The organism is Embleya sp. NPDC127516, assembly GCF_044765325.1.
Classification (GTDB): domain Bacteria; phylum Actinomycetota; class Actinomycetes; order Streptomycetales; family Streptomycetaceae; genus Embleya.
The window spans coordinates 285,747-343,417 of sequence record NZ_JBIWJT010000011.1; the positions used below are offsets into that span (position 1 = coordinate 285,747).

At 70.7% G+C, this 57,671-nt stretch carries 48 protein-coding genes, 2 tRNA genes, 1 pseudogene and 1 riboswitch (2 of these 52 cut by a window edge); of the genes and pseudogenes, 36 read left to right on the forward strand and 15 right to left on the reverse strand.

Annotated features, from left to right (window positions below; all coding sequences use genetic code 11):
* Positions 1-12: the 3' end of an Fpg/Nei family DNA glycosylase gene (locus tag ACIRL2_RS23105; RefSeq protein WP_395862976.1), read on the forward strand. The gene continues 816 nt to the left of window position 1, outside the view; only the last 12 of its 828 coding nucleotides appear in the window; the start codon falls outside the window, past its left edge; it ends in the stop codon at positions 10-12.
* Between the two features lie 94 nt (positions 13-106).
* Positions 107-1,177, forward strand: a complete 1,071-nt coding sequence (locus tag ACIRL2_RS23110; RefSeq protein WP_395862974.1) for a PP2C family protein-serine/threonine phosphatase — start codon at positions 107-109, stop codon at positions 1,175-1,177.
* An 18-nt stretch (positions 1,178-1,195) separates the two neighbouring features.
* Here ACIRL2_RS23110 and ACIRL2_RS23115 read toward each other — a convergent pair whose 3' ends face one another.
* The 6 genes from ACIRL2_RS23115 to ACIRL2_RS23140 form a co-directional block, all read right to left on the reverse strand.
* Positions 1,196-2,044, reverse strand: coding sequence for an energy-coupling factor ABC transporter ATP-binding protein (locus ACIRL2_RS23115; RefSeq protein ID WP_402234265.1), 849 nt, complete (start codon positions 2,042-2,044; stop codon positions 1,196-1,198).
* A complete protein-coding gene (gene cbiQ, locus ACIRL2_RS23120; protein WP_402234267.1) occupies positions 2,041-2,784 on the reverse strand; it encodes a cobalt ECF transporter T component CbiQ in 744 nt (247 codons plus the stop codon). Before cbiQ ends, ACIRL2_RS23115 begins: the two co-directional genes overlap by 4 nt.
* A 4-nt stretch (positions 2,785-2,788) precedes the next feature.
* Positions 2,789-3,184, reverse strand: a complete 396-nt coding sequence (locus tag ACIRL2_RS23125) for an energy-coupling factor ABC transporter substrate-binding protein (protein WP_395862968.1) — start codon at positions 3,182-3,184, stop codon at positions 2,789-2,791.
* On the reverse strand, positions 3,181-3,894 hold the full coding sequence (locus ACIRL2_RS23130; protein WP_395862965.1) for an energy-coupling factor ABC transporter permease: 714 nt from the start codon (positions 3,892-3,894) through the stop codon (positions 3,181-3,183). The genes ACIRL2_RS23125 and ACIRL2_RS23130 overlap by 4 nt, the downstream gene beginning before the upstream one ends.
* Before the next feature lie 27 nt (positions 3,895-3,921).
* Positions 3,922-4,131, reverse strand: a riboswitch (cobalamin riboswitch).
* Positions 4,132-4,320: 189 nt separating this feature from the next.
* Entirely contained in the window at positions 4,321-4,866 is a 546-nt protein-coding gene (locus tag ACIRL2_RS23135; protein WP_395862962.1) for an RDD family protein, read from the reverse strand.
* Between the two features lie 146 nt (positions 4,867-5,012).
* Positions 5,013-5,867 (reverse strand): class II aldolase/adducin family protein, encoded by an 855-nt coding sequence (locus tag ACIRL2_RS23140; protein ID WP_395862960.1) that lies wholly within the window; start codon positions 5,865-5,867, stop codon positions 5,013-5,015.
* A 792-nt stretch (positions 5,868-6,659) separates the two neighbouring features.
* Between ACIRL2_RS23140 and ACIRL2_RS23145 the strand changes: the two genes are divergently transcribed.
* The 3 genes from ACIRL2_RS23145 to ACIRL2_RS23155 all read left to right on the forward strand — a co-directional run bounded on the left by ACIRL2_RS23145 (position 6,660) and on the right by ACIRL2_RS23155 (position 8,891).
* Complete coding sequence (locus ACIRL2_RS23145; protein ID WP_395863469.1) at positions 6,660-7,031, forward strand: hypothetical protein; 372 nt, start codon at positions 6,660-6,662, stop codon at positions 7,029-7,031.
* Positions 7,032-7,355: 324 nt separating this feature from the next.
* Positions 7,356-8,270, forward strand: a complete 915-nt coding sequence (locus ACIRL2_RS23150) for an NAD-dependent epimerase/dehydratase family protein (protein WP_395862959.1) — start codon at positions 7,356-7,358, stop codon at positions 8,268-8,270.
* A 129-nt stretch (positions 8,271-8,399) separates the two neighbouring features.
* A complete protein-coding gene (locus ACIRL2_RS23155) occupies positions 8,400-8,891 on the forward strand; it encodes a glutathione peroxidase (RefSeq protein WP_395862957.1) in 492 nt (163 codons plus the stop codon).
* A 111-nt stretch (positions 8,892-9,002) separates the two neighbouring features.
* Here ACIRL2_RS23155 and ACIRL2_RS23160 read toward each other — a convergent pair whose 3' ends face one another.
* Positions 9,003-9,815 (reverse strand): protein phosphatase 2C domain-containing protein, encoded by an 813-nt coding sequence (locus ACIRL2_RS23160; RefSeq protein ID WP_395862955.1) that lies wholly within the window; start codon positions 9,813-9,815, stop codon positions 9,003-9,005.
* Positions 9,816-10,055: 240 nt separating this feature from the next.
* Here ACIRL2_RS23160 and ACIRL2_RS23165 point away from each other — a divergent pair, with 240 nt between their 5' ends.
* Both ACIRL2_RS23165 and ACIRL2_RS23170 read left to right on the forward strand, forming a co-directional pair.
* Positions 10,056-11,840, forward strand: coding sequence for a bifunctional metallophosphatase/5'-nucleotidase (locus tag ACIRL2_RS23165; RefSeq protein ID WP_402234271.1), 1,785 nt, complete (start codon positions 10,056-10,058; stop codon positions 11,838-11,840).
* Positions 11,841-12,119: 279 nt separating this feature from the next.
* Positions 12,120-13,118 (forward strand): LacI family DNA-binding transcriptional regulator, encoded by a 999-nt coding sequence (locus ACIRL2_RS23170; RefSeq protein WP_395862952.1) that lies wholly within the window; start codon positions 12,120-12,122, stop codon positions 13,116-13,118.
* A 137-nt stretch (positions 13,119-13,255) separates the two neighbouring features.
* On the opposite strand, the gene ACIRL2_RS23175 is transcribed toward ACIRL2_RS23170, so the two are convergent.
* The 3 genes from ACIRL2_RS23175 to ACIRL2_RS23185 form a co-directional block, all read right to left on the reverse strand.
* Positions 13,256-14,137 carry a hypothetical protein gene (locus ACIRL2_RS23175; protein ID WP_402234273.1) on the reverse strand — a complete coding sequence of 294 codons (882 nt, stop codon included), beginning with the start codon at positions 14,135-14,137 and terminating at the stop codon, positions 13,256-13,258.
* A gap of 312 nt (positions 14,138-14,449) precedes the next feature.
* Positions 14,450-15,244 (reverse strand): hypothetical protein, encoded by a 795-nt coding sequence (locus ACIRL2_RS23180; RefSeq protein ID WP_402234275.1) that lies wholly within the window; start codon positions 15,242-15,244, stop codon positions 14,450-14,452.
* A gap of 305 nt (positions 15,245-15,549) precedes the next feature.
* Entirely contained in the window at positions 15,550-16,527 is a 978-nt protein-coding gene (locus tag ACIRL2_RS23185; RefSeq protein WP_402234277.1) for an ADP-ribosylglycohydrolase family protein, read from the reverse strand.
* 167 nt (positions 16,528-16,694) lie between these two features.
* On the opposite strand from ACIRL2_RS23185, the gene ACIRL2_RS23190 reads away from it, so the two are divergent.
* From ACIRL2_RS23190 to ACIRL2_RS23200, 3 genes are all read left to right on the forward strand, one after another.
* Positions 16,695-17,537: an EamA family transporter gene (locus tag ACIRL2_RS23190; protein WP_395862944.1), complete on the forward strand. Its 843-nt coding sequence runs from the start codon at positions 16,695-16,697 to the stop codon at positions 17,535-17,537.
* A 743-nt stretch (positions 17,538-18,280) separates the two neighbouring features.
* Complete coding sequence (locus tag ACIRL2_RS23195) at positions 18,281-18,409, forward strand: hypothetical protein (RefSeq protein WP_402234278.1); 129 nt, start codon at positions 18,281-18,283, stop codon at positions 18,407-18,409.
* The gene (locus ACIRL2_RS23200; RefSeq protein ID WP_402234280.1) at positions 18,403-19,080 is read left to right on the forward strand and encodes a TIGR03619 family F420-dependent LLM class oxidoreductase; all 678 of its coding nucleotides are present in this window, start codon (positions 18,403-18,405) and stop codon (positions 19,078-19,080) included. Before ACIRL2_RS23195 ends, ACIRL2_RS23200 begins: the two co-directional genes overlap by 7 nt.
* 571 nt (positions 19,081-19,651) lie before the next feature.
* Here ACIRL2_RS23200 and ACIRL2_RS23205 read toward each other — a convergent pair.
* A tRNA-Gly gene (locus tag ACIRL2_RS23205) sits at positions 19,652-19,722 on the reverse strand.
* Positions 19,723-19,818: 96 nt separating this feature from the next.
* Between ACIRL2_RS23205 and ACIRL2_RS23210 the strand changes: the two genes are divergently transcribed.
* The 5 genes from ACIRL2_RS23210 to clpX all read left to right on the forward strand — a co-directional run bounded on the left by ACIRL2_RS23210 (position 19,819) and on the right by clpX (position 25,605).
* Positions 19,819-19,894: transfer RNA gene (locus ACIRL2_RS23210), tRNA-Pro, on the forward strand.
* Between the two features lie 115 nt (positions 19,895-20,009).
* Positions 20,010-21,434, forward strand: coding sequence for a trigger factor (gene tig, locus ACIRL2_RS23215; RefSeq protein ID WP_395862924.1), 1,425 nt, complete (start codon positions 20,010-20,012; stop codon positions 21,432-21,434).
* A gap of 1,292 nt (positions 21,435-22,726) precedes the next feature.
* The gene (locus tag ACIRL2_RS23220; RefSeq protein WP_371863129.1) at positions 22,727-23,368 is read left to right on the forward strand and encodes an ATP-dependent Clp protease proteolytic subunit; all 642 of its coding nucleotides are present in this window, start codon (positions 22,727-22,729) and stop codon (positions 23,366-23,368) included.
* A gap of 141 nt (positions 23,369-23,509) precedes the next feature.
* Positions 23,510-24,172, forward strand: coding sequence for an ATP-dependent Clp protease proteolytic subunit (locus ACIRL2_RS23225; RefSeq protein ID WP_395862922.1), 663 nt, complete (start codon positions 23,510-23,512; stop codon positions 24,170-24,172).
* Positions 24,173-24,324: 152 nt separating this feature from the next.
* The gene (gene clpX / locus ACIRL2_RS23230) at positions 24,325-25,605 is read left to right on the forward strand and encodes an ATP-dependent Clp protease ATP-binding subunit ClpX (protein ID WP_360304477.1); all 1,281 of its coding nucleotides are present in this window, start codon (positions 24,325-24,327) and stop codon (positions 25,603-25,605) included.
* Between the two features lie 86 nt (positions 25,606-25,691).
* On the opposite strand, the gene ACIRL2_RS23235 is transcribed toward clpX, so the two are convergent.
* Both ACIRL2_RS23235 and ACIRL2_RS23240 read right to left on the reverse strand, forming a co-directional pair.
* Entirely contained in the window at positions 25,692-26,354 is a 663-nt protein-coding gene (locus ACIRL2_RS23235; protein ID WP_395862920.1) for a hypothetical protein, read from the reverse strand.
* Between the two features lie 128 nt (positions 26,355-26,482).
* Entirely contained in the window at positions 26,483-27,208 is a 726-nt protein-coding gene (locus tag ACIRL2_RS23240) for a hypothetical protein (protein WP_402234283.1), read from the reverse strand.
* A 320-nt stretch (positions 27,209-27,528) separates the two neighbouring features.
* Here ACIRL2_RS23240 and ACIRL2_RS23245 point away from each other — a divergent pair, with 320 nt between their 5' ends.
* The 10 genes and pseudogenes from ACIRL2_RS23245 to ACIRL2_RS23290 all read left to right on the forward strand — a co-directional run bounded on the left by ACIRL2_RS23245 (position 27,529) and on the right by ACIRL2_RS23290 (position 41,314).
* Positions 27,529-30,162 carry a valine--tRNA ligase gene (locus ACIRL2_RS23245; RefSeq protein WP_395862916.1) on the forward strand — a complete coding sequence of 878 codons (2,634 nt, stop codon included), beginning with the start codon at positions 27,529-27,531 and terminating at the stop codon, positions 30,160-30,162.
* A 114-nt stretch (positions 30,163-30,276) separates the two neighbouring features.
* Entirely contained in the window at positions 30,277-31,686 is a 1,410-nt protein-coding gene (locus ACIRL2_RS23250) for a bifunctional folylpolyglutamate synthase/dihydrofolate synthase (RefSeq protein ID WP_402234285.1), read from the forward strand.
* Positions 31,687-31,688: 2 nt separating this feature from the next.
* Entirely contained in the window at positions 31,689-32,024 is a 336-nt protein-coding gene (locus tag ACIRL2_RS23255; protein WP_395862912.1) for a DUF4233 domain-containing protein, read from the forward strand.
* A gap of 118 nt (positions 32,025-32,142) precedes the next feature.
* The gene (gene ndk / locus ACIRL2_RS23260; protein WP_020550731.1) at positions 32,143-32,553 is read left to right on the forward strand and encodes a nucleoside-diphosphate kinase; all 411 of its coding nucleotides are present in this window, start codon (positions 32,143-32,145) and stop codon (positions 32,551-32,553) included.
* 452 nt (positions 32,554-33,005) lie between these two features.
* Positions 33,006-34,025: a rod shape-determining protein gene (locus ACIRL2_RS23265; protein ID WP_026218256.1), complete on the forward strand. Its 1,020-nt coding sequence runs from the start codon at positions 33,006-33,008 to the stop codon at positions 34,023-34,025.
* Positions 34,026-34,138: 113 nt separating this feature from the next.
* A complete protein-coding gene (mreC, locus tag ACIRL2_RS23270) occupies positions 34,139-35,188 on the forward strand; it encodes a rod shape-determining protein MreC (RefSeq protein ID WP_402234288.1) in 1,050 nt (349 codons plus the stop codon).
* A gap of 4 nt (positions 35,189-35,192) precedes the next feature.
* A pseudogene (mreD, locus tag ACIRL2_RS23275) lies at positions 35,193-35,699 on the forward strand (rod shape-determining protein MreD); the annotation flags it as partial.
* A 49-nt stretch (positions 35,700-35,748) separates the two neighbouring features.
* The gene (gene mrdA, locus ACIRL2_RS23280; RefSeq protein ID WP_395863462.1) at positions 35,749-37,983 is read left to right on the forward strand and encodes a penicillin-binding protein 2; all 2,235 of its coding nucleotides are present in this window, start codon (positions 35,749-35,751) and stop codon (positions 37,981-37,983) included.
* Positions 37,980-39,230, forward strand: a complete 1,251-nt coding sequence (rodA, locus tag ACIRL2_RS23285) for a rod shape-determining protein RodA (protein WP_395862908.1) — start codon at positions 37,980-37,982, stop codon at positions 39,228-39,230. Before mrdA ends, rodA begins: the two co-directional genes overlap by 4 nt.
* A gap of 143 nt (positions 39,231-39,373) precedes the next feature.
* Complete coding sequence (locus ACIRL2_RS23290) at positions 39,374-41,314, forward strand: TIGR03960 family B12-binding radical SAM protein (protein ID WP_395862906.1); 1,941 nt, start codon at positions 39,374-39,376, stop codon at positions 41,312-41,314.
* 121 nt (positions 41,315-41,435) lie between these two features.
* Here the strand turns inward: ACIRL2_RS23290 and ACIRL2_RS23295 are convergent, their stop codons facing one another.
* A complete protein-coding gene (locus tag ACIRL2_RS23295) occupies positions 41,436-42,008 on the reverse strand; it encodes a hypothetical protein (protein ID WP_402234290.1) in 573 nt (190 codons plus the stop codon).
* Between the two features lie 276 nt (positions 42,009-42,284).
* Between ACIRL2_RS23295 and ACIRL2_RS23300 the strand changes: the two genes are divergently transcribed.
* The 10 genes from ACIRL2_RS23300 (at position 42,285) to ACIRL2_RS23345 (ending at position 55,387) form a co-directional block, all read left to right on the forward strand.
* Positions 42,285-43,103, forward strand: coding sequence for a hypothetical protein (locus ACIRL2_RS23300; protein ID WP_395862902.1), 819 nt, complete (start codon positions 42,285-42,287; stop codon positions 43,101-43,103).
* A gap of 71 nt (positions 43,104-43,174) precedes the next feature.
* Complete coding sequence (locus ACIRL2_RS23305; RefSeq protein WP_395863460.1) at positions 43,175-44,047, forward strand: TIGR03936 family radical SAM-associated protein; 873 nt, start codon at positions 43,175-43,177, stop codon at positions 44,045-44,047.
* 203 nt (positions 44,048-44,250) lie between these two features.
* The gene (locus ACIRL2_RS23310) at positions 44,251-47,775 is read left to right on the forward strand and encodes an Rne/Rng family ribonuclease (RefSeq protein WP_402234292.1); all 3,525 of its coding nucleotides are present in this window, start codon (positions 44,251-44,253) and stop codon (positions 47,773-47,775) included.
* 209 nt (positions 47,776-47,984) lie between these two features.
* Entirely contained in the window at positions 47,985-48,299 is a 315-nt protein-coding gene (rplU, locus tag ACIRL2_RS23315; protein ID WP_380029162.1) for a 50S ribosomal protein L21, read from the forward strand.
* 11 nt (positions 48,300-48,310) lie between these two features.
* The gene (gene rpmA, locus ACIRL2_RS23320; RefSeq protein WP_020550744.1) at positions 48,311-48,565 is read left to right on the forward strand and encodes a 50S ribosomal protein L27; all 255 of its coding nucleotides are present in this window, start codon (positions 48,311-48,313) and stop codon (positions 48,563-48,565) included.
* Between the two features lie 111 nt (positions 48,566-48,676).
* On the forward strand, positions 48,677-50,119 hold the full coding sequence (gene obgE, locus ACIRL2_RS23325) for a GTPase ObgE (protein ID WP_395862898.1): 1,443 nt from the start codon (positions 48,677-48,679) through the stop codon (positions 50,117-50,119).
* Positions 50,120-50,237: 118 nt separating this feature from the next.
* Positions 50,238-51,341: a glutamate 5-kinase gene (gene proB / locus ACIRL2_RS23330; protein ID WP_395863458.1), complete on the forward strand. Its 1,104-nt coding sequence runs from the start codon at positions 50,238-50,240 to the stop codon at positions 51,339-51,341.
* A 117-nt stretch (positions 51,342-51,458) separates the two neighbouring features.
* The gene (locus tag ACIRL2_RS23335; protein WP_395863456.1) at positions 51,459-51,788 is read left to right on the forward strand and encodes a hypothetical protein; all 330 of its coding nucleotides are present in this window, start codon (positions 51,459-51,461) and stop codon (positions 51,786-51,788) included.
* Positions 51,789-51,938: 150 nt separating this feature from the next.
* On the forward strand, positions 51,939-53,651 hold the full coding sequence (locus tag ACIRL2_RS23340; protein ID WP_402234295.1) for an ABC transporter transmembrane domain-containing protein: 1,713 nt from the start codon (positions 51,939-51,941) through the stop codon (positions 53,649-53,651).
* Positions 53,648-55,387 (forward strand): ABC transporter ATP-binding protein, encoded by a 1,740-nt coding sequence (locus tag ACIRL2_RS23345; RefSeq protein ID WP_402234297.1) that lies wholly within the window; start codon positions 53,648-53,650, stop codon positions 55,385-55,387. The genes ACIRL2_RS23340 and ACIRL2_RS23345 overlap by 4 nt, the downstream gene beginning before the upstream one ends.
* A 335-nt stretch (positions 55,388-55,722) precedes the next feature.
* On the opposite strand, the gene ACIRL2_RS23350 is transcribed toward ACIRL2_RS23345, so the two are convergent.
* The gene (locus tag ACIRL2_RS23350) at positions 55,723-57,273 is read right to left on the reverse strand and encodes a fatty acyl-CoA synthetase (RefSeq protein ID WP_402234298.1); all 1,551 of its coding nucleotides are present in this window, start codon (positions 57,271-57,273) and stop codon (positions 55,723-55,725) included.
* Between the two features lie 127 nt (positions 57,274-57,400).
* Between ACIRL2_RS23350 and ACIRL2_RS23355 the strand changes: the two genes are divergently transcribed.
* Positions 57,401-57,671 carry the beginning of a glutamate-5-semialdehyde dehydrogenase gene (locus ACIRL2_RS23355; protein WP_395862890.1) on the forward strand. It continues 992 nt past the right edge of the window, so 271 of the gene's 1,263 nt are visible here — the first part of the coding sequence; the start codon lies at positions 57,401-57,403; its stop codon lies beyond the right edge, outside the window.

Consider the following 57,671-nt stretch of genomic DNA (forward strand, 5'->3'; position numbering starts at 1 on the left):
CCGTCGGCGTAACCTCCGATTGGTGACCGTTCGGTAGTGTCGCGGGGTGGCCGCGCCGACAAGCAGAGGAAACCGGGCAAGCCGGACCGGGAGGCGCGCGACACTCGTGCGCTCGGGCCGGCGCGTCGCGACCTGGCTGCGGCATCGGGTCTTCCCCTCCGACGGGTTCGCCCTGGCCGGACTGCTGGCCGCGGTCACCGCGTGCGGCCTGCTCTCGGATGTGAACGCGTCGTGGTTCCCGGCCACGATGACGGCGCTGCCGATCCTGGTCGGCGGGTTGGTGCTGCGGATGCCCAGCCTGCTCCTGCTGTACGCGGCCACCGCCGGCGTACTGGTCGCGCAGCACCAGGTGCACGACCCGGAAGAGGTCACCGCGGGCACCATCGTGGTGGTCGGGGCGATCGCGGGCATCGTGCTGCTGATGGCCCGGATGCGGACCCGCCTGGGCGTGCAGTGGACGCGTGGCGAGTCGATGTTGTTCGACCTGCGGGACCGGTTGCGGGCCCAGGGCGAGATGCCGGTGCTGCCGCCGCAGTGGCATACCGAGGTGGTGCTGCGACCGGCCGGTGGGCAGTCGTTCTCCGGCGACTTCCTGGTCGCCTCCCGCGGCGCGGGCGGCGGGCGGGTGCTCGAGGTGGTGCTGGTCGACGTCTCCGGCAAGGGGCTGGCCGCGGGCACGCGCGCGTTGATGTTGTCCGGCGCGTTCGGCGGGCTGCTCGGCTCGTTGCCCCCGCACGGTTTCCTGCCGGCGGCGAACGACTACCTGTTGCGCCAGGAGTGGGCGGAGGGCTTCGCGACGGCGGTGCACGTCGTGCTCGACCTGGAGTCGGGCGAGTACGAGTTGATCTCGGCGGGACACCCTCCGGGCGTGCACTGGGACGCGGGCTCCGGGCGCTGGCACGTGATCGAGGCGGTCGGCCCGCTCCTGGGGGTGATCGAGGACGCGACCTTCGAGGGCGTCAAGGGCCGGCTGGGCACCGGCGACGCGCTCCTGTTGTTCACCGACGGCATGGTGGAGATGCCCGGCGAGGACATCGCCACCGGCATCGACCGTTTCCTCGGTGAGGCCGAGCGGCTGGTCCGGGACGACTTCCACGACGCGGCGCGCCGGATCGTGGCGGCGGCCGGGCGCAACGTGGGCGACGACCGCGCGGTGGTGCTGCTGCGCCGGCGCTGAGGTCGGCCCGGGGTTCGCTCAGTGGGCGGGCTCCGCGGTGCTCGGGGCCGGACGCGCCAGGGCCGCCAGTTCGGCGGGCGTGCGCGGCAGGGTGCCCGCCGGGGCCAGCCCGTGTGCGGCCAGTACGGCGGCGGCCGCGTGCGCCCAGGTCGGCCGCAGGCTCGCGGCGGCCAGCAACTCGGTGTCCGCGAGCAATTCGCTCGCCGGCCCGGTGTGCAGGCGCCCGTGTGCGAGGACCGCCGCGTCGTCGGCCCAGCGCAGCGCGAGGTCCACGTCGTGGGTGGCCATCACCACCGTCGTCCCGGTCGCACGCAAGTGGTCGAGCGTGTGCAACAGCGCTTCCTGCCCGGCCGGATCCAGGCCCGCGGTCGGCTCGTCCAGCACCAGCACCTCGGGCCGCATCGCGATCGCGCCGGCGATGGCGACCCGCTTGCGCTGGCCGAAGGACAGCAGGTGCACGGGCCGCTCGGCCAGTTCGGTGATTTCGAGCGCGGCCAGTGCCTCGGCCACCCGCGAGCGCACCTCGGCCGGGTCCAGATCCAGGTTGAGCGGCCCGAACGAGACGTCCTGGGCCACCGACGCCGAGAAGAGCTGGTCGTCGGGATCCTGGACGACCAGTTGCACAGCCCGCCGCAGCGCGGTGAGCCCCTTGCGGTCGTGCCGAATCGGCACCTCGTGCAGTTCGACCCGCCCCGAGTCCGGTGTCAGGCCGCCGGTCAACAGCCGCAGCAGCGTGGTCTTCCCGCTGCCGTTGGGCCCGAGCAGCGCCAGCGCCCGCCCGGTCGGAACGGACAGGGACAGCCCGCTCAACACGGCCGGCCCGTCCTCGTAGGCGTAGCCGATCTCTCGTACCCGCAACGGAATCACGGCACCACCGATACCAGGAGAAGAGTGGCGGCGACGACCGCCGCCACGACGAACAGGGAGCCCGCGACGAACGCCCGCGAGACGCGTACCTCGTCCACCAGCACCCGCAGGCGCCCGTCGTAGCCGCGTCCGGCCAGACCCGCCTCCAGGCGCTGGGCGCGGGCGAACGCGTGCACGAAGACCGCCGAGCCGAGCCCGGCCACCGAGCGCCAACGGGCTCGCCGGGTGCGGTGACCCAGCCGGCCCGCCTGGGCCTGGTTGATCCGCGTGGTCGTGTCGTAGAGCAGGAACAACATTCGATACATCACCGCGGCGACGTCCACCACGGCGGCCGGCACGCCCACCCGGTTCAGCCTCGGCAGTACGTCCGACAGCGGTGTGGTGAACGCGAACAGCAGCATCGCCAGGCCCGCGGCGGTGGAGCGGGCGAGCAACTCGGCGGCGTGGCGCGGCCCGTTGGGGGCCCAGCCGACGCCGTCCGCGCCGATCGTGACGAGCAGGGCGAGCGCGCCGGTGGCGGCGAATCCGAGCGGCGCGCGGGCGGCCCGCCACAACCGCCGGGCGGGCACGCGCGCGAAGCCGAACGCGACGACCAGGACGGTCGCCGCGACCAGGACCGCGCCGGGCCACGGCGGCAGTGCCACCGCGCACCCGAGCAGCCCGAAGGAGAGCACGGCCTTGTCGGCCGGATGGCGGTGACGCCACGAACTCGCGTGCGCCGCCGCGTCGATCGGCAGCACGGAATCAGCGGCCCGGGACCGATGCCGGCGTCTGGTCCGCGGGTGTCGCCCCGGCGGCATTCGCCGAAGCGGCGGTCGGTTCGTCGGGCGTGTCCGAGGCATCCGGCGCGAGCCGGCGGCGGGTGCGCTTGACCCCGAACATGTAGCCGACCACGCCCGCGCCGAGGGCGGCCTGCAACGCGAACAGACCGGACTCGATCTCTCCGGACGGCGGTTCGTACAGCGGGCTGAACCACGGCTCGTAGTCCGGGTCGTTCTCGGTGATCGCGGTCTCCGCCTGGGTGTCGGCGCCCGCGAACGGCTCGTCCTTGTGGTCGCCCATGCCGAACACCACGGGCAGGACCGCGAGCAGTACCACGGCCAACACGATCAGCAGGTTGATCTTCGTGGAGCGCTTCACTTGGACTTCTCCTCCTCGCGCGCGATCCGCGCGTCCGTGACCACACCGAGCCGGACCAGATCGCCGCGGCTGGACTGCCGCAACAAGCGCACGACCAGGACGGTCAGCAGACCCTCGCTGATCGCCAGCGGGATCTGGGTGAGGGAGAAGATGCCGCCGAACTTGGCCAACGCGCCCGCGAATCCGCTGTCCGGGTCGGGGAAGGCCAGGGCCAACTGCACGCTGGTGACGCAGTAGGTGCTCAGGTCCGCGACGAACGCGCCCACGAACACCGCGACATCCAGCGGAGTGGTGCCGCCGCGTCCGTCCAGGAGCGAACGGGCCAGCCGATACGCGCCGTAGCCGGCCCACGGGCCGACGATCGCCATGGAGAACACGTTCGCGCCGAGCGTGGTCAGCCCGCCGTGCGCGAGCAGCAACGCCTGGAAGAGCAGGGTGATCGTGCCCAGTACGGCCATGATCGGCGGCCGGAACAGGATCGCGCCCAGTCCGGTACCGGTGGGATGGGAGCAACTACCGGTGACGGAAGGGATCTTGAGCGCGGACAGCACGAACGAAAACGCGCCGGACGCGCCGAGCAGCAGCGTGTTCTCGGGTTTGTCGCGTACCTCGCGGGTGAGCGCGCGGGCGCCGTGGACGACGAACGGGGCCGACGCGACGCCCCAGGCGGCAGCGTGTTCCCAGGGCAGATAGCCCTCTGCGATATGCATGAGGAAGGGTCCCTCTCCAACACCTCGTGGACGGACGATCGCCGTGGCCGGTCTCCTGGCTGACGGGTCGTACGTTCACATCTCCGCCTTCCCGGGGCCGCGCGAGCGGTCCCAGTGGCTTCCCGCGGCGACGAATCAACGTTTCCGCGGGGGTGGAGGAGAACTTCCCGATCACAGTGGCGAGGGCCGCGCCGGCATCGAACCGGCTTCCCGAGCACCACGGCGAGCCGACACTAGTGGTCGGATGGACATGGCGACAAGATGGCTTTTGCAAACCGTGCGCAAGACCACAATGCGGGCGGAGCGGTCGAGCAATTGCCGCATTCCGGAGCGTGATCGTCGACGGGTGCGGCGGGGCGCGATTGCGGTGCGATGCGGAGTGGCGCGGTGTGGCGCGGCTCGGCGCCGAGGCACGCCGCGCGGTGCTCAGTCCAGGCCGGGTCCTCGGCCCCGGACCACCACGGTGCCCGCAACCCGGTCACCGACCCGCTGGCGCCGCTCGCTGGTGAGCACCGCGGTCAGGCCGACCGCGCCGAGCGCGAACGCGTCGACGCACAGCAGCAGCCAGCGGATCCCGAGCTGACGCCGCCCCGCCCGCCCACCGGACACGTCCACGACCCGGATACCGAACATCTGCATGCCCCACGTGCGCCCGTCGTGCTCGGCGGGCCGCAGTACCCAGTACCAGAACAGGATGGCCAGCGCGACCATCAGCACACCGACGGTGATCGTCGCGGTCAGCGGGCCGCTGCGGATCGAACCGTCGGGATGTGTGGGCAGCAGGACGAACAGGAACATCGCGGCGCCGGGCAACAGCGCGGACGCCAGCACGTCCACCACGAACTGGCCGATCCGGCGCCACAGCACCGAGGGGCCGACCGGGCTCGCGACCTCGGGCAGCCACACCCGGGCGCGCGGGCGGGCGGGCCGCGCCGAGCGGGCGAAGTGCCGCGGAAGGCTCCGTTCGTACATGCTGTTGTACTTTCCGCAACCGGGTGATTTGACTCCCGACGCGGCCGGATATCGGCGAGATTGCGCCCGGTCGGCGGATCCGGTCGGCGGCCGGGACCGGATGGCCCGGATCCGGCGCCGACGGCGGCGATCGGATTCTCGGGTGATCAGATCGTCATCGGGCCGTCCACGCCGAACAGGTCCGGCTCGGAGCGGCTGATCACGTCGTACAGCGGTTTGTAGTTGATCCAGGCGACCGTGTCGTTGCCCAGTTGTTCCCGGGTCAGCCGCGCGTTTTCCGGCGTGATCGGCTTGAGCTCGCCGGCCGCCTGGGCGAGCAGCTGTACCTGGCAGGAGCGCTCCATGGTGATGAACCACCACGCCGCCGCGTCGACCGACTGCCCCACCGTGAGCAGGCCGTGGTTGCGCAGGATCAGCGCCTTCCGCGGGCCGAGCGTCTTGGCGATGCGGCGGCCCTCCTCGGCGTCGAGTACGACGCCCGCGTAGTCGTCGAACAGCTCGTGATCCTCGTAGAACGGGCACACGTCCTGAGTGATCGGTTCGAGTCGGATGCCGAGCGCGGAGATCGCCCGGCCGTGCACGGAGTGGCTGTGTGCCGCCGCGACCACGTCGGGACGGGCCGCGTGGATCTGCGAGTGGATCGCGAACGCGGCCTGGTTGACGTGGAATCGGCCCTCGACGACCTGTCCCTCGTGGTTGACCAGAATCAGGTCGTCCACGGTGATGTGCTTGAACGACATCCCGAACGGGTTGACCCAGAAGTGATCGGTGAGCTCCGGATCACGCGCGGTGATGTGGCCGGCCACCCCCTCCTCGAAGCCGAACCGACCGAACAGCCGCAACGCCGCGGTCAACCGCTCCTTGCGGTGCCGGCGCTCCTGTTCGACGGTCTCGAACGTGGGCGGCAGGGCGAAGCTCAGGTCGGCCGGGGACACCGGCAGCGGCGGGGTCGGCTGCCGGCCCGGCACGTCCTGGGCCTGCGGAGCATCGGTGCCGGACATGTGTGTCTCCTCGAACTCGACTCGGTCTGCTATGCGGGGCGTGGGACGCGGCCGACGCTACCGGCGAGTCACTTCCCAGGACAGCCCCCGACGGCGGGCCGTTCGTGCGAGGCCGGGGATTTTAGCGCCCGGGTCGCGTTGGGACCGGGTTTCCGGAAATTAATCGAATATTGCCCGCAGGGCTCTTCGAGCTGCTTCTACGCTGCCGTTCAGTGAGTCCGGGAGGTCGAGTTCGAAGCAGTCGAACTCGAATTTCCGGACCCGCGACAGACGCACAAGATACGGGCAACGCGCAAAGTACGGGCGCGCGGAAAGAACGGGCGCACACAGGGGGAAGGGGCGCGTGACTTGAGCGGCGGGGGCGTGAATTCGACGGAGGTTGTGAGTATCGGCGCACGGGCGCCCTCGGCGACGCCCGTGTTCGGCCGCGGCGATCCGGTGCCGGTGCGGGCCAAGGCGGACGCGGGCCGGCGGGGTTCACCCGCCCGGGCTTCGACGTCGAGGAGCCCGATCGCGAGGAGTTGGGCGGAGATGGCACAACCCCCGCGACGGTCGAGGCCGTCCCGGCGCAGATCAGGCGACCTGCCGACCGGGTCCGACACCGAGTGGACCCCTGTGACCGAGGCGGATGTCATCGAAGCAATCGAGGCCGATCCCAACGCAGCAGTCGACGCCGACCCGATCGCGGTGATCCCGGTCGGGCCGCCGACCCCGGGTGTCGCAGCAGTGCCCGAGGACGAGCCTGTCGGAGTCCACCGGAAAGCCGCACCGCCGATCGCCCCGGAGGCAATCATGGCCAGTATGGAAACGGCCCTCAAGGAAGCAATGACGATCGAGGGCGCCGTGGGTGTGGCCCTCGTCGACTACACGAGCGGAATGGCGCTCGGAATTCTCGGCGGCAGCAAGGAACTCGACCTGAACGTGGCCGCCGCCGGAAACACCGACGTGATGCGCGCGAAGATGCGCACGATGGAGATGTTGCACCTCGGCGACCAGATCGAGGACATCCTGATCACGCTCGGCAAGCAGTACCACGTGATCCGGCCGCTGAGCGGCCGGGCCGGCAAGGGCCTGTTCCTCTACATCGTGCTGATGAAGGACCGCGCCAACCTCGCGCTGGCCCGACACAGCCTCAAGCGTATCGAGGAGGAGATCGAGGTCTGAGTTCGCGCCCCGGCGGCGCGTTCGAGGCCCGCCGTCGGGGCCCGCAGACCCATCCTCGATACCCCTGGCGCCCCCGCCACCCCCGTGCGGTGGGCGCCATCGGGGTGTCCGGGGACCGGCGCGAGGGTGCCCGGCAAGCCGCGCGCGGGTGTTCGGGACCACGTGCGAGGGTGTCCGGGGCCACGTGCGACCGCTCTGGTCTCCCTGCTCCGTCTCGGATATGACGGTACGTCAGATGTACCGTCGAAGCTCGACGTCGTACTTCGCGTACGGATCGCAGCCGGATCCGTTACGGATCGCGTACCCGAGTCCCCGAGGAGCCGCATGCTGTCCGGCGAGAAGATCCTGATCACCGGCCCCGCGGGCCAGATCGCCTACCCGCTGACCGAGTACCTGGCCCGGGACAACGAGGTATGGGGCATCGCCCGCTTCTCGAACGCCGAGGACCGCAAGCGGGTGGACGCGCTGGGCGTGACCACGCGCGCCGTCGACCTGGGCTCAGGCGACTTCGGCGACCTGCCCGAGGACTTCACCCATGTCCTGCACCTGGCCACCTTCCAGGGTCCCGGGCTGGACTACGACGAGGCGTTGCGGGTCAACGCGGAGGGCACCGGGCTGCTGCTCCAGCACTGTCGACGGGCCAAGGCGGCGCTGGTGATGTCTACCGCGTCGGTGCTCAAGCCGCATCCCGACCCGATGCACGTCTTCCGTGAGACCGACCCGCTCGGCGACGCCAACGTCTCGCACGCGCCCACCTACTCGGTCTCCAAGACCGCCGAGGAGGCGGTGGCGCGCTACTGCGCCCGCGCGTTCGACCTCCCGGTGGTGATCGCCCGGATGAACGCCTCCTACGGCCCGGGCGGCGGCCTGCCGACGATGCACCTGGACGCGGTGCTGGCCGGGCAACCGATCGTCACCCGCTGGGATCCGTGCATGTACAGCCCGATCCACCAGGACGACATCAACAGCCAGACGGCGGCCCTGCTGGACGCGGCGTCCACCCCCGCGACGGTGGTCAACTGGGGCGGCGACGAGCCGGTGAGCGTGCAGGACTGGGCGGCGCACATGGCCGATCTGAGCGGCCTGCCGGCCGAGGTGGTGGTGCGCGAGCAACCGGGCACGCTGCGCGGTCAGGTGCAGGACACCGGCAAGCGCGCGGCGATCACCGGTCCGTGCGCGGTGGGGTGGCGCGCGGGACTGGCGGATGTGTACGCCACACGGCGTGGTGATTCGGCCTGACGCGGTCGGGCAGCCTACCGCTGTGCTCGATAGCGTCGAGTCTTCAGGTCTTACTCGCGCCGTCTCGGAGCGCTCCACGTCATCGGATCGCGTCGCTGCGAGCGGCACCACGCAGGAAGGACAACGATCATGGGCATCCTCGATACCCCCATCGCCACGCTGGAGGGGGAGCGTACGACCCTGGGCGGTGTCACCGAGGGCAAGGTCGCACTGGTCGTCAACGTCGCGTCCAAGTGCGGCCTGACCCCGCAGTACACCGGCCTGGAGGAACTCCAGAAGGAACTGGGCGCGCGCGGCTTCACCGTCGTGGGCGTGCCCTGCAACCAGTTCATGGGTCAGGAGCCGGGCAGCGCCGAGGAGATCCTCGAGTTCTGCTCCACGACCTACGGCGTCACGTTCCCGCTGACCGAGAAGATCGACGTCAACGGACCGGACCGGCATCCGCTCTACGACGTGCTCGCGGCGGCCTCCGACGCCGAGGGCGGCGCGGGTGACGTGCAGTGGAACTTCGAGAAGTTCCTGCTCTCCGCCGACGGCGCGATCGTGGGTCGGTTCCGGCCGCAGACCGACCCGCACGATCCGAACCTGATCGCCGCGATCGAGAGCGTGCTGCCGAAATAGTCCGGCGGCGCGTCGAACGTCGGTCGGGTCGTCGACGACCCGACCGACGTTCGACGTTCGGGGCCGGATCGGGGCGCGGTCCGGCGTCCGGCGCGCATCCGCGGGGGCCGGCTACACCAGAGCCCACACCGCCGTCGCGTCGTCGCAGGGCTTCCCGCGCGGCCAGCGCGTGCCGTCCGCGTCGGAGGCCTCCGCTGCCCGGACCCGCGCCAACACCTCGGCCGGCCCGAAGTGCCGCAGCGTGGTCATCAGTCGATCCCAGTCGCTCAGCCCGAACCGGTCGACCAGCCGGCTGGCCCCGTCGCTCAACACGGCGAGCGCGCGTACCTCGCCCAGGTCCAGTCCGCCCGTCAACGCCTCGCCCGCCGCCTCCGGATCGGCCGCCGCGACCCAGTAGCCGCCGGCCACGTTCCGCGCCGCCCGCAGGGTGTCCGCGTACTCCTGATGCGCCGTCAGGTACTCGGGTGTGCCGGTCGTATGCGCGTCCCGGCGCCGGCGGGCGGCCACGCCGATCACGTCCAGGCGATCGTCGGTGATCACGGTCAGGTCCTCGTCCCGCTCGATCAACAGCGTCGAGTCGGACAACACCAGGTACTCCAACCGGTCCTCGACCACGCGCGCCACCACCGCCGTCGCGGCGGGCGCGTCCGGCCGCGCCAGGTCGCAGCCGTCCACGTGCAGTGCCGAGGTGTCCTCGATCGCGTCGTGCAGACACTCGGCCAGAGACCGGTCCGGCCGGCCACCGCTGTGCGTGAACAGGGCGGTGCCCAACCGCTCGACGAACCAAGGGACACCGTGCTTGCACCCGTTGTCCGAACTCGACGTCACACCGTCCAGCAGCACCAGCGTCGTCGGTCCCGCGACGACGAAGTCCTCGTTCGGTTTGCCCGGATGACCCGGTTCGGTCGCGAATTCCACGCGCATCGCGGACATCCCTCCCTTTTAGGTGCCACGCCGTACGGCTGCCCAGTGCCCGGGGGTGGGAAACGGTGGTTGATCATGCCCTGTGCGCACGGCGGTCGCCCGAGTTCACGACGGTTTCACGAAACGGTTTCGCGTGAGGTCTCCCCCCGGTGGGGGAACTGCCCCTAATCTCTGCCTTCGTGACACCTTCAGTCCCCATTTCTACGCGCGTCACCACTGCGCGCCATCGGAAGGGATCCCATGCTCGGGATTAGACGACGCCGCGGTCGCCTCGCCCTCACCGGCCTGGTCGCCGCGAGCCTGCTCGCCATGGGCGGCACGGCGACCGCCGACGCACGCGCCGGCCAGGGCCGGCCCTCCGGCACGACGGATCTGCAATTCCTCGCGCTCAACGACCTGCACGGCAACCTGGAGGAACCGCAGGGTTCCGCGGGCAACGTCACCGAGATCGGCCCCGACGGCAAGCCCGTCGCGATCCCGGCCGGCGGCATCGAACACCTCGCGACCCAACTGCGCGCGGAGCGGGCGAAGAACCCCAACTCGCTGACCATCGCGGCCGGCGACATGATCGGGGCGAGCCCGCTCCTGTCCGGCCTGTTCCACGACGAGCCGACCATCGAGGCGCTGAACAAGGTCGGCCTGGACGTCACCTCGGTGGGCAACCACGAGTTCGACGAGGGCAGGAAGGAACTCCAGCGCATGCAGTGGGGCGGCTGCCACCCCACCGAGGGCTGCTACACCCCGGGCCGCGAGTTCAAGGGCGCCGACTTCCAGTACCTCGCGGCCAACGTGCTCGACGAGCGCACCGGCCTGCCGATCCTGGCCCCGGTGACCGTCAAGAACGTGGGCGGCGCGCGGGTCGGCTTCATCGGCATGACCCTGGAGGGCACGCCGGACATCGTCACGGCCGAGGGTGTCAAGGGCCTGAAGTTCAAGGACGAGATCCAGACCGCCAACAACATCGTTCCGTGGTTACGGCTGATCGGCATCGAGTCGATCGTGGTGCTGCTGCACGAGGGCGGCCTGCCGGCGAACAACGCGTACAACTACGACTGCAACGCGGGCGGCAACCTGGGCCTGTCCGGTCCGGTCGTGGATATCGCCAAGGGCCTGGACCCGGCGATCGACATGGTCGTCACCGGCCACACGCACCAGGCGTACTCGTGCAACATCCCGGACCCGGCCGGGAATCCGCGGATGGTCACCAGCGCGTCCTCGTTCGGCAAGGTGTACACGAAGATCGACGCCACCTACGACAAGCGCACCCGCGACATCGTGCGCACGTCGGTCAAGGCGACGAACACGGTCGTCCGCCGGGACACCCCGAAGGCCCCGGACCTGACCAGCCTGCTGGCCGACTGGCAGAAGCTCGCGGCCCCGGTGTCCAACCGCTCGATCGGCTACATCTCCGGCGACATCCGCGGACGCGGCGCGACCACGCCCGAGTCGCCGCTCGGTGACGTGATCGCCGACGCGCAGTTGGAGGCGACCGCGCCGGCCGACAAGGGCGGTGCGCAGATCGCGTTCATGAACCCGGGCGGGATCCGGTCCGACCTGCAATACGCGGCGGCCGGCAGCGAGGGGAACGGCGTCGTCACCTACGGCGAGGCGTTCACGGTGCAGCCGTTCACCAACATGATGCAGACCCTGGACCTCAAGGGTCAGGCCGTGCTCGACCTGCTCGCGCAGCAGTACACGGGTGGCAACGCGGCCAGTCCGAAGGTGTTGCAGATATCGAAGGGCCTGACCTACACGACCGACCGGTCGCAGACCGGCGCGGCGAAGATCGTGGCGGGCAGCGTCAAGCTCAACGGCGTGCCGATCGACCCGGCCGCGACCTACAAGGTCAGCGCGAACGAGTTCCTGGCCGGCGGCGGCGACGGCTTCGCCGCCTTCAAGACCGGTACGAACAAGCTGGTCGGCGGATCCGATCTGGACGCGCTGCTGGCCTACTTCGCGGCCCACTCGTCGGCGAGCGCGCCGTTGGCGCCGCCGGCGGCGGACCGGATCACCTTCATCGGGTGAGTCTCCTCACCACGGTCGTCGGATGGGTCTCCTCGCCACGTGCGGCGGGGAGGCTCGTCGGATGGGTCTCCCCGTCGCCTTTGTCGGGTGAGGCTCGTCGGATGAGTCTTCTCGCCGCTTTCGGCGGGTGAGACTCGCCGAGTGACTCGGAAGGCCCGGTCGCGGTGCGGCCGGGCCTTCCTGGCACATAATCAGCCAATGGGGACGGTACGTCGACACGAGGACCGGCGCGGCGGGCCACGTGCCCGGTGCGGCCCCGACCTGGGCGACAATCGCCCCATGAGCACAACGAGACGCCCCCCGACCGGGGCCGATGTGGCCCGCGCCGCAGGCGTTTCGCGCGCGACCGTGTCGTACGCGATGAACGACGTCCTGGACAGCCGCATCCCCGAGGAGACCCGGCGCCGGGTCCGCGAGGTCGCCGCCGGGTTGGGGTACGAGCCGCGTTCGGACGCGCGATCGTTGCGGCGCGGGCGGACCGATCTGGTGCTCGTGCCGACCTACGTGGTGCCGTTCGGACAACTGATCCAGCGCTTCCTGGACGGCCTGGCCCGCGAGTTGCACGCCCTGGGGCACACCCTGGTGATCCACGGCAATCCCGCCGCGCACGGCATCGAGGCGGCGAAGGCGTGGGGCGCGCTGAACCCGGCGGTGGTGCTGGTCCTGCCGGAGCGGATGTCGGCCGACGGCGTCGAATACCTGACCTCGCGCGGGATCGCCGTGGTGGCCCTGGGCCACAGCCCCGCGCCGGTCGCGCTCACTCTGAAGGCCGATCACGAGGCGGCGGGCAGCCGGGCCGCCGAGCATCTGATCGAACGGGGTCGGCGCGACCTCGCCGTGGTGGTGCCGCGCGAGCCGGGCCTGGCCGAGATGGGCCTGGAACGGCTCGAGGGCTTCCGGGCCACGGCCGAGGCGGCGGGTGGCACGGTGCGGGTCGTGGAGATGGCCGAGGATCCGGCCGAGGCCGCGCGGATCGCGGGGGAGTGGCGGGCCGAGGGGCGTCCCGACGGGGTGTACGGCTACAACGACGAATACGCCGCGCTGCTCATGGGCGCGTTGGCCGACGTGGGCGTAGCGATCCCGGAGCAACTCGCCATCGTCGGGACGGACGACCTGAGCCTGTGCGAGATGGTCCGGCCCCGGCTGACCTCGGTCGCCTTCGAGGAGTTGAAGCCGATGAGCGCGGTGGCGGCGGCCATCGTCGCGGTCGGCGAGGGGGCGATCCAGGGCGATCTGGACATGTGGCGGATGACGTTGCGGGCCCGCGACTCGAGCTGACCGTGCCCGGCGCGCCCGTCGAGAGCGTGTCGCACGCGGTGGTGGGCGCCGGCGGGTGCCGACGGTGCCGGCGGGCGTCGAGTGGGCGCCGGTCGGCGCTTGGGCCGCGCCGACCGGATGCCGGGATGCCGGCCGGGTCAGACGCGCGGGGCGGCCGTGAGCTTGGCGATCTGGCGGGACACGAGGTCGTCGGCCGGAAGCGCGGGTGTGGTCGCGGACAGGTCCGCGTTGCTGACCACCACGACCGTCGAGCCGATCCGGACCACGATCTGGCCCAGCGCGCCGCCCGCTTCGGGGGTCATCCCGACCGCCAACGACTCGTCGCCGAGGGTGGCGTGCGCGATCTCGGCGTACGCGTGGGTGCTCGTCTCGCCCTCGGCGTCGGTGGAGGTGATCGACGCGCAGGATTTCAGCGCGCTGCGGCCCTGGGCGAACAGGTTCCGCGCGCCGGCGTCGGTGAAGGCGAACAACTCGACGACGATGAAGCCGGTCGGTGTGGGGCCGCCCTTGGCCACCGACGCCTGCGCGGACGCGGTGGGCGCGCCGGCGGCCTGGGCCGGGCGCAGCAGGTCGATCAGCGGCTGGCACGCGGTGTCCCGCGCGGTCTCCCGGACTTCGGTGCGATCGTTCGAGACGACCTCGTAGGCGCCGGGCGGCATCTCCGCCGCGGTCAACAGGGCGGCGTCGAGGCGGGATTGGGCGGTCGGGTCGGAGCCGGTTCCGTTGCCGTTCCCGGGCGGGGTGGCCGACTCGTCGGTGGGGGGTTGTGCGGGCGGAGGTTCCCCGGGGGAGGAGTCCGTGGCGGGCGGGCCGGAGGCGGGCGGCCCGGCAGCCGGCGGCGCGGAGCCCGCAGGCGCGGTCCCCGACGGTGCCGGTGTCGCCGCGGCCTTCGCCTCGGGCGTGGCCGTGTTCGCGTACTCGCGCGCCAACGCCTCCTCGTCGCGACCGCACGCGGTCGCCGCCAGGAGCACAGCCCCGGCGATCACCGCTGTTCCCACCCGAATCACGATTCTGCGCATACGAGGTTTCCTTCGGAGAAGCTCGGTCGGTCCGGTGGGGCCCGAACGCCGGACGAGGACGGCGATCGGGCCGATCGGGATCCGATGGGCCATCAGGAAGCGGAACAGCGGCCGACCGGCCGCCCGCTCATCCCACCCACGAGCAGGGCATCCGGCGCCGGATCGGGCGGAGTTCGCCGCCCCGGAGCCGAAGCGTCGGCCGGTGTCGGGCCGGGCGCGGCCGCCCGGTCGAAAGGGGGCGCAACGAGAGCGGCAACATCATGCTGGAACCTGCTTGCATTTGCCAACCATCCACCGCCGACCCATCGGGAATCACGACTTCGCCGCTGCCGTGATCCTTTCGACCTGCTTGGTGACCAGAGCGAGATCCGGCACCTTGGCGGCGTTGCCGGAAAGGTCCGCGGAGCTGATCACGATCAGCGTGGAGCCGACCCGGATCGCGATCGACGCGCGTGCGCCGCCGTCCTCGGGTGAACTGGTGATCGCCAACGTGTCGTCGCCCAGCTTCGGGTGGGCGATTTCGGTGTGCTTGATCGTCGAGGTCTCACCCTCGGGGTCCTTCATCGACACCGACCCACAGTTCTTCAGGGCCGCGCGCCCCTTGGCCATCACGGCTTCCGCGTCGGTGCCCGAGAAGGAGAACAACTCGCTACCGATCACGCCGGTGGGGATCGGGGTGCCCATCGACACGAAGGCCTGAGCGACGGCGGCCGGCTTCGTGGCGCCCTGCCTCGGCAGGAACAGGTCCACGAGCGGTTGGCAGTCGGCAGGCGTCGCGGTCGCGCGGTCGTCCGACCCGGCCGCGGGCCGGGTCAGGTAGACGCCTTGCGGGAGGTCGGCGGCGGTGAGTACGGCCTTCTCCAATTGCGGGCCGGTCAACGCGGAAACCGCGCCCGCGGCCGAGGACGGGGCAGCCGGCGGCGTCGTGCCGGCCGCCGGCGTACCCGGAATCGGCGCGGACGGCGCGGACGGCGCGGCCGAACTCGGCGTGCCGGCGGCCGATTTTCCGCTGTCCTTCTTGTCGTCGTCGGAACCGCACGCGGTCGCCGCAACGAGCAGTGCACCGGTGATCACGATCGAGCCCAGCCGAGACATGGATGTGCGCATGGAACGGGTTCCTCCGAGGAATGCGGCCCGCTCCGACGCACCACGCCGGTACGAAGCGTCGCGAGAGCACGACGCGGCGGGCCGCGAAGAGAGTGTGACGGGCCTTCAGGAGCCTTCAGGAAGCCGACACACCGAACTCGCAGCCCGGACCACGTCTCCCCACAAGACGGTTCAGCCGGCGACGAACGAGTCGGGACTCTCCGCGACGCGTTGCGAACCAGCTTGCGTCGAAGGCAAGTTGGTGCCGATCGGCGCGTCGCGACGAGAGCGCGCTCATCATCGTGCACCTCGGCGAACTTTGCCAACTAATTGAGCGGGGAGTTCGCCACCGCGTCCTGCCACCAGGTCGGCAGCGCTTCCACATGCCTCGTCCACTCGGCGGGCAACTCGGCCCGGACACCCACGATCGCGCCGACGATCGCGCATGTGGTGTCCACGTCGCCGCCCGCGCTCGCGGTGGACCAGAAGGCCGCCGGGTAGTCGTCGAGGTGCCGGGACGCGGACCACACCGCGAACGGGACCGTGTCCGGTGCGCTCACCTCGTGACCGTTGCCGAGCATCCGGCCGACCGCGCGGGAGTCCTGACGGTCCACCAGATCCAGTGCCGCGCCCAGCCGTTCGCGGACCAGCCCGGTGGGTGTGCGATCGCGGACAAAGCTCACGAAGTCGCCCGCACCCGGCCGGTCCAGGGTCGCCGCGCCCGCCGCCGCGACCGCCACCGCGACCGCGCCGGCAACACCTTCGGGATGGGTGTGCGTGACCTCGGCGGACAACGCGGCCTGCTCCGCCACCATGTCGAGGTCGTCCGCGAACCACGCGCCCAGCGGCCCGACGCGCATCGCCGCCCCGTTGCCCCACGAGCCCTGGCCGTCGAAGGGCTCGGCGGCCAGCGTGCGCCAATCACCGCCTTGGCGAACCAGTCGCAACATCCGGTTCGTGGAAGGCCCGTAGCCCCGATCGAAGTCGTGCCGGTGAGCGAAGGACTTGGCCAACTCGTCTTGGTCGACGGTGCCGCGCCGGGTCAACTCGGCATGCAGGACGCAGGCCATCTCGGTGTCGTCGGTCCACGGCCAACTGCCGCTCGGCAGGCTGCGATCGGCCAGGTGCGGGAGGTTGTCGGGGACGAAGAACTGGGCGCCGAGCGCGTCACCCAGCGCGAGGCCGCGCAACGAGGCGAGGGCGGAGGCGGCGCGGGCGGCGGGGGTACGGCGGGTGGAGGGGACGGAGGGAGTGCGGGCGGAGGAGGCGTCTTCGTAGGAGGCGTGCGTCATATGGACAGTCATTATTCCGCCCTCCGTGCTTGGATGTCCCGTGCTTGGATGCCCCGAATGACCTGCTCCCGGGCGCCCGGGAGCGCCGTCCGACTCCGGACCGACGAAGCCGCTCCGACCGGGGGCATCGCTGTGACCGATGCCCTCCGTACGCCGGCCCGGCCGTCGCGCGAGCGCACGTGACGCCCGCCGTCACCGTCGCGGTGCTGGGCTCGGCCGGATTGCACGCGGCCTGGAACGCACTCGCGCACGGGCTCAAGGACCGGCTCGGGACGATGGTGATGATCCAGGTGGCAAGCCTGGCCATCGGCCTGTCCTGCCTGCCGTTCGTCGGCGTCCCGGCCGCCGGTGCCTGGCCGTGGCTGCTCGGCTCGGCGGCCCTGCACGTGGTCTACAACCTGCTCCTGCTGGAGACGTATCGGCTGGGCGACTTCGGCCAGGTGTACCCGATCGCGCGTGGCACCTCCCCATGGGTCACCGCGCTGATCGGGGTGACCCTGCTGCACGAGTACCTGACCGTGACGCAGACCGTCGGTGTCGTGGTGATCTCGGCGGGCATGCTGGTCCTCGCCCTGGCCGGCGGCATCCCGCGCCGCAGCGAGGCGACCGCGGTCCTGGCCGCACTGGCCACCGGCTGCGCGATAGCGCTGTACACCGTCCTGGACGGCGTCGGCGCGCGATCCTCGGGCTCGGCGATGTCGTACGCGGCCTGGCTGTTCGTTCTCGAATCGGCCCCGACCATCCTGGTCCTGCGCCTCCGCGCACGCCGAGACCCCACCACCACCCCGAATCCGCAACGTGCCTGGGGCCTGCTCGGCGGCGCGATGTCGCTCGCCGCCTACACCCTCGTCATCTGGGCCCAGACCCGAGGCACCCTGGCCACGATCGCCGCCCTCCGCGAAACCTCGGTCGTCTTCGGCGCGATCATCGGCACCCTGATCTTCCACGAGACCTACGGCCGCCACCGAATAGCAGCCACCATCCTGGTCCTCACCGGCATAACCGCGATCAACCTCCCCTAGGCCGCTGCCGCAATCTCCCTCCGAGCTCCGCGAGACCCGGCACCGCATCCACCCCTCGGGCTGCTCGCCGCACTCGCCGTTCCGGAACACAGTCGAACCGCATGGGTTGGCTTCGCCGACGTACGGCACCGATCGCTGCGGAGCCCAATGGGGGTCACGCCCCGGCACCCGCCAAGATCTGCCGAAGCAGGCCCCGGGTCCACCCCGAGTGCGTGTCGGCCCGCAACGCTTCCCGTGGGCGGCACGAACTTCGCCCCTGCCAAGCCGCGATCGATGCCCTGTGCGCGTCCGAACCCGGGCCCGGGTACGGCGCGTTCGGCCGCCGGAGAGTCCCGTCGTCGCCTACCGGACCCATGGGCACACCGGACTCGGCGGCGGACGCGATGCCCACAACCCGCGCGACCCGCCGGCGGCGCCCACCCGGCGAACACGTGGGTTGCCGTCCGCCACACGCCTGCTGACGTCCGCCACCCGCCCGCGACGGTGTCGGCCGAACGCCACTTCAGCCTCCCACTCCCGATACCGCATCGGCTTCCTTCGACCCGGCCCCGAGTCGAGTGCCAGGCCCTACGGTCGAGTCGAAGCCAGTGTTGCCGACAGTCCGACGTAGCCGACCGATCGAGGCCAACCCGGAGGCGTACATGAGATTCGGCGTGAACATTCCCAACTACGGGCCCACCGCGAGCCCCGACGCGATGTTGACCTAGGTCCGGCATGCCGAGGATCTCGGCCTGGACCTGGCCATGCTGTCCGACCACATCGCGGTCACCTCGGACGTCGCCGCCCAATACCCGGCGCCCTTCTACGAACCACTGACCGCACTCGCCTGGCCGGCCGTACCGAGCGAATCCGGCTGGGCACCACCGTGCTGATCCTGCCCTACCGCGACCCGCTGCCGACCGCCCGAGTGACCGCCAACCTGGACCGATACAGCGCCGGCCGCCTGGTCCTGGGCATCGGAATCGGCTGGGCCGAGGAGGAATTCGCCGCGCTGAAGATCCCGTACGCCGAGCGCGGCCGGATCACCGACGAATACCTCGCGGCGCTGCACACGCTGTGGTCCGAGGACATCGCCTCGTTCGAGGGCACCCACACCTCCTTCACCGGCGTACACACCGCCCCGCGCCCGCTCCAATCCCCGCGCCCACCGCTGTGGATCGGCGGCAACAGCCCCGCCGCCATCCGCCGCGCGGCCCGCCACGGCGACACCTGGCACCCCCTGGGCGTCACCCCGCAATGGCTCGAAAAGCAGGGCCTCCCCGCCCTCCGCATCGCTGCCGAACAGGCCGCCCGCCCAACCCCCACGGTCACCCTGCGCACCCCACTCCGAGTCACCACCACCCCGATCCCCGACGCCGACCGCCTCCCCGGCGAGGGCACCCTCCCGCAAATCGAGACCGACCTGGCCGCCCTCGCCACCCTCGGCATCGCCCACGTCCTCCTCGACCCCCGCTACCGCGAACCCACCCGCCTCCAGCCCCCCGAAACCGACCGCACCCACCTCGAAGCCATAACCCCCCTCCTCACCACCCACCAGCCATAACCCCACCGGCACGCGGCCGAGACCCAATCGCCGGCGGAATCCCTTCTCGCCCCGGGTACCCAAGCCGCCGGCCAAAATGAGGCGGCCCCGGACGAACACCGACATCGAACGCGCGATCAATCCGCCATCGAAGCCCGACGCGCGAGCCCCCTCGTCAGCCGTTCTCGAGCCGCCCCAGAGCCGGCGAACATGTGCACGGAGCCGGATCCGTCGCCGGATCCGTCCGCTCGAACCGGAGCCACAGGACAAAGGTCACTCGGTACCGGGACCAAAGACCCGTCTCTCCACCACGAATCCACCCCGGCGGGCCCCATCGCGGCACATCGATCCAGTGAGCGTGATCACGAGGCCACCGACGCGTCACCCGCCCGGATCAAGCCCGAACGAGGCGGGAGCCATACCAAAGCCCACGAAAAATCTGTCCGCCCCAATCCCCGAACGAGACCCGAACCCGCGAGCCCACGTCGAAAGCCAAGACCACGCCAGAACCACGCAAGGACCGAAAGTCCCGAGGTACGACGAAGGCCCAGACCAGGGAAAACATCCCCTGACCTGGGCCTTCGTACTTCTGAGCGGGTGACGAGGATCGAACTCGCACCACTAGCTTGGAAGGCTAGGGCTCTACCATTGAGCTACACCCGCAGCTGGTGTGGCGTGCACGTGGCGCCTAGGTTAGCGGATTGGTGCGCGGCCAGTGCAGACTCTAGCGTGTCGTCCTCTAGACTTCATCGGGCGCCACGGGGCGTAGCGTAGTGGCTAGCGCGCCTGCTTTGGGAGCAGGAGATCGGGAGTTCGAGTCTCCCCGCCCCGACCACCACATCATGGATTCGCTGCAGGATGGATCGGTACGCCGGTTCTGAACCTTCAGTGTGCCGTCAGGCAAGATGCACAGGCCCGGAAGAACAGCCCGCAGCAAGGAGACCCTTACCGTGAAGAGCGCCGTCGAGACGCTGAACCCGACCCGGGTTCGGCTCACCGTCGAGGTTCCCTCCGAGGAGCTGAAGCCCAGCCTCGACGCGGCGTACAAGAAGATCGGCAAGCAGGTGACGGTCCCGGGCTTCCGCAAGGGCAAGATCCCGGCTCGCATCATCGACCAGCGCTTCGGTCGCGAGGCCGTTTTCGTCGAGGCGTTCGATGAGATCCTCTCCTCCTCGTACGGCAAGGCCGTCGAGGAGAACGAGCTGCGCGTCCTGGGCCAGCCCGAGGTCACCGAGGTCACCGACGTGACCGAGCTGGCCGGCGGTGCCGATCTGAAGTTCACCGCAGAGGTCGACACCCGTCCCGAGATCGAGCTGCCGGACTACTCCGGCATCGAGGTCGAGGTCGATGACATCACCGTCACCGACGAGGACGTCGCCGAGAAGATCGAAGAGCTGCGTGACCGCTTCGGTGCGCTGAACACCGTCGAGCGGGCCGCGGCCGAGGGCGACACGGTCGTCATCGACATCGAGGCCAAGGTCAACGGCGAGGTGCTGGAGGACGGCGTCGCGAAGGCGATGTCGTACCAGATCGGCGGCGACACGATGCTGGACGGCCTCGACGCCGCCGTCATCGGCGCGTCGGCCGGCGAGACCAAGACCTTCGAGACCGAGCTCCAGGGTGGCAGCGCGGCCGGCGAGACCGCCGAGGTCTCGGTCCAGGTGACCACCGTCAAGGCCAAGGAGCTCCCCGAGCTCGACGACGACTTCGCGCAGCTCGCCAGCGAGTTCGACACGCTGGACGAGCTGAAGGCGGACCTGCGCGAGAAGCTCGACCACCAGAAGCTGCACGACCAGCAGAACGAGGGTCGGGACAAGGTTCTGGAAGCCCTGCTCGAGCAGATCGAGGTGCCGCTGCCGGAGAGCATCGTCACCGAGGAGATCGAGCAGCGTCGCGGTCAGCTCGAGCAGCAGCTCGGCATGATGGGCATGGACCTGGCCAAGTGGCTGGAGATCCAGGGCCAGACCGCCGAGGAGTACGAGACCGAGCTCCAGGACAGCGTCCGCAAGGGCATGCGCGCCCAGTTCGTGCTCGACGAGGTGGTGAAGAAGGAGCAGCTCTCCGTCAACCAGGAAGAGCTGACCCAGCACCTCATCCAGCGGGCGCAGCAGTCCGGCATGAGCCCGGACCAGTTCGCGCAGCAGGTCATGCAGTCCGGCTACGTGCCGGTCCTGGTCGGCGAGGTCGCTCGCGGCAAGGCCCTCGAGGTCATCGCCAAGGGCGCCAAGGCCAAGGACGCGTCCGGCAACGAGGTCAGCCTCGGTGTCGACCTGCACGCGGACGACGCGGACAACCACGAGGGCCACGACCACGCGGAGACCGAAGAGGCCGCTCCCGCGTCGGACGCGACCGCGGAGGAGAAGGCCGAGGCCTGATCCACACTCGCGCGACGCCCTCGCGACGCGCGCGACTCGCGATGGCCGGTCGGGGTGACCCGCGGCGCACGCAGTGCGTGTAGGGCGTAGTAGCTGTAGGGAGTAGGACCCGACGCTTCGGGCCCGGTCCCCGCTTCGGCGGAGACCGGGCCCGAAGTGCGTTTCGGGCGCGAGGCGCACGGGTGGGTGCGGGAGGGGCGGCGGGGGGAGGGCTCCCACGCTCGGAGTACGCCTGGAGCCGGTCGCACGGTCGGGTGGATGCCGGGCCGCCCGGCCGTGTTCGGAGATCGGGTCCGCTCGGCGGTGCGGCAGGTGCGCGGTGTGGCGACGGTGGCGCGGATGGTTCGCGCGGGCGAACCACCGTGCGGGGCCGGTCTCGCGATCCGTCGCCGGTCTCGCGATCCGTGTCGCGCCGATTCGTACCGGGCCGCGCGCGTCGGCTGGTCGCCGACTGCCCCGAAGATGCCTGCGCCGGCCCCGAGGAGCCTCCGCGCGAGTCGAGTCGGTGTCCGATATCGGCTCGCGCGATCGGCGGCCCGTGGCAGCCGTTCTCGCCCTCTCGCCCGGCAACCCGTTGCCGCCCGCACGGCGCAGGACACGGGCCCATGGCGCCGGAGACCCCGTCCCGGTACCCACCGAGCCCCCGATTCCGGTTTCGCCACCCCAAGCTCCGCGCGGTTTCCGTTTCGCCACCCCAAGCTCCGCGCGTCTTCGGTTTCGCCACCCCAAGCTCCGCGCGTCTTCGGTTCCGCCACCCCAAGCTCCCCGCGTCTTCGGTTCCGCCACCCCGAGCTCGCGCGATCCCGGTTCCGCCACCCGAGCTCCCCGCGATCCCGGCCGATCTGCCCGAGCGGCCCAGCGAGCCTGCGGGGCGCGCAGCGGGCGTGAGTCGTGCCGGGCCGAGTCGGCCGGGCGCGACGCGGGGCTCGAGAGGACGGGCCCGGGGCCCGGTCCCGGCCGGGACCGCACCGCACCGGTCCGCACCGGTCCGCACCAGGGGTCGCGGCGGGCAGTCGGCGCGGTCGGGCCGGGGCCGACGCGGGACTCGGGGCGGCGGAGCCGGGACCGGAAGGTTGTCCCGGCCTCGCTCGATCCGCGCGCGACTACCCCGATACCGCCCGGATGCCGCCTTGCTGCGCTCTGGGCGAACAGTCCTGAGTCTGGGATGGCCTGCGACGATCCGCGCGTTAGGGTCGCTGTACGAAGGGGGTCACCCGCCACGAACGCAGGTGCCTCCCAAGGTCGACTTCGTGACGGCTCGGGATTGCCGTCGGAAACGAGCAGGTGGATACGTGACGAATCCGCAGATCGTGACTCCGGGGCTCGCGGTGCCCACTTCGCGTGCATCTCAGCCGGGTGGGATGGGGCTCGACGACCAGGTCTACAACCGGTTGCTGCGCGAGCGGATCATCTTCCTCGGCTCGGTGGTCGAGGACCAGATCGCCAACGCGATCTCCGCCCAGCTCCTGTTGCTGAACGCAGAGGACCCGGAAAAGGACATCTGGCTCTACGTCAACTCGCCCGGTGGCTCCATCACCGCCGGCATGGCGATCTACGACACGATGCAGTGGATCAGCAACGATGTCGCGACCGTCGCGATGGGCCTGGCCGCCTCCATGGGCCAGTTCCTGTTGACCGCCGGAGCCCCCGGCAAGCGCATCGCGCTGGCCAACTCCGAGATCCTGATGCACCAGCCGTCCGCCGGTCTCGGTGGCTCGGCGTCGGACATCAAGATCCAGGCCGAGCAGCTCCTGCGCACCAAGCGCAAGATGACTCGCCTGATCGCGCACCATTCCGGGCAGACCCCCGAGAAGATCGAGCACGACTCGGACCGCGACCGCTGGTTCTCCGCCGAGGAGGCCAAGGAATACGGCCTGGTGGACCACGTGGTTCGCAGTGCGGCCGAGGTTCCCAACACCGGCAGCACCAGCTGATACCGGCGGCTGTACACAGCTGAACCCGGCTGACCGACAGCTGATCCACACCAGCCGACCCCGGCTGGGAAACAGCGTGAGTCGGCCTCCGGTCGCCCAGCCACTGAGTCGAGTCCGCAGTCCCGGAGGGCTGAGATTTCCATGAATGACAATCTGTTCCACCGGCCCGAGGGCCTGGCACCGTTGGCCTCGCGCAGCGCCGAGAGCCGTTACGTCCTGCCGCGTTTCATCGAGCGCACGTCGCAGGGTTTCCGCGAGCAGGACCCGTACACCAAGCTGTTCGAGGAGCGGATCATCTTCCTGGGTGTCCAGGTCGACGACGCCTCCGCGAACGACGTGATGGCGCAGCTGCTGACGCTCGAGTCGATGGACCCCGATCGGGACATCTCGATCTACATCAACTCGCCCGGCGGTTCCTTCACGGCGCTTACCGCCATCTACGACACGATGCAGTTCGTGCGCCCCGACATCCAGACGGTGTGCATGGGCCAGGCGGCCTCCGCCGCCGCCGTTCTGCTCGCCGCGGGAACTCCGGGCAAGCGAATGGCGCTGCCGAACTCCCGCATCCTCATCCACCAGCCGTACAGTGAAACAGGGCGCGCGCAAGTCAGCGACCTGGAGATCCAGGCTCGTGAGATCCAGCGCATGCGCACCATGCTGGAAACGATGCTCGCGCAGCACAGCACGAGGCCGATCGAGCAGGTTCGCGACGACATCGAGCGCGACAAGATTCTGACGGCCGAAGAGGCGCTTGCGTACGGCCTCATCGACGAGATCACCGCACCTCGGAAGGTCGTCGGCTAGTGTCCCCGCCCGGTCGGCGGCTTGCCGCCGACCGGACAACGGTGACCGGTTGATGGTCAAAACCGGGGGATCGGAGATTCCGGCGGGGTACCGTCGAAAGACCAGGCACCAGGTCCGGGACATCCGGGGCCCAGGCGAAGGAGATGCACCTCGTGGCACGCATCGGTGACGGTGGCGACCTGCTCAAGTGCTCGTTCTGCGGAAAGAGCCAGAAGCAGGTGAAGAAGCTCATTGCCGGTCCGGGTGTCTACATCTGTGACGAGTGCATCGACCTGTGCAACGAGATCATCGAGGAGGAGCTCTCCGAGTCCTCCGAGTTGAAGTTCGAGGAGCTCCCCAAGCCGCGGGAGATCTACGAGTTCCTCGACGGCTACGTGGTCGGGCAGGAAGTCGCCAAGAAGGCGCTCTCGGTAGCGGTGTACAACCACTACAAGCGGGTCCAGGCGGGCGAGTCCGCCAAGGCGTCCCGGGACGACGGCGTCGAACTGGCCAAGTCGAACATCCTGCTGCTCGGGCCGACCGGCTGTGGCAAGACGCTGCTGGCCCAGACCCTGGCCCGGATGCTCAACGTGCCGTTCGCCATCGCCGACGCGACCGCGCTCACCGAGGCGGGCTACGTCGGCGAGGATGTCGAGAACATCCTGCTGAAGCTGATCCAGGCGGCCGACTACGACGTCAAGAAGGCCGAGACCGGGATCATCTACATCGACGAGGTCGACAAGATCGCTCGCAAGAGTGAGAACCCGTCGATCACGCGCGACGTGTCCGGTGAGGGCGTGCAGCAGGCGCTGCTGAAGATCATCGAGGGCACCACCGCGAGTGTGCCGCCGCAGGGCGGCCGCAAGCACCCGCACCAGGAGTTCATCCAGATCGACACGACGAACGTGCTGTTCATCGTGGGTGGCGCGTTCGCCGGCCTGGAGAAGATCATCGAAGGCCGGGTCGGCCGCAAGGGCATCGGCTTCGGCGCGCAGATCCGCTCCAAGCGCGATGTGGAGAGCGCCGACTCGTTCGCCGACGTGATGCCCGAGGACCTGCTCAAGTTCGGCATGATCCCGGAGTTCATCGGCCGGCTGCCGGTGCTCACCTCGGTGCACAACCTGGACCGCGAGGCGCTCATCCAGATCCTGACCGAGCCCAAGAACGCGCTGGTGAAGCAGTATCGCCGGCTGTTCGAACTCGACGGGGTCGAGCTGGACTTCGAGATGGAGGCGCTGGAGGCGATCGCCGACCAGGCGATCATGCGCGGCACCGGTGCGCGCGGCCTGCGGGCGATCCTCGAAGAGGTGCTCCAGTCGGTGATGTACGAGGTCCCGTCCCGCAAGGACGTGGCCCGCGTCGTGGTCACCGACCAGGTGGTGCTCAAGCACGTCAATCCCACGCTTGTGCCGCGCGACGTGGTCAAGCGGGAGCGGCGCGACAAGAGCGCCTGAGCCGAACCCTCCACCCACCGGCAACCGAGCGGAAGCCGAACGGCGGCCGGAAAGCCCCGGGACGGCAGCCGAGGTGCCCAGGACGGCTATCGGGCGGTGCCCGCGTACACGTTCGCGATCACCAGCCGAGCGTGTGCGACACCGGCTCCGTCGCTGACGTGCACGAGATCGTGCTCGTCGCCCCACAGACACATCGCCGTGGTGGGGTTGCTCCAGCAGCGGAGCAACCCCGGCGGGCCGGGTACGGCCGGATCCTCGGTCAGCGACACCGCCGGCACGAAGTCCCGGACGTACGCCGCCGGCGCCGTGTCCCGCCTGGTCGCCAGCGTCAGCAGCACCGTCTCGCCGATCTGCCCGCCGCCGAAGACCTCGGTTCGGACGTCGGTGAAGGTCCGCCCGATCGTCGCGTCGAGTTCGCCGACCGTGCCGGGCAACTCCTGGTGGGGGACCGGGCCTCGGGCCTCGATCGTGGTCGGCATCACGAGCGGTCCGGCGATCCGTACGCCGGCAGGCGCGGTCGGCAGGCCGCGCGGCCGACTCGGACCGCCGCCGCTGCCGCCCGAGTCGAGCAGCAGTACGACGACCACCACCGCGGCCACGACCACCGCCGCGCTGCCCAGGACGCCCACGAGCAGCGCGGCCCGGTCCCGGGAGCGGTCGCTCGGCGGCGGAGCGTCGGTCGGTGGGCCGCTCGGGTATCCCGCGCCACTCGTCCCGGACTCCTGCATGCCGCCGTACCCGTCGCTCATCGCCCCCACCACCTCGTGGCTCGGCCGTACGTCATCGGTACCCGGTACAACGACGGTAGGGCCGCGAGGCGACGCACGAACGCGCGTTCCGCCGCGGCCCCGCCGGCGCATCCGGGACCGCCCCGCCGCTACTTCTCCAGATCCGCGCGCATCGCCTTGAACTTCGCCGCGGCCTGATCCGCCGACGACTGTTCGAAGTAGGCCACAGCCGTCGTGTACCGGTCCGCCCACCCGCAGATCGCCGCGGGCCCGGCGGCCGAACCGGGCATGCACTCCAGCGTGCCGCCCAGCGGGCCGGCGTCGTAGGACTTCATCGTGACCCCGTCCGGGACGCTGCCGCCGCTGCCGTTCACGTACTCGACCATGCCGCGCAGCATGTGCTCCAGCCGCTTGCCGTCGACCCCGGTCATCCCGTCCACGCCCACGAACAGCACCGCGCGCGGGCCGGCCCCGGTCGCGCCGTATGCCGCGACCACCACGTTGTTGACGCGGTCGCGCACCTCGCCCGGGTCGACCGGAACGTCGGTGGGCCCGTCGGTCAGCCGGGTCAGGCCGCCCGCCCGGGCGGCGGGCTGGAGCCTGCGCACACCGGCCGGCGTCGACGGCCGGCCGGACGGGACCGATGTCGAGGGCGCGGTCGGCTGGGCCTTGCCGCTCGGCAGCTCCGCCGGCCGCGTCACGGCCGAGGTCGCGGTCGCCCCGGCGTCGGCCGGTCGGTCCGGTGTGGCGACCGCCGGGCCGCTCCGGTCGGCCTTGTCGTCCTTGGCCTGACAACCCGTCAGCACGGATGCCCCGAGCACCGAGACGGTGACGGCGGTGATGGTGGTGAGCAGTGTCGAGGTGCGAGTACGCACGAGATCCCCCCGGATTCACGGATTCACGGATATCGGGCCGGCTCCCGACGCCCCGACCGATGCCCCCATCGTCGAAACCGGATACCGCCCACGGCGCAAGTTAGCGGTGCCCGGCGCCCGGCGGGGTCGCGGTGACAGCACGGTGACAAGGGCGGGACGCCTCCGGGGCGAAACCGACCTCCGCGCCCGCCGCCACGCCCCCTCCGCGCCCGCCGCCTCGACGGCCGCGTCAGCGCCGCCCGGCCGTCGCCCGCCCGCCGCGCCACCGCCCCACCGCCGCCGCGTCGAAGGCGCCCGCGCGCCTTCCGTAGACTGGGGCGGTGACCGAGAACACCATTCCCGCAGCCGCTGCCGCCGAGCAGCCGCAGGCCCTTCCCTCCCAGTACACCCCCGCCGAGGTAGAGGGGAAGCTGTACGAGCGCTGGGTAGCCGCGGGTTGGTTCGAGGCCGACGCGAAGAGTGACAAGCCCCCGTACACGATCGTCATCCCGCCGCCGAACGTCACCGGACAGCTGCACCTGGGCCACGCGTTCCAGCACACGCTGATGGACGCGCTCACCCGCCGCAAGCGCATGCAGGGCTTCGAGGCGCTGTGGCTGCCCGGCATGGACCACGCCGGCATCGCCACCCAGAACGTGGTCGAGCGCGAGCTGGCCAAGGAGGGCAAGTCCCGGCACGACCTGGGCCGCGAGGAGTTCGTGGACCGGGTCTGGCAGTGGAAGGAAGAGTACGGCGGGAAGATCCTCGGCCAGATGCGTCGCCTCGGCGACGGCGTCGACTGGTCGCGGGAGCGCTTCACCATGGACGAGGGCCTGTCCCAGGCCGTGCAGACCATCTTCAAGCGGCTCTACGACGACGAGTTGATCTATCGCGCCGAGCGCATCATCAACTGGTGTCCGCGCTGCCTGACCGCGATCTCCGACATCGAGGTCGAGCACCAGGACGACGAGGGCGAGCTGGTCTCGATCCGCTACGGCGACGGCGACGCCGCGATCGTGGTGGCCACCACGCGCGCCGAGACCATGCTCGGCGACACCGCCGTCGCGGTGCACCCCGGCGACGAGCGGTACGCGCACCTGGTCGGCACAGAGATCGAACTGCCGCTCACCGGGCGGCGGATCCCGATCGTGGCCGACGAGCACGTGGACCCCGAGTTCGGCACCGGCGCGGTCAAGGTGACCCCGGCGCACGACCCGAACGACTTCGAGATCGGCCGCCGGCACAACCTGCCGATGCCCTCGATCATGAACGAGCGGGCGATCGTCACCGTGCACGGCCCGTTCGAGGGACTGGACCGCTACGAGGCGCGCTTCGCGATCGTGGCCGCGCTGCGCGAGCAGGGGCGGATCGTCGCCGAGAAGCGCCCGTACACGCACGCGGTCGGGCACTGCTCGCGCTGCAAGACCACCGTCGAGCCGCGCCTGTCCATGCAGTGGTGGGTCAGGGTCGAGCCGCTGGCCAAGGCCGCCGGCGACGCGGTGCGCGACGGCCGGGTGACCATCCACCCGCAGGAGCTGGCCGGGCGCTACTTCGGCTGGGTCGACAACATGCACGACTGGTGCATCTCGCGCCAGTTGTGGTGGGGCCACCGGATCCCGGTCTGGTACGGCCCGAACGGCGAGACGGTCTGCGTGGGTCCGAACGACGAGGCGCCGACCGGCGAGGGCTGGACGCAGGACACCGACGTGCTCGACACGTGGTTCTCCTCCGCGCTGTGGCCGTTCTCCACGCTGGGCTGGCCCGAGCAGACCGCCGACCTGGCCAAGTTCTATCCGACCGACGTGCTGCTCACCGGGCACGACATCATCTTCTTCTGGGTCGCCCGGATGATGATGTTCGGCCTGTACGCGATGGACGGGCAGGCGCCCTTCCACACCATCGCGCTCACCGGCCTGGTCCGCGACCAGTTCGGCAAGAAGATGTCCAAGTCGTTCGGCAACGTGGTCGACCCGATCGACTGGATGGACGCGTACGGCACCGACGCGCTGCGCTTCACCCTGGCCCGCGGCGCCAACCCCGGCACGGACGTGCCGATCGGCGAGGACTGGGTCCAGGGCTCGCGCAACTTCTGCAACAAGATCTGGAACGCGACCCGGTTCGCGCTGATGAACGGCGCGACCGTCGAGGGTCCGATGCCGGCCGCCGAACAGCTCGCGGCGGCCGATCGCTGGATCCTGTCCCGGCTGGACGCGGTCGTGGCCGAGGTGGACGCGTACTACGAGGACTACCAGTTCGCGAAGCTCTCGGACACGCTCTTCCATTTCGCCTGGGACGAGGTCTTCGACTGGTACGTCGAACTGGCCAAGCTGCCGCTCAACGGTGAGGACGAGGCCGCCGCGCAGGCCACCCGGCGCGTGCTGGGCCACGTCCTGGACGTGACGCTGCGGCTGCTGCACCCGATCGTGCCGTTCGTGACCGAGGAGTTGTGGACCACGCTCACCGGCGGCGAGTCGCTCGTGCCCGCCGAGTGGCCCACCCCGAGCGGGTTCGCCGACCCGGCTGCCGAGGCCGAGATCACCACGCTCCAGCAGGTGATCACCGAGGTTCGCCGGTTCCGCTCGGACCAGGGCCTCAAACCCGGCCAGCGGGTGCCGGCCAACATCTCGCTCGCGGGCACCGCGATCGCCGCGCACGAGGCGGCGCTGCGGCAACTCGCCCGCTGCACACCGGCCGGCGAGGGCTTCGCGGCGACCACGTCCTTCCCGGTCGCGGGCGCGGTGATCGAGCTGGACCTGTCCGGCGCGATCGACTTCGCCGCCGAGCGCAAGCGACTGACCAAGGACCTGGCCGAGGCGGAGAAGGTCCGAGACGTGAACACCAAGAAGCTCGGCAACGCCGGCTTCCTGGCCAAGGCCGCCGCCGATGTGGTGGACAAGGTCCGGGACAAGCTGACCGGAGCCGAAGCCGACATCGAACGCATCAAGGGCCAGCTCGACCGGCTGCCCACCGCCTGATCCGAGCGGTCGCGCGGCCCGGGCACACCCACCCGGGCCGCGCGGACGATCGGCGAGCCGCCACCCCGGCTCGGCCCCAACCCCCGAAGAACTCGATCGGAACCGGTGACACCAGTGACAGACCCCGCCGAGGCAGCGGCCGCGCAGCGCGCCGTGGAGGCCGAGCTGATCGGGCGCTGGCCGGAGACCAAGCTCGACCCGTCCACCGACCGCGTGGTCGCGCTGATGGACGTGCTCGGCGAACCCCAGCGGGCGTACCCGGTCATCCACATCACCGGCACCAACGGCAAGACCAGCACGGCCCGGATGATCGAGGCGCTGCTGCGCGCGTTCCAACTGCGCACCGGCCGCTTCACCAGCCCGCATGTCGAGTCGATGACCGAGCGGATCAGCCTGGACGGCGAGCCGATCAGCGCCGAGCGGTTCGTGGAGACCTACCACGACATCCGGCCCTACATCGACATCGTGGACGCCGCGCAGCCGTACCGACTGTCCTTCTTCGAGGTGATCACCGCGATGGCGTACGCCGCGTTCGCCGACGCGCCGGTGGACGTCGCGGTGGTCGAGGTCGGCATGGGCGGCACGTGGGACGCGACCAACGTGGTGGACGGCACGGTCGCCGTGGTCACCCCGATCGCGCTGGACCACGTCGCCCGGCTCGGTGGCACGCCCGGCGAGATCGCGGTGGAGAAGGCCGGGATCATCAAGAAGGACAGCCTGGTCGTGCTGGCGCAACAGCCGGTGGACGCGGCCGAGGCGCTGATCCGACGCGCGGTCGAGGTGGACGCGACGGTGGCCCGCGAGGGCATGGAGTTCGGCGTGGTCCGGCGCGACCTGGCGGTCGGCGGCCAGTTGCTCACCCTGCGCGGCCTGGCGGGGGAGTACGAGGACGTCTTCCTGCCGCTGCACGGCAGCCATCAGGCGCACAACGCGGCGGTCGCGCTGGCCGCCGTGGAGGCGTTCATGGGCGTCGGGGTGGCCGATCGACCAGGGCTCACCAGCGGTGGCGCGCTGAACGCGGACCTGGTCCGCGAGGCGTTCGCGTCGGTCACCTCGCCGGGCCGACTCGAGATCGTCCGGCGCAGCCCCACCGTGCTGATCGACGCCGCGCACAACCCCGCCGGCGCCCGGGCCGTCGCGCAGGCGATGACCGACTCGTTCGACTTTCGGCATCTGGTCGGCGTGGTCGGCGTGATGGGCGACAAGGACGTGCGAGGTGTGCTGGAGGCGCTCGAACCGGTGCTCGCCGAGGTCGTGGTGACGCGGAACTCGCAACCACGCGCGATGCCGGTCGACGAACTCGCCGCGCTCGCGGTCGAGGTGTTCGGCGCGGACCGGGTCGACGTGCAGCCGGCCCTGCCGGACGCGATCGAGGCCGCCGTCACGCTGGCCGAGGAGGAGGGCGACCTCGGCGGCGCGGGCGTGCTGATCACCGGCTCCGTGGTCACCGTCGGCGAGGCCCGGGTGCTGCTCAAGGGCGCCGACACCGGGGGAGCCGGCCATCGCAACGGAAGGGACGCCTGAGCATGCGCGCGCTGTGTTCGACCCACCTGATCGGCCAGGCCATGGTGATCTGCCTCGCCGCGCTGGTCGCGATGCGACTCACCGACATCTCCACCGGCGTGTTGTGGGCGGTCGCCGGGCCGTCCGCGCTCTTCTGCGTGCTGCTGTGCGCCAAGCTCAAGGAACCGTGGGCGATCACCGCCGGCTGGGCGCTGCAACTGGGCCTGTTCGTGACCGGTTTCGTGGTCCCGATGATGTTCCTGATCGGCGTGGTGTTCGCGGCCATCTGGTACGGCTGCATCCGGGTCGGGCGGATCATCGACGCCGCCAAGGCGGCCCGGATGGCTACCGCCGAGTGACTGAAGGCGTACGGCCGAAAGGTTGATGCGTTACCCCGGATAGGCTCTGGGCGTTGACCGTTCGTCGGGTCGCGAGGTCTGTGCCCGTACCCCCCTTTCGAGGAAGCAAGGAGCCAACGTGTCCGAGCGCACGCTCGTCCTGGTCAAGCCGGACGGAGTCCGGCGTGGTCTCGTCGGTGAGGTCATCGGCCGTATCGAGCGCAAGGGCTTCACCCTGGCCGCGCTCGATCTGCGGGTGATGGACCGCGAGACGATCGAGCGGCACTACGCCGAGCACGAGGGCAAGCCGTTCTACGCCCCGCTCGTGGAGTTCATGACCTCGGCCCCGTCCGTGGCGCTGATCGTCGAAGGCGAGCGGGTGATCGAGTCCTTCCGCGTGCTCGCCGGCGTCACCGACCCGATCAAGGCCCTGCCGGGCACCATTCGCGGCGACTTCGCCACGATCACCCGGGAGAACATCGTGCACGGCTCCGACTCGCCGGAGTCCGCCGAGCGCGAGATCAAGAACTTCTTCCCCGAGCACGCCTGAGCGTCCGGTCGCGGCGCCCGGGGTGTTCGCCAACCCCACGCGCCGGGCCGGGCCCGTGCCGTGTCGATTCCCGCCGTGACGCACGTGTCGCGATGAAGGGCGAATGCCGCGCGACGCGCGCGGGCCGCGCGGGAGATCGATTTTTTTCGCGACCACGCCGTGTGGACCTCCACACGACCCGCCGGGACGCCGATCGGGCGCCGGCCGTGCGCTGTTAGAGGGAAATCCCTCCACTTGCCGCGCGTGGCACGCAACCCCTCACCCCGTGATCACGTCATGGTGGATGGAGGGTGCAGCCGTGCCCCGGTACGTCGCGGTTCTGCCGCCGGTACACCCGTGCCTACGATGTTGGTCGGTCGATCCGGTGTCGTCGGTGCGACGTCCCTCGGCCGGCTCATGTCCTCATGGCTACGAGCTCGGGAAGGCCCTAGGTTCTTTATATGGCGAACAACTTGTCGTTCATCGGTCGTGACATGGCGGTCGACCTCGGTACGGCCAACACGCTGGTGTACGTCAGAGGCCGCGGCATCGTATTGAACGAGCCGTCGGTGGTCGCCAAGAACACCACTACCGGGGGCATCCTGGCGGTCGGCGCCGAGGCGAAGAAGATGATCGGGCGCACGCCCGGCAACATCGTGGCGATCCGACCGCTCAAGGACGGCGTGATCGCCGACTTCGAGATCACCGAGCGGATGTTGCGCTACTTCATCCTCAAGGTGCACCGCCGCCGGTACCTGGCCCGTCCGCGCGTGGTGATCTGCGTGCCCTCGGGCATCACCGGCGTCGAGCGCCGCGCGGTGGTCGAGGCGTCCAGCCAGGCCGGCGCGCGCAGCGTGCACATCATCGAGGAACCGATGGCCGCCGCGATCGGCGCCGGTCTGCCGGTGCACGAGGCGACCGGCAACATGGTCGTCGACATCGGCGGCGGCACCACCGAGGTCGCCGTCATCTCGCTCGGTGGCATCGTCACGGCGCAGTCGATCCGGGTGGCCGGCGACGAGTTGGACAACGCGATCATCGCCTACGTGAAGAAGGAATACTCGCTGCTCCTGGGCGAGCGCAGTGCCGAGGAAATCAAGATGTCGATCGGCTCGGCCTTCGACCTCGGCGAGGACGAGCACAGCGAGATTCGCGGCCGCGACCTGGTCAGCGGCCTGCCCAAGACGATCGTGATCTCCACCTCCGAGGTCCGCAAGGCCATCGAGGAACCGGTCAACACCATCGTGGACGCGGTCAAGAGCACGCTGGACCAGTGTCCGCCCGAACTGGCCGGCGACGTGATGGATCGCGGCATCGTGCTCACCGGAGGCGGCGCGCTGCTGCGCGGCCTCGACGAGCGGCTGCGGACCGAGACCGGAATGCCGATCCACATCGCCGACAACCCGCTGGACTCGGTGGCCCTGGGCGCGGGCAAGTGCGTCGAGGAGTACGAGAAGCTCCAGCAGGTACTGGACGCCCAACCACGCCGCTGACCCGGGACGCGGGGGCGGTCGGCCGGTCCGCCGCCCCCGGATCCGGTCCGGCGCGGCCACACACCACAACTGCCCACAAGCGCCGCAACGTACGAAAGGGGCGGGCGCGCATCGTGAGGGACTCCCGGCACGGTCGGCTGGTCCTCGTGCTGCTGCTAGCGATCTCTTTCGCCCTCATCACCGTGGACATCCGCGGTGGCCGGAACTCGCCCATCGCGAATGTCCGCGACTGGGCCTCGGCCGTGTTCGGCCCCGCCGAACGCGGCGTGTCCGCCGCAGTGGACCCCGTCGGCCGGGCCGTGAACGCGGTCAAGGACGCGGGATCCCACGAGAGCGAGAAGAAGCGCCTGCAGGACGAGAACGCCAAGCTTCGTCAACAGGTGGACAACATCGAGTTCGACCGCAATCGCGCGGCCGAATTGGACAAACTGCTCAAGGTCTCCTCGGCCGGGCAGTACAAGATCAAGCCCGCGCGCGTGGTCGCCATCGGGCCCGCCCAGGGCTTCTCCTGGACGGTCACCCTCGACGCGGGCGTGGGCGACGGCATCAAACCGGACATGACCGTGATCAACGGCGACGGTCTGGTCGGCCGGGTGACCCAGGTGGGTCCGATGACCTCGACCGTGCTGCTCGCCACCGACCCCGGATTCGCGGTCGGCACGCGCCTGGCCGGGTCGATGGAGATAGGGATCACCTCGGGACGCGGCGACAAGCCGATGAACCTCAAGCTGCTCAACGGGCAGGCCCGGGTCAAGAAGGGCGACCGGCTGGTCACCTTCGGCTCGCAGGGCGGCAAGCCGTTCGTGCCGGGCGTGCCGGTGGGCGAGGTTGCCGAGGTGCGCAACACCCCGGGCGAACTCACCCGCAGCGTCGAGGTGCGGTCGTACGTGCGCTTCTCCGGCCTGGACACGGTGGGCGTGGTGATCGAACCGCCGCGCACCGACCCGCGCGACGCGGTGCTGCCACCGCCGATCCAGGAGGCGGCCGCGCCGCCGAGTACGCCGCCCGTGCCGCCGGCGCCGCCCGCGAGCACCGAGCCGCCCAAGGGTGCCTCGGCCGCGAAGCCGCCCGCCGGCGGGACCCGGACCAACAACGCCAACGCCGCCGACGCACGCCGCAAGCCGCCGCCCGGCGGCGCGACCCCACCGACCGGAAGGGACTGAGACGGTGCGGATCTCCCGCGTGTTCTATGCCGCGCTGCTGATCGTCGTCGCGCTCGTGGTCCAGGTGAGCGTGCTCGCCCGGCTCGGTCTGCCCGGTGCGGTGCCGGACCTGTTGCTCCTGGTGGTGGTCGGGCTCGCGCTGACGTACGGGCCCACCGCCGGCTGCGTGATCGGCTTCGCGGCCGGCCTGTGTGCCGACCTCGCGCCGCCCGCCGACCACGCGGCGGGCCGGTACGCCTTCGTGTTGTGCCTGGCCGGGTACGTCGCCGGCCTGTTCGTCTCGCGCAGCCCCAGACGCTCGGTACTCACGCCGATCGCCGTGGTCGCGGTCGCCGCGGCGGGCACCACCGTGCTGTACGCGGCGGTCGGCGCGCTGGTCGGCGACGGCGCGGTGCGCCAGGTGGGGCTGACCAAGCTGCTGCTGACCGCGGTGGTCTACGACGCGATCCTGGCGCCGTTCGTGGTGCCGTGGGTGATGGCGCTGGCCCGCAAGGTGGATCCCAAACCGATGCTCTCGGGCCTGTCCCGGTAGGGGGTGAACGCCCAAGATGCGTAAACGCATGCCCAGCCTGCTCAACTCCGGCCGCTCCAAGGGAGACGGCGCGCACAGCGTGCGGGCCCGTATGGTGATCCTGCAGATCCTGGTCCTGTCGCTGATGATCACCCTCTTCGGCCGGCTGTGGTACCTGCAGATCCGCGAGGGCGACCACTACGCCGCGGCCGCGTCGCAGAACCAGGTCCGAGACGTGGTGACCCCGGCCGTGCGCGGGCAGATCCTCGACGACAAGGGCCTCCCGCTGGTCAACAACCGCACCGCGCTGGTGGTCTCGGTCAGCCGCACCGAACTGCTGCGGATGCCCGACTCCGGCGCCGCCGTGCTGACCCGGCTCGCCGAGGTGTTGCAACTGCCCGCCGACGAGGTCAAGGCGCGCACCCGGCTGTGCGAGCGCAACGTGCCCAAGCCGTGCTGGAACGGCTCGCCGTACCAGCCGATCCCGGTCACCGACAACGCCACCACCGAGCAGGCGCTGACCATCATGGAGCATCGCGAGGACTTCCCCGGGGTGACCGCCGAGCCCACCGCCGTGCGGCAGTACCCGGCGCCCGAGGGGGCCAACGGCGCACACGTCGTGGGCTACCTCTCGCCGGTCTCCGACGACGAGTTGAGCAAGCAGAAGGCCGAGGGCAAGAAGGACCTCCAGCGCGCCGACGAGGTCGGCCGCAGCGGTCTGGAGCGCACCTACGACGCGGACCTGCGCGGAAAGTCCGGGGTCACCGGGCTGTCCGTGGACCACCTCGGCCGGGTCACCGGCACCGTCTCGGAGACCGCGCCGGTGCCCGGCAACCACCTGGTGACCAGCATCGACGCGAAGATCCAGGCGATCACCGAGCAGCAGTTGGACGAGGCGATGAAGCGGGCCCGGGCGACCTTCGACGCGGGCAACACGCACAAGAACTTCGTCGCCGACGCGGGCGCGGCCGTGGTGATGGACATCAAGACCGGCCGGGTGATCGCGATGGCCAGCGCGCCCAACTACGACCCGTCGGTGTGGGTGGGCGGCATCTCGCCGGAGGACTACAAGGCGCTCACCGACGAGAAGGCCGGCGTACCGCTGGTGGCCCGGGCCATACAGGGTCAGTTCGCGCCGGGCTCGATCTTCAAGGTGATCTCCACCTCGGCCGCCGCCGAGTCGGGCTACTCCACCAAGGCCAACTACGACTGCTCGCCCAGCATCACGGTCGGCGGCACGACCTTCAACAACCTGGAGTCCAGGGGCTACGGCCCGATCTCGCTCCAGCGTGCGCTGGAGGTCTCCTGCAACACCGTCTTCTACGGCATCGGCTACGACATGTGGCTCAAGGACGGCGGGATCTTCGGCAAGAACCCCAAGGACCCGATGGTCACCATGGCCAAGAACTACGGCCTGGGCGCGCCCACCGGGATCGACCTGCCCGGCGAGTCCGGCGGCCGGATCGCCGACCGGGCCTGGAAGAAGCGCAACTGGGAGCAGAACAAGGACGCGTGGTGCAAGCAGGGCGACACCGGCAACGAGTACGTGGACAAGATCGCCAAGGAGAACTGTGTCGACGGGTGGCAGTTCCGCGCCGGTGACGCGATCAACTTCGCGATCGGCCAGGGCGACACCACGGTCACCCCGTTGCAGATGGCCCGGGTGTACGCGGCCATCGCCAACGGCGGCACGTTGTGGAAGCCGTCCATCGGCAAGGCCGTGATCAGCCCGGAGGGCAAGCTCGTGCGCGAGATCCAGCCACAGGCGACGGCCAAGCTGCCGATAAGCGACGCGACGGTGAAGTACCTGCAGAACGCGCTGATCGGCGTCGAGATGAACGGCACCGCGGCCGGCGTCTTCGCCAACTGGCCGAACGCGGAGATGCCGATAGCGGCCAAGACCGGCACCGGCTCGGTGTACGGAAAGCAGAGCACGTCCTGGTTCGCCACCTACGGCGGGCCCAAGGACGGCCCGCAGTACGCCGTGGTGATGATGGTCAGCCAGGGCGGCACCGGCTCCGGTACCTCGGGTCCGTCCGTCCGCAAGATCTACGAAGCGCTGCTCGGCGTCGACGAGAAGGGCGCGATCGACCCGGCCAAGGCGTTGCTGCCCGCCCCGCCCACGGGGCTGCCGCACGTCAAGGAGGACGGCACCGTCGTGCCGGCCGCCCACCTGCTCCCGCCGCACCCGGGCGGGAACAACGCTCCCACCACTACCGCGATGTCCGCGCCCGGGGCACTGCCGCCCGATCGCGTGGTCTACCGGACGGGGAGAGGGACATGAGCCTGAAACTGCGACCCGCCTCGCGGGTGGCCGGATTCGGTACACCGGACCTGGGCCGACTCGCGCCGGTGTTCACCCCGCGCCGGTCGATCACCCGACAGATCATCCAGCGCGACGCCCCGGTGCGTCGGCTGGACTGGATACTCCTGGGCCCGGCGCTCGCGCTGTCCGTGGTGGGCTCCCTGCTGGTGTGGTCCGCGACCCGCAATCGGCGCGGACTCACCGGCGGCGACCCGCAGTTCTTCTTCAAGCGGCACCTGCTCAATCTGGCGATCGGGCTGGTTCTGGCAACAGTGGTGGCGATAATCGGTCACCGTCGGATAAGGGCCTTCGCGCCGTTCGTCGGGATCGTCGCCGTGCTCGGCTTGATGGCCGCGCTCAGCCCGCTGGGCAGCACGATCAACGGTCAGCGGGCCTGGATCCAACTGGGCGCTGGTTTCTCGGTGCAGCCCGCCGAGTTGGCCAAGATCGCGATCATCCTGTGCATGGCGATGATCCTGTCCGAACGGGTGGACACCGGGGACCTGGCCAGACCGGGCGACAAGGCGGTGTTCTGGGCGCTGGCGGTGGCGGCGCTGCCGATGGCGGTGATCATGCTGATGCCCGACCTCGGTTCGGTCATGGTGCTGGCGATGATCGTGCTCGGCGTGCTGCTCGCGTCCGGTACGCGGGCGCGCTGGATGATCGCGCTGATCATGATGGCCGCGGCCGGCGCGGGCGCGGTCGTGCGCCTCGGGCTGCTCAGCGAATACCAGATCGACCGGTTCCGGGCCTTCGCCAATCCGGACTTCGATCCGGGCGGCGTCGGCTACAACACCGTGATGGCCCGGCTGGCGATCGGCTCGGGCGGGCTCACCGGCAAGGGGCTGTTCCACGGCGAGCAGACCAGTGGCCAGTACGTACCCGAACAGCAGACCGACTTCGTCTTCTCGGTGGCGGGCGAGGAACTGGGCTTCATCGGCTGCAGCGTGATCATCGCGCTGTTCGGGATCCTGCTGTGGCGCGGGATCCGGATCGCGCTGCACGCCGACGACCTGTACGGCACGATCGTCGCGGCCGGCGTGGTCGCCTGGTTCGCCTTCCAGGCGTTCGAGAACGTCGGGATGAACCTGGGCATCATGCCGGTGGCCGGGTTGCCGCTGCCGTTCGTCTCCTACGGCGGATCGTCGATGTTCGCGATCTGGATGGGGATAGGGCTGTTGCAGTCGGTGCACATGCGGCACGCCGGCGCCTTCAAGTCGGCCTGAGCCGAGCCGGCCCGTCGGCCTCGCACAGGCCGCCGGCCACCCGTCGCGGGCGGGCCCCCACCGGGCAACCCGGTAGGGGGTCCGCCCGGATCGCGTTAGGCTGGGAGGTCGATCCCCCTCCCAGCCCCATCGGAAGGACCGCCATGCCCGTCGAGTCCCTGTTCCCGCGTCTGGAGCCGCTTCTGCCCCAGGTGCAGAAGCCCATCCAGTACGTCGGTGGCGAGCTCAACTCGACCGTCAAGGACTGGGACGCGTGCACGGTCCGCTGGGCGCTGATGTACCCGGACGCGTACGAGGTCGGCCTGCCCAACCAGGGCGTGATGATCCTGTACGAGGTTCTCAACGAGGTCGCCGACGTGCTCGCGGAGCGTACCTACGCGGTGTGGGGCGACCTGGAAAAGCTGATGCGCGAGCACGACGTGCCGCAGTTCACCGTGGACGGCCACCGGCCCGTCGGCGCGTTCGACGTGTTCGGGCTGAGCTTCTCCACCGAGCTGGGCTACACGAACATGCTCAACGCGCTCGACCTGGCCGGGATCCCGATCGAGGCCAAGGACCGCACCGAGGACCACCCGATCGTGCTCGCCGGCGGACACGCCGCGTTCAACCCCGAGCCGATCGCGGACTTCATCGACTGCGCCGTGGTCGGCGACGGCGAGCAGGCCGTGCTCCAGATCACCGACATCATCCGGGCCTGGAAGGCCGAGGGCCGCCCGGGCGGTCGGGACGAACTGCTGTTCCGCCTCGCGGTCACCGGCAACGTCTACGTGCCGCGCTTCTACGACGTGGACTACCTCGACGACGGCCGGATCCAGCGGGTCGCGCCGAACCGCTCGGGCGTGCCGTGGCGGGTGTCCAAGCACACCGTGATGGACCTCGACGAGTGGCCCTACCCCAAGCAGCCGCTGGTCCCGCTCGCCGAGACCGTGCACGAGCGCATGTCGGTGGAGATCTTCCGCGGCTGCACCCGCGGTTGCCGGTTCTGCCAGGCCGGCATGATCACCCGGCCGGTGCGCGAGCGCAGCATCAAGGGCATCGGCGAGATGGTCGACAAGGGCCTGAAGGCGACCGGCTTCGAGGAGGTCGGCCTGCTGTCGTTGTCCTCCGCCGACCACACCGAGATCGCCGAGGTGGCCAAGGGCCTCGCGGACCGCTACACCGACGACAAGATCGGCCTGTCGCTGCCGTCCACCCGGGTGGACGCGTTCAACATCGACCTGGCCAACGAGCTGACCCGCAACGGTCGCCGCTCGGGTCTGACCTTCGCCCCCGAGGGCGGCAGCGAGCGGCTGCGCAAGGTGATCAACAAGATGGTGTCCGAGGAGGACCTCATCCGCACGGTCGCCACCGCGTACGGCAACGGCTGGCGCCAAGTGAAGCTCTACTTCATGGTCGGCCTGCCCACCGAGACCGACGAGGACGTGCTGCAGATCGCGGACATGGCCAAGAAGGTCATCCAGAAGGGCCGCGAGGTCTCCGGGAGCCGGGACATCCGCTGCACGGTGTCGATCGGCGGGTTCGTGCCCAAGCCGCACACCCCGTTCCAGTGGGCCCCGCAGCTCGACCCCGCAGCCACCGACGCGCGACTGCACAAGCTGCGCGACGCGATCCGCGCGGACCGGCAGTACGGCAAGTCGATCGGCTTCCGCTACCACGACGGCAAGCCGGGCGCGATCGAGGGCCTGCTCTCGCGCGGCGACCGCCGGGTGGGCCGGATCATCCGCGCGGTCTGGGAGGACGGCGGCCGATTCGACGGCTGGAGCGAACACTTCAGCTACGACCGCTGGGTGCGCTGCGCCGACAAGGCGCTGGCCGACGAGCCGGTGGACCTGAACTGGTACACCACCCGCGAACGCGAGTGGAACGAGGTGCTCCCGTGGGACCACCTCGACTCCGGCCTGGACAAGGACTGGCTGTGGGAGGACTGGCAGGACGCCCTCGACGAAACCGAGGTCGACGACTGCCGCTGGAGCCCTTGCTTCGACTGCGGCGTATGTCCGCAAATGGGCACGGAGATCCAAATCGGCCCCACGGGCCAGAAGTTGCTGCCGCTGTCGGTCAAGCAACCGGCCGCGCAGGGCTAGCACCGGGATGAGGCGTGGGCCCTCCGGGGCTCGGAACGAACAGGCGGTCGGACGGCGAGTCCGGCCGCTTTTCGTTTCCGTGCGGGGCGCTGCGGCGGGCGAGGCGGTGCCGGATGCCGCGTTACTTTTCGAGGTTCTGCTTCAGCTCCGCCCCGGCGCCGACCCTGCTCACGCCGAGGGTGCGTGACGGTTCGTGGCGGTTGACCTCCACGGCGGCGGACGAACGGCCGGACGCTCCGCCACCCGCGGCGGGTACGAAACCCGTTGCCGCGCTCTTCGCCAACGACTTGTCGACGTCTGGCGCCTTGGCCCGGGGGGCGGGCTTCTTCCCGAGCAATTCCTTGTCCCGGAAGGCGGCGACGTCCGCGCGGAGGCTCTCCCCGAACGCTTTTGTCGCTTCGGAATCCGACACCGCGCGTGCTGGGGGTCCGGGCTTCTCGAGATCCTTTGGCTCGCGCTTCTTGGTGTCCTTTCCCACGCCCGGCCTCGCTACGGAATTCGGGGGAAACCGCTGCTGGTTGTCCCTGGCGGCGCGCCGCCTCTGCTCCTTGGGCATGTATCGCAGTGGGTCGGGTGCGGGGGTCGGAGCCTCGCCATCGGTCTCCTTCGCCGGTGACGCTCCGACCGGCCCTTGGGTGAGCTTGCTGCGGAACAGTTTCCCCAATTCATAGGCGATTGTTCCGATTTCATTCATCTTTGCCACTGTGCACCGCCTTTACGAAGTCGTCGCAAGAGTGCGGGACCCTTCCGGCCTACACCCTGCACCAACCGACGGAAGCTGCCCAGCCCTTCGGGCGCAGTCGGGTTCGCCTGCCTCGTCGGCGGCGCCGAGTGCACCTAGGCGGCGGCGCGGGTCGACGCGCGGTCGAGCCGGGCCGTCGGTGCGCGCCGTCGGGTAGTCGCATGGTCACACGAGGCAGCAATGGTGGTCCCGGCTCCTTGTCGGTGGCAGGGCCACTAATCTTCCCGGGTGAATGCAAACGGGGAGCAACCGGAACCGGCGCCGTGGACGCCGTCGACGAGCAATCACCGGCCGGGGCCGCCGAGCGGGCCCGAACCGACGTGGCAGCAGCGCGCCGAAGGCACGCGCACCGCCGGCGGCCCCGAACCGGGCGAGGGGTGCCTGTACGCGGTGGTCCGCTGGCCGGCCCGGATCATCGCGCTGATCATCGTGGTCCCGCTGCGGCTGCTGTGGGAGTTGTTGCGACTGATCGGCAGGGGGATCAAGTTCCTGTTCTGGACCTGGTTCCTGCGGCCGATCCTCAAGGGTCTGAAGATTCTGCTGTGGGACTGGTTCCTGTACCCGGTGCTCAGCTTCGTCGGCCGCTACATCCTGGTTCCGATCGGCAACGCGATCGCGTGGCTGGTGACCCACCTGCTGATCCGCCCACTCGTCTTCCTGTTCAGGTACGTGCTGCTCAAGCCCGCGACGTGGCTGTGGCGGTACGTGCTGCGTCCGGTCGGACGCGTGACGCTGCAGGCGCTGCGGTTCGCGTGGGAAGTGTCCACCGCCGTCCTGAACTTCCTGATCGTCCGGCCGCTGTCGTGGTTGTGGCGGGCCGTACTGGTCCCGATCGGTCGCGGCATCGCCGTGGTCTGGCACCACCTGGTGGTACTGCCGGTGTCCTGGGCGTGGCGCAACGTGCTCACGCCGATCGGCAGGGCCATCCGCGCCGTGTGGCGATTCGTCGTCGTGGCACCGCTGCGCTGGGTCGGCCGCACCATCCTGCGGCCGATCGGCCGGGCCACCGGGGAGGTGCTGCGGGCCATGGGAATCGGGGGCCGCTGACCCGACCCGTCCGATGGCCGTACGCTTGGATCGACTTCTGCCCACCCACTTGAGCCAAGGACTGAGCGAAACTGGCACGACGTACGCCCGAGGGACCGCCGCCCGCGCCGACGGTCCAGCGACTGCGCCTCCGGTACACCAAGCGCGGCCGCCTCCGGTTCACCAGCCACCGGGATTTTCAGCGCGCGTTCGAGCGGGCCCTGCGTCGGGCGGAAGTGCCGATGGCCTATTCCGCCGGTTTCACCCCCCACCCCAAGGTGTCCTACGCGGGAGCGGCGCCCACCGGCGTCGCCAGCGAGGCCGAGTACCTCGAGATCGGCGTGGCCACGCACTGTGACCCGGCGCGACTGCGAGACCTGCTCGACGCATCGCTGCCGAGCGGTCTCGACGTGCTCGAGATCGTCGAGGCACACGGCGGCAACCTGCCCGAACGCCTCGAGGCGTCGGTCTGGGAGCTGCTTCTCGCCGGGGTCACCCACGAGGAGGCCGAGCGGGCGGTCGGCGTGTTCCTGGCCGCGGAGACCGTCGAGGTCCAGCGGATGAGCAAGAACGGAATGCGCACATTCGACGCCCGAGAGGCGGTGATCGCGCTGACCGTCACCACCCCCGACGGGAACGACGCAGGTCACCCGGGTGTCGATGCGGGTAGTGCCGCACCTTGTGCGATACTGCGACTGGTTGTCCGGCACACCACACCCGCCGTTCGACCCGACGACGTTCTGTCCGGTCTTCGCATGGTCGCCGAACTTGTTACGCCCACCGCCGCCGCGGTCACCCGCCTGGCGCAGGGGCCGCTCGACGCCGCGACCGATTCGGTGACCGACCCGCTCGCGCCCGACCGCGCAGCAGCATCGGCGGTGGAGCACACCTCACAGGGGGACGAGGTACTCCGGACCGGCCCGCAGGGCGGTGCAGAACCCGTCGTCGAAGCCTCGAATCGGTGACGACCGGGTACACGAGGCCCAAGGCTTGAATTTCCGACAGACTTATCGCCCGGTCACGGCCGCAAGGCCGGGACCGGCGAGTGAGAGAGAAGCTTCCGCGCGGCGCCCTGCGTTGGAGCGCCCGGAAGCGTGACGGGAGACAGACCCGCATGCTCGACACCGAGCCCAACGACACGCCTGAGACATCAGGTACACCCGGGGTTGTGAACTCCGGTACTTCCGACAACGACAACAGCACGAAGGACGACACGGCCACGACGCCGGCACCCCGCCGCCGTCGCAGGGCCGCCAGTCGACCCGCAGGACCGCCGAGCGTGCCCTCTGCCGAGGCCGCGCCGGTTCCGGCTGCCGTGACACCCGAGGTTGCCGAGCCCTCCGACGAGGAGGAGCCGGAGGCCGAGGAGGCCGCGGTGGTCGAGCCCGAGCCCGAGCCCGAGCCGGAGGCCCCGCGACGTGCGCGGCGCACCCGCAAGCGGGTGACCGCGCCGGTGACCGACACGGCCGAGGCCGCGGCCGCACCGGCGGAGGCCGCCGAGGCCGCGCCGGCCGAGGTCGAGCCGGAGCCCGAGGAGGCACCCCGGCGAGTCCGGCGTACCCGCAAGCGGGCGGCGGTCGCTCCCGAGGCGACCCCGGACGAGGTCGTGCCCGAGCCCGCTCCCGAGCCGGCCCGGGCCGAGTCCGGGCAGCCGGAGACCGAGGCCGAGCCGGCCGAGGAGGCACCGCGGCGTACCCGGCGTACCCGCAAGCGGGCGGTGCCCGCCGCCGAGGCGATCGAGGAGACCCCCGTCGCCGAGGCCGAGCCGGTCGTCGAGGCCGCGCCCGAGCCGGAGCCCGAGGCCGCACCCGAGCCGCGGACCCGCAGTGGTCGCAAGACGCCGCCGCCGGTGTTCCAGCCGCTGTTCCAGGCCCCGCAGGCGGCCGTCTTCGCCGAGCCCCAGCGCGCGGCCGAGCCGGCCCCGGCGCCCGCCGCCGCCGAGCCCGAGACCGAGACCCGCACCGAGTCGGACGAGCCGCGTGGTCGGCGTCGCCGACGCCGTGCGCTGCCGGTGGACGAGGTGCACACGGCGGCCGAGGCCGAGCCGCAGGACTCGCGCTACCAGGACGAGCAGGAGCGGCACGTGGGCCGCGCGGTCACCGCGACCGAGCAGCCCGAGGCCGCGCAGGAGCCGGAGGGCTCCGAAGCGCACGAGGACGACACCGAGGGCGACCGCCCGACCCGTCGCCGTCGGCGCGGTGGTCGTCGTCGCCGCGGTCGCGGTGACGACGGTGCCGAGGACGGCGGCTCCGACGAGGACGGCGAGCAGCAGGCCGAGGGCGTCGGCGACGGTCCCGACGACGACGAGGACACCGACGAGCCGGGCGACCCCGGGGCGACCACGAGCAGCCGGCGTCGGCGTCGGCGCCGCCGTCGTGACGGTGCGGCCGACGACGTCGCGGCCGAGCCGCAGGACGACCCCGAGCGCACCGTGGTCAAGGTGCGCGAGCCGCGCAAGCGTGAGGCGCTCAGCGAGAGCCCGACCGACGAGGTGCAGGGCGTCAAGGGCTCGACCCGCCTGGAGGCCAAGAAGCAGCGCCGCCGCGAGGGGCGCGAGCAGGGCCGTCGGCGGGTGCCGATCATCACCGAGTCGGAGTTCCTGGCCCGCCGCGAGGCGGTCGAGCGGGTGATGGTCGTCCGGCAGAACGGCGAGCGCACCCAGATCGGCGTGCTCGAGGACGACGTGCTCGTCGAGCACTACGTCAACAAGGAGCAGGCCACCTCGTACGTCGGCAACGTCTACCTGGGCAAGGTCCAGAACGTGCTGCCGTCGATGGAGGCCGCCTTCGTCGACATCGGCAAGGGCCGCAACGCGGTGCTGTACGCCGGCGAGGTCAACTTCGAGGCGGCGGGCTTCAGCGGCCCGCGCCGGATCGAGGCCGTGCTCAAGCCCGGCCAGTCGGTCCTGGTACAGGTCACCAAGGACCCGATCGGCCACAAGGGCGCCCGGCTGACCAGCCAGGTCTCGCTGCCCGGTCGGTACCTGGTCTACGTGCCCGAGGGCACCATGACCGGGATCAGCCGCAAGCTCCCGGACACCGAGCGGGCGCGGCTGAAGACCATCCTCAAGAAGATCGTGCCGGAGAACGCGGGCGTCATCGTGCGCACCGCCGCCGAGGGCGCGACCGAGGAGGACCTGACCCGCGACGTGACGCGGCTGCAGGCGCAGTGGGAAGAGATCAAGAAGAAGTCCAAGATGATCACGACCAGTTCGCCCTCGCTGCTGTACGGCGAGCCGGACATGACGGTTCGGGTCATCCGCGACATCTTCAACGAGGACTTCTCCAAGCTGATCGTCTCGGGCGACGAGGCGTGGGACGTCGTCCACGACTACGTCGGCCACGTGGCCCCCGACCTGGCCCCGCGGTTGTCGCGGTGGACCAGCGAGGTGGACGTCTTCGCGACGTACCGCATCGACGAGCAGCTGATGAAGGCGCTGGACCGCAAGGTCTGGCTGCCCAGCGGCGGCTCGCTGGTGATCGACCGCACCGAGGCGATGGTCGTGGTCGACGTCAACACCGGGAAGTTCACCGGTCAGGGCGGCAACCTCGAGGAGACCGTCACCCGCAACAACCTGGAGGCGGCCGAGGAGATCGTCCGCCAGCTCCGGTTGCGCGACCTCGGCGGGATCATCGTCGTCGACTTCATCGACATGGTCCTGGAGGGCAACCGCGACCTCGTGCTGCGGCGCCTGATGGAGTGCCTGGGCCGGGACCGGACCAAGCACCAGGTCGCCGAGGTGACCTCGCTCGGCCTGGTCCAGATGACCCGCAAGCGGGTCGGCCAGGGTCTGCTCGAGGCCTTCTCGGAGAACTGCGAGCGGTGCAACGGGCGCGGCGTGATCGTGCACATGGACGCGCCGGAGACCAAGGGGCACGGCAACAGCGGCCACAGCCACGGCGGCAACGGCAACGGTGCCTCCGCCGGTTCCGGGCGGCGCAAGCGCAACAAGGGCGGCAACGCCGACAAGAACGGCAGCGGTCCGATCACCGAGATCGTCGACACCGACGAGTCGATCGACCTGGACGGCCCGGAACTCGACGACGTCGCGGTGGACACCGTGCTGCCCGAGGTCGCCGCACTCGGCTCGGTCGAGCCGGTCGAGGTCGCCGAGGCGATCGAGGCCGTGGAGACCGCCGAAGCCGCCGAGGTTGTCGTCGAGCCGGAGCCGGCCCCGCCGGTCGAGGCCGAGCCGACCACCGAGGTCGAGGCCGAGGCGCCGGTGATCGAGGCCGAGCCGGTCGAGGTCGACGTGGTGGAGGCGGCCGAGGCCGTCGAGGAGGCCGAGGAGGCCCCCGCGCCGGCCAAGCGGGTGCGCAAGACCGCCGCCAAGAAGACGGTCGCCAAGAAGGCCGCGGCCAAGACCGCGCCGGCGAAGAAGACCGCCGCCGCGAAGACGCCTCGGAAGTCGGCCAAGAAGGTCGCCGCCGAGGCCGCGGCGAGCGAGGCGCCGGCCGAACAGCCGGTCGCCGAGCCGACGCCGGAGCCGGCCGCGAAGGCGACCAGGGCCACGAAGGCCGCGGCCAAGGCCAAGGCGCAGGCCGCCGAGGCCCCCGCCGAGGTCGAGCCGGCCAAGCCCGCCAAGGCCGCCGCCAAGCCGCGCAAGACGTCGCGGCGGGCGACCCGGCCCGCCGGTCCGCCGGAGGGTGCCGTGGACGGCGCCGAACCGGTTTCGGCGGCGAGCGGAAGCTGAGTCACGACGGGTCCGCCCCGGGGTCCAACCCCGGGACGGACCCGTTTGGCCTTCGCCCCCGGGCATCCTGTAACCTTTGCCCTTGGTGTGCTTAGGCACAGGCTCCTGAGCAACCACCCTCCGGATCGCAAGCTTCGGAGGAGGCCCCCGATTTCTGTTCGGTGTGGCTGGCTTCAGGGGCTCGGACCCTGCAGAGAGAGAGATCCACGGTGTACGCGATCGTTCGCGCCGGTGGCAGGCAGCACAAGGTTGCCGTCGGTGACGTCGTCCAGGTCGACCGCATTCGCGGTGCGGCGGGCACGGCAGTTGAGCTTCAGGCCATCCTCGTCGTAGACGGTGAAGCCGTGACGAGTGACCCGTGGGTCCTCGCGGGTGTGAAGGTGACGGCCGAGGTCGTCGATCACACCAAGGGCAAGAAGATCGACATTCTGAAGTACAAGAACAAGACCGGTTACCGCAAGCGCATGGGTCACCGCCAGCAGCACACCCAGCTTAAGATCACCGGCATCAACTCCGGGAAGTAGGGAGAAGCGACATGGCACACAAGAAGGGTGCATCTTCCACCCGGAACGGCCGTGACTCGAACGCTCAGCGCCTCGGCGTCAAGCGCTTCGGCGGCCAGGTCGTCAACGCCGGCGAGATCATCGTCCGCCAGCGTGGTACGCACTTCCACCCCGGCACCAACGTCGGTCGCGGTGGCGACGACACGCTGTTCGCGCTGTCGGCCGGCGCCGTGCAGTTCGGTACCGCGCGCGGTCGTCGCGTCGTGAACATCGTCCCGGCGGAATAATCACGCCGCGGCATTCGCTTTGACACCCGAGGGCGGACCCCATGCGGTCCGCCCTCGGTTGTTTGTCCACAGTGTTTCGCTCCCCGCTCGGGGAGCCGAGGAGGAATCCACGTGACGACCTTCGTCGACCGCGTCGTGCTGCATGTCGCGGCGGGTAACGGGGGCCACGGCGTGGCCTCCGTCCACCGGGAGAAGTTCAAGCCGCTCGGCGGCCCCGACGGTGGGAACGGCGGGCGGGGCGGCGATGTCACGCTGGTCGTGGACGCCAACACCACCACACTGCTCGAGTACCACCACCACCCGCACCGCAAGGCCACCAACGGCAAGCCCGGCGCCGGCGCCAACCGCACCGGTCCCAACGGCGCCGACGTGATCCTGCCCGTGCCGGACGGCACCGTGGTCAAGCGACTGCTCCCCAACGGCGACGAGGAATTCGTCGAGGACCTGGTCGGCAACGGCGCCAGCTACGTGATCGCCCAGGGCGGTCGCGGCGGCCTGGGCAACGCGGCTCTGGCCTCTCCGCGCCGCAAGGCCCCCGGCTTCGCGCTGCTCGGCGAGCCCGGCGAGGCCGGCGACTTCGTCCTGGAACTCAAGACCGTCGCGGACGTCGCGCTCGTGGGTTACCCGAGCGCCGGCAAGTCCTCGCTGATCGCCACGCTCAGCGCCGCACGCCCCAAGATCGCCGACTACCCGTTCACCACCCTGGTGCCGAACCTGGGCGTGGTCACCGCCGGCGACGTGGTCTACACCGTCGCCGACGTGCCCGGGCTGATCCCCGGCGCGAGCGAGGGCAAGGGACTGGGCCTGGAGTTCCTGCGGCACGTCGAGCGCTGCAAGGCGCTCGTCCACGTGCTGGACTGCGCGACGCTGGAGCCCGGCCGCGACCCGATCAGCGACCTCGACACGATCGAGGCCGAGCTGAAGGCGTACGGCGGCTTGGAGGACCGGCCGCGGATGGTCGCGCTGAACAAGATCGACGTGCCCGACGGCAACGACCTCGCAGACATGGTCAAGGCCGAGCTGGAGGGGCGCGGGCTCCAGGTGTTCGCGGTCTCCGCGGTCAGCCGGGCGGGCCTGCGCGAGTTGTCCTTCGCGATGGCCGCGCAGGTGCAGGGCGCGCGCGACGCCGCGCCGGCGCCGGAGGCCACCCGGATCGTGCTGCGGCCGACCGCGGTCGACGACAGCGGCTTCACCGTCACGCGGCGCGACGAGGCCTTCATCGTGCGCGGGGCCAAGCCCGAACGCTGGGTGCGCCAGACCGACTTCAGCAACGACGAGGCGGTGGGCTACCTCGCCGACCGGCTCGCCCGACTCGGCGTCGAGGAGGCGCTGTGGTCGGCCGGGGCCGTCCCCGGTGCCGAGGTCGTCATCGGCGACGACGTCACCGGCGTGGTCTTCGACTGGGAGCCCACCGTGGCGGCCGGCGCGGAGATGCTGGGCCGACGCGGCGAGGACCACCGCCTGCAGACCCACCGCCCGGCGGTGGACCGGCGCCGCGAGCGCGAGGCGATCGAGACGCAGTACGAGGAGTTCGACCCGTTCTCGGACTCGTGACCGGCGGGCGCTCCTCGGATGATGGTGATTCCTGAAGATTCCGGGTGATTCCGGATGCTTTCGAACGGGGAAGGCAGGGCCTGAAGTGCTCACTGGGGCCGGCGCGGCGCGCGAGGACGTGACCTCCGCGCGCCGCATCGTGGTCAAGGTCGGTTCGTCTTCGTTGACGACCGCCCAGGGGGGCCTGGACGCGGATCGCGTCGACGCCCTCGTGGACGTGATAGCGGCCAAGCGGGCCGAGGGGGTCCAGGTCGTCCTGGTCTCCTCCGGCGCGATCGCCGCCGGGTTGGCCCCGCTCGGACTGGCCCGCCGACCACGCGACCTGGCCACCCAGCAGGCCGCCGCGAGCGTGGGACAGGGACTGCTGGTGGCCCGCTACACCGCGTCGTTCGCGCGCTACGGCCTGCGGGTGGGCCAGGTGTTGCTGACCGTCGACGACGTCACCCGGCGCGCGCACTACCGCAACGCCTACAACACGCTGGACAAGCTGCTGGCGATGGGCGCGGTGCCGGTGGTCAACGAGAACGACACGGTGGCCACCGAGGAGATCCGGTTCGGCGACAACGACCGACTCGCCGCGCTGGTCGCCCACGTCGTGCACGCCGATCTGCTCGTGCTGCTCTCCGACGTGGACGGGCTCTACGACGGCGACCCGGCCAAGTCGACCTCCTCGCGGGTTCCGTTCGTGCACGGCCCCGAGGATCTCGAGGGCATCGAGATCGGCAAGGCCGGCAAGGCCGGTGTGGGCACCGGCGGCATGGTGACCAAGGTCGAGGCGGCGGGTATCGCGACCTCGGCGGGCATCCCCGTGGTGCTCACCGCAGCCCGTTTCGCATCCGACGCGCTGGCCGGCAAGGACACCGGAACGCTCTTCCACCGCACCGGAGTTCGCACCGCCGACCGACTGCTGTGGCTGGCCCACGCGAGCACCGCGCGCGGTCGCCTCACCCTCGACCCCGGTGCGGTGCGGGCCGTCGTCGAGCGGCGCAGCTCGCTGCTGCCTGCCGGGATCACCGGTGTCCAGGGCGGTTTCGTCGCCGGCGATCCGGTGGACCTGGTTGACGAAAACGGTCACATCGTGGCCCGCGGACTGGTCAACTTTGATGCGAAGGAACTGCCGGGCCTGTTCGGGCGATCGACCCGAGAGTTGGCCCGGGAGTTGGGTCCGGCCTACGAGCGCGAGGTCGTCCACCGCGACGATCTGGTGCTGCTGCGCCGCTGAGCGACGACCACGGAAGATCAGCAGCTCGCCGACGGGAGGCCGGCCGTGCCGGAGCGTGGGGACCGCCCCTGGGGACAGCCCAACACGAGGGCGGAGGCCGACGACGGCGCGGGCCGCATGTGGCACATCACGCTCACCCTCGCCGGCAAGCCGGGTGATCCCGAGGACGTGCGGCGGGCGCTGGAACGGCTCGCCCACGAGCACCCGTTCCTGCTCGCCGGACGCTACGCGGCCGACCACGCGGAGGTGCGGTACTGGGAGGAGGCGCCCAACCTGCACGACGCGGCGGCGATCGCGATGCGGCTGTGGGGCGAGCATCGACAGAGCGCGGGGCTGCCGCCCTGGGAGCTGATCGGCCTGGAGGTGGTGGACCGCCCGACGTACCAGACGCGGGCCGGCGCGCCGGCTCCGCTGCCGGTGCAACCGGGCCGGGTGCAGCCCTTCTAGCGCCGACACCGGCCGCGTTCGGCCTGCGCCCGGCGGCGGGACCGGGTCTCGTCCCGGGCCGATTTCGGGCCGTTCGGGCCGCGTGTCGGCGTGGGTGTCGGCGAATAATGCGTGGCCCGAAAAACTCTCGCGCGTTAGCGTCGCGGGACAATGCGTACGTTTCCCGTCGCCGACCCCGGCGATCCCGATATCCGGTCGGCGGGCCGATTCCTGATCTGGCTCGCCGCTCGTTGTCGCCGGACGATCACCATGGGCATCCTGTGGGCGTCGGTGTGGATGGTCGCGCAGGCGCTGATGCCCGCCGCGGTCGGCCGTGCGATCGACGCGATCGAGGAGCGCGACGAGCGGGGACTGCTCGGGTGGTCCGGCGCGCTGTTGGGCATCGCGGTCCTGATCGGCTTCACCGGGATCATGCGCCACCGCAACGCGGTCGCCAACTTCCTGGACGGCGCGTTTCGCACGATCCAACTGGTGACCCGGCACGCGTCCCGGCTCGGTGCCGCGCTCCAACGCCGGATCGCCTCCGGCGAGGTGGTCGGCGTGGGCACCTCGGACGTGGACGCGATCGGCTCGATGCTGGACATCACCGCCCGCGGCTGCGCGTCGGTCGTCACGCTCGGCGTGGTCGCGGTGGTGCTGCTGAACATGTCGGTGCCGCTGGGCCTGCTCGTGCTGATCGGCGTGCCGCTGCTGATGGGCCTGGTCTCGCTGCTGCTGCGCCCGCTGCACCGACGCCAGAACGACTACCGCGAGTTGCAGACCGGCCTGGCCGATCGGGCCGTGGACATCGCCTCCGGCCTGCGGGTGCTGCGCGGGATCGGCGGCGAGCGCACCTTCGGCGCCCGCTACCGGCGCGAGTCGCAACAGTTGCGGGTGGCCGGCGTGCGTACCGCCCGGGTCGAATCCCTGCTGGAGGCGGCGCAGTTCCTGGTACCCGGCTTCTTCGTCGCGTTCGGCACCTGGCTGGCCGCCCGGTTCGCGCTGGACGGGCGACTGACGGTCGGTCAGATGGTGTCCTTCTACGGCTACGCGGCGTTCCTGACCGTGCCGCTCTCCACCCTCACCGAGGCCGCCGACCGGATCGTGCGCGGCCACGTCGCGGCCCGGCGGGTCACTCGCGTGCTGGCCCTGGAACCGGGCGTGAACGACGCCGCCGAACCCGCCGCGTGGCCGCCGTCCGGCGACCTGGTGGACCGGCGCTCGGGCCTGGTGGTCCGGCCCGGCACGCTGCTGGGCATCGCCTGCGAGGACCCGCAGGACGCGCCCGCGCTCGCCGATCGGCTCGGCCGCTACGAGGACGCCGACGTGCTCTACGGCAACGTGCCGCTGGCCGACCTCGCGCTCGCCGACGTGCGTGCGCGGATCCTGGTCGCGCACCACGACGCGGGCCTGTTCTCCGGGCCGCTGCGCCGCGAACTGACGCCGGGTGACGGCGAAACGGGTGATCTGGCGGCGGCGGTGCGGGTGGCCTGCGCCGAGGATGTGATCGACGCGCTGGATGAGGGGTTGGACACCGAGATCGCGGCGCGCGGCCGGGAGTTCTCCGGCGGCCAGGTGCAACGCCTGCGGCTGGTGCGGGCGTTGGTCGCGGATCCGCAGACGCTGGTGTTGATCGAGCCGACCAGCGCGGTGGACGCGCACACCGAGGCGCGGATCGCGGACCGGCTCGCCGCCCATCGCCGCGGTCGCACCACGGTGGTCGCGACCACCAGTCCGCTCGTCCTGGACACGCTGGACGAGGTCGCCTACATCGAGGACGGGAAGGTCATGGCGGTCGGTCCGCATCGTGAACTGCTGGCCGGCGAACCGAGGTACGCCGCACTGGTCACCCGGGTCGACGACGAAGAGTTGGAGGACGCGTGAGCGCGCGGGAACTGCTGCCGATCGCGCCGGCCGCCGAGGTGGGCCGGCACGCGGTGCGGCTGCTGCGCGAGCGGCGTCGGGATCTGATCCTGACCGTGCTGTTCTACGCGCTCGCCGCGGTGGCCGGTCTGGTCGCGCCCCGGCTGCTCGGGGTCTTGATCGAGAAGGTCCGCGCGGACAGCCCGACCCGCACGATCGACCTGTTGGGCCTGGGTATAGCGGGCGCGCTGTTGCTCCAGGCCCTGATCGTGCGGCAGGCCGCGGTGGCCGCGGCGCGGCTCGGCGAGGGGCTGCTCGCGCAGGTCCGCGAGGAGTTCGTGGACCGGATCCTGGACCTGCCGCTGTCCACCGTCGAGCGGGCCGGCTCCGGTGACCTGCTCGGGCGGGCCAACCGGGACGTGGCCGCGATGTCGCGGTCCGCGCGGCGGGCGGTGCCGTCGGTGCTGGTCGCGGTGGTGACGATCGTGCTGACCCTGGTGGGGTTGTTGCTGCTCAACCCGCTGCTGGTGCTGCCGCTGCTGATCACGGTGCCGCTGCTGATCCCGGTCACGTACTGGTACCTGCGCCGCGCGCCGGCCGGCTACCTGCGCGAGAACGCGGCATGGGCGCAGGTGACCGACTCGCTCGCGGAGACGGTCGAGGGTGCGCGCACGGTCGAGGCGCTGCGGCTGGCCGACCGGCGCCGGCGGCGTGGTGACGAGGACGTCGCGCAGGCGTACGCGGCCGAGCGGTACACGCTGTGGTTGCGCACGATCTGGTTCCCGGCGGTCGACTTCGGCTACGTGTTGCCGGTGGTGGCCACCACGGCCTTCGGCGGCTGGGCGTACCTGCACGGGTGGGCCTCGCTCGGCGAGGTGGCGACCGCGGTGTTGTACGTGCAACTGATCATCGGCCCGATGGACGAGTTGCTGAACTGGCTGGACGAGGTGCAGATCTCGGCGGCCTCGCTGGCCCGGCTGCTGGGTGTGGCGGACGTGCCTTCGGATCGCGAACCCACCGACACGAAGCCGGTGGACGAGACGCTGACCGCGCGCGACGTGCGGTTCGCGTACTCGGCGGGCCGTGAGGTGCTGCACGGGATCGACCTGACCATCGAGCCGGGCGAGCGGATCGCGGTGGTGGGGCCCAGCGGGGCCGGGAAATCCACGCTGGGGCGGTTGTTGGCCGGGGTCAACGCGCCGACCTCCGGCGACGTGCGGGTGGGCGGGGTGCCGCTGGTGGGCCTGCCGCTGGACGAACTGCGCGGCCGGGTCGCGTTGGTGACGCAGGAGCACCACGTCTTCCGGGGCACGTTGCGGGACAACCTGCTGTTGGCCCGGGAGACCGCCTCCGACGACGAGGTGGTGGCCGCGTTGCGTGCGGTCGACGCGGACTGGGTGGCGGGGTTGCCGGCCGGTGTGGACACCCAAGTCGGGCCGAAGGGGCACGAGTTGACCGCGCCGCAGGCGCAACAGTTGGCGCTGGCCCGGTTGGTGTTGGCCGATCCGCACACGTTGGTGCTGGATGAGGCGACCTCGCTGATCGATCCTCGGGCGGCGCGGCACCTGGAGCGGTCGTTGGGCGCGGTGATCTCGGGGCGGACGGTGATTGCCATCGCGCACCGGTTGTATACGGCGCATGACGCGGATCGGGTTGCGGTGGTGGAGGGCGGGCGGATCACGGAGCTGGGGAGTCACCGGGAGTTGATCGCGGCGGACGGTGCGTATGCTGCGCTTTGGCGGTCTTGGCATGGGTGAGCCGGTTTGGGTTGGCCTCAAGCGCCGGCCGGGCTGGTGTGCTCAAGCGCCGCACGGGCTGAGGTTGGCCTCAAGCGCCGGCCGGGCTGAGTGGCCTCAAACGCCGGCCGGGCTGAGTGGCCTCAAACGCCGGCCGGGCTGGTGTGCTCAAGCGCCGCACGGGCTGAGTGGCCTCGAGCGCCGGCCGGGCTGAGTGGCCTCAAGCGCCGGCCGGGCTATTTGGCCTCAAACGCCGGCCGGGCTGAGTGGCCTCAAACGCCGGCCGGGCTGGTGTGCTCATGCGCCGCACGGGCTGAGTGGCCTCAAGCGCCGGCCGGGCTGGAGGGCTGGGTGGGTCAGGGGGTGGTGGTGGACAGGGTCGCGTGTTGTTCGCGGAGTTGGCGTTTGAGGATTTTGCCGCTTGGGTTTTTGGGGAGGGAATCGGCGATTACTACGTATTTGGGGACCTTGAAGCCTGCGAGGTGGGCTTTGCAGTGGTTGATTACCTGGTCTTGGGTGATTGCTTCGCCGGGGCGGGGGACTACTACGGCGGTTACGGCTTCGATCCAGTAGGGGTGCGGGACGCCGAAGACCGCGGCTTCGGCTACGGCGGGGTGGGTGTGGATGGTTTCTTCCACTTCGCGGCCCGCCACGTTTTCGCCGCCGGTCTTGACCATGTCCTTTTTGCGGTCGACGACCGTGAGGTAGCCCTCGTCGTCGAGTACACCGAGGTCGCCGCTGTGGAACCAGCCGCCGCGGAATGCCTCGGCGGTGCGCTCGGGGTCGTTCCAATAGCCCAGCATGGTGTGCGGGCCCCGGTGCACGATCTCGCCGACCTCGCCGGGCGGCACCGGCCGGTCCTGCTCGTCGACCACGATGGTCTGCACGTTCAGCCCCGCGCGCCCGGCCGATCCGGCCTTCCGCTCCTGCTCGTCCGGGCCCAGGATGGTGGCGACCGGCGACATCTCGGTCTGGCCGTAGAAGTTGTACAGCCGCAACTCCGGTAGCCGACGCCGCAGTTCCGCCAGCACCTCGACCGGCATCGCGGCCGCGCCGTAGTAGCCCTTGCGCAGACTGGACAGGTCGCGCGTGTCGAAGTCGCGGTGTCGCAGCAGCGCGATCCACACGGTCGGCGGGCAGAACAGCTTGGTCACCCGCTCGCCTTCGACGGTGGCGAGCAGCGTGGCCGGATCCGGCGCGGGCAGGATGATCGAGGTCGCGCCGAGGTAGACGTCCGGGGTCAGGAAGCAGTGCAGTTGCGCGCAGTGGTAGAGCGGCAGCGCGTGGATCTCCACGTCGTCGGCGGCCATCCCGCCGTCGATGATCGCGGTCGCGTACTGCGCGATCAGATTGCGGCTGGTCATCACCGCGCCCTTGGGGCGGGACTCGGTGCCGGAGGTGTACATGATCTGCACCGGATCGTCGTCGTCCAGTTCGAGCTCCGGCACCGGGCCGCCCTCGGCGAGCAGTGCCGCGAACGGTTCCCAGCCCGGGGCCGCCGGGCCGAACACCACGCGTAGCGCGTCGCGGCCGGCCAACGCCGCGTCGGCGGTGTCGGTCAGCTCGGGGCCGGCCAGGACGGCGGTCGCGCCCGCGTGCTCCAGGACGTAGCCGACCTCGGGCGCGGTGAGCATGAAGTTGACCGGGACCGAGATCGCGCCGAGCCGGGCCAGCGCGAAGTAGGCGACCGCGAAGCCGTGCGAGTTGCGGGCGAGCAGGACCACCCGGTCGCCCTTGCCGATGCCGCGCGCGGCGAGCGCGCCGGCGGCCTTCGAGACGGTGTCGTCGAGTTCGGCGTAGGTTTGGCGCAGCTCGCCCGCCACGATCGCGAGCCGATGCGGGAGGCGGGCGGCGGTGCGCGCGAGCAGGTCGGCGACGCCGTGCCGGCGGGCCTGTACAGCGGTCACGGATGGCTCCTTGCCTCTGTGCAGCACGTGAAGGCGTCATTGTGTCCGGCACGGCCGCCGGGCGGAAGCGTCTCGACCGCTGAAATCCTCGTGTTGATCATCGATGCGCCTAGGTAGGCTTGCCGGTATGACCAGCAGCGAAGCCTCCGCAGTCCTCGACACCGCCCGTCGCGCCCGGGAGGCCGCCGCCGTCCTCGCGCCACTGACCCGCCGGGCCAAGGACGACGCGCTGCTCGCGCTCGCCGACGCGCTCGTGGCCCGCTCGGCCGAGATCGTGGTCGCCAACACCGAGGACGTCGAGCGGGCCCGAGCCAACGGCACCGGTGAGGCGATGATCGACCGGTTGACCCTGACCGACGAGCGGATCGCCGCGATCGCCTCCGACGTACGCGACGTGG

Excerpts from the sequence above, each read along its gene's own strand:
- ACIRL2_RS23175 (WP_402234273.1), bottom strand. The coding sequence starts at position 14,137 with ATGCGCAGAATCGTGATTCGGGTGGGAACAGCGGTGATCGCCGGGGCT.
- ACIRL2_RS23155 (WP_395862957.1), top strand. The coding sequence starts at position 8,400 with ATGGGCATCCTCGATACCCCCATCGCCACGCTGGAGGGGGAGCGTACG.
- ACIRL2_RS23180 (WP_402234275.1), bottom strand. The coding sequence starts at position 15,244 with ATGCGCACATCCATGTCTCGGCTGGGCTCGATCGTGATCACCGGTGCA.
- ACIRL2_RS23160 (WP_395862955.1), bottom strand. The coding sequence starts at position 9,815 with ATGCGCGTGGAATTCGCGACCGAACCGGGTCATCCGGGCAAACCGAAC.
- ACIRL2_RS23295 (WP_402234290.1), bottom strand. The coding sequence starts at position 42,008 with ATGAATGAAATCGGAACAATCGCCTATGAATTGGGGAAACTGTTCCGC.
- ACIRL2_RS23195 (WP_402234278.1), top strand. The coding sequence starts at position 18,281 with ATGCTGTCCGACCACATCGCGGTCACCTCGGACGTCGCCGCCCAATAC.
- ACIRL2_RS23165 (WP_402234271.1), top strand. The coding sequence starts at position 10,056 with ATGCTCGGGATTAGACGACGCCGCGGTCGCCTCGCCCTCACCGGCCTG.
- ACIRL2_RS23170 (WP_395862952.1), top strand. The coding sequence starts at position 12,120 with ATGAGCACAACGAGACGCCCCCCGACCGGGGCCGATGTGGCCCGCGCC.
- ACIRL2_RS23135 (WP_395862962.1), bottom strand. The coding sequence starts at position 4,866 with ATGTACGAACGGAGCCTTCCGCGGCACTTCGCCCGCTCGGCGCGGCCC.
- ACIRL2_RS23140 (WP_395862960.1), bottom strand. The coding sequence starts at position 5,867 with ATGTCCGGCACCGATGCTCCGCAGGCCCAGGACGTGCCGGGCCGGCAG.
- ACIRL2_RS23130 (WP_395862965.1), bottom strand. The coding sequence starts at position 3,894 with ATGCATATCGCAGAGGGCTATCTGCCCTGGGAACACGCTGCCGCCTGG.
- mrdA (WP_395863462.1), top strand. The coding sequence starts at position 35,749 with ATGCCCAGCCTGCTCAACTCCGGCCGCTCCAAGGGAGACGGCGCGCAC.
- ACIRL2_RS23185 (WP_402234277.1), bottom strand. The coding sequence starts at position 16,527 with ATGACTGTCCATATGACGCACGCCTCCTACGAAGACGCCTCCTCCGCC.
- rpmA (WP_020550744.1), top strand. The coding sequence starts at position 48,311 with ATGGCACACAAGAAGGGTGCATCTTCCACCCGGAACGGCCGTGACTCG.
- ACIRL2_RS23335 (WP_395863456.1), top strand. The coding sequence starts at position 51,459 with ATGTGGCACATCACGCTCACCCTCGCCGGCAAGCCGGGTGATCCCGAG.
- ACIRL2_RS23145 (WP_395863469.1), top strand. The coding sequence starts at position 6,660 with ATGGCCAGTATGGAAACGGCCCTCAAGGAAGCAATGACGATCGAGGGC.
- ACIRL2_RS23150 (WP_395862959.1), top strand. The coding sequence starts at position 7,356 with ATGCTGTCCGGCGAGAAGATCCTGATCACCGGCCCCGCGGGCCAGATC.
- ACIRL2_RS23290 (WP_395862906.1), top strand. The coding sequence starts at position 39,374 with ATGCCCGTCGAGTCCCTGTTCCCGCGTCTGGAGCCGCTTCTGCCCCAG.
- ACIRL2_RS23340 (WP_402234295.1), top strand. The coding sequence starts at position 51,939 with ATGCGTACGTTTCCCGTCGCCGACCCCGGCGATCCCGATATCCGGTCG.
- rodA (WP_395862908.1), top strand. The coding sequence starts at position 37,980 with ATGAGCCTGAAACTGCGACCCGCCTCGCGGGTGGCCGGATTCGGTACA.
- ACIRL2_RS23225 (WP_395862922.1), top strand. The coding sequence starts at position 23,510 with ATGAATGACAATCTGTTCCACCGGCCCGAGGGCCTGGCACCGTTGGCC.
- ACIRL2_RS23235 (WP_395862920.1), bottom strand. The coding sequence starts at position 26,354 with ATGAGCGACGGGTACGGCGGCATGCAGGAGTCCGGGACGAGTGGCGCG.
- ACIRL2_RS23255 (WP_395862912.1), top strand. The coding sequence starts at position 31,689 with ATGCGCGCGCTGTGTTCGACCCACCTGATCGGCCAGGCCATGGTGATC.